Source organism: Propioniciclava soli, assembly GCF_014858005.1.
Classification (GTDB): Bacteria; Actinomycetota; Actinomycetes; order Propionibacteriales; family Propionibacteriaceae; genus Propioniciclava; species Propioniciclava soli.
This window is the reverse complement of sequence record NZ_JACYOT010000019.1, coordinates 56,630-99,521: the sequence shown is the minus strand read 5'-3', so window position 1 is coordinate 99,521 and position 42,892 is coordinate 56,630. Positions and strand designations below refer to the sequence as shown.

36 protein-coding genes and 1 riboswitch (1 of these 37 only partly in view) are annotated in these 42,892 nt (G+C 71.6%); of the genes, 19 read left to right on the top strand and 17 right to left on the bottom strand.

Translation table 11 applies throughout. The features are described from left to right. Positions 1-122 precede the first annotated feature (122 nt). The gene (locus tag IFY26_RS15795) at positions 123-1,139 is read right to left on the bottom strand and encodes a LacI family DNA-binding transcriptional regulator (protein ID WP_232549963.1); all 1,017 of its coding nucleotides are present in this window, start codon (positions 1,137-1,139) and stop codon (positions 123-125) included. Positions 1,140-1,508: 369 nt separating this feature from the next. Here IFY26_RS15795 and IFY26_RS15790 point away from each other — a divergent pair, with 369 nt between their 5' ends. From IFY26_RS15790 to IFY26_RS15780, 3 genes are all read left to right on the top strand, one after another. Continuing rightward, positions 1,509-3,836, top strand: a complete 2,328-nt coding sequence (locus tag IFY26_RS15790; RefSeq protein WP_232549962.1) for a beta-glucosidase family protein — start codon at positions 1,509-1,511, stop codon at positions 3,834-3,836. 116 nt (positions 3,837-3,952) lie between these two features. Then, complete coding sequence (locus IFY26_RS15785) at positions 3,953-5,164, top strand: discoidin domain-containing protein (protein WP_232549961.1); 1,212 nt, start codon at positions 3,953-3,955, stop codon at positions 5,162-5,164. A 28-nt stretch (positions 5,165-5,192) separates the two neighbouring features. Then, positions 5,193-6,860, top strand: a complete 1,668-nt coding sequence (locus IFY26_RS15780) for a cellulase family glycosylhydrolase (RefSeq protein WP_232549960.1) — start codon at positions 5,193-5,195, stop codon at positions 6,858-6,860. A 23-nt stretch (positions 6,861-6,883) separates the two neighbouring features. Here the strand turns inward: IFY26_RS15780 and IFY26_RS18295 are convergent, their stop codons facing one another. The 3 genes from IFY26_RS18295 to IFY26_RS18290 form a co-directional block, all read right to left on the bottom strand. After that, entirely contained in the window at positions 6,884-7,858 is a 975-nt protein-coding gene (locus IFY26_RS18295) for a LacI family DNA-binding transcriptional regulator (RefSeq protein WP_232549959.1), read from the bottom strand. A 9-nt stretch (positions 7,859-7,867) separates the two neighbouring features. After that, entirely contained in the window at positions 7,868-9,757 is a 1,890-nt protein-coding gene (locus tag IFY26_RS15770) for an MFS transporter (protein WP_232549958.1), read from the bottom strand. A gap of 149 nt (positions 9,758-9,906) precedes the next feature. Next, complete coding sequence (locus IFY26_RS18290; protein ID WP_232549957.1) at positions 9,907-11,097, bottom strand: MFS transporter; 1,191 nt, start codon at positions 11,095-11,097, stop codon at positions 9,907-9,909. Positions 11,098-11,203: 106 nt separating this feature from the next. Here IFY26_RS18290 and IFY26_RS15760 point away from each other — a divergent pair, with 106 nt between their 5' ends. Both IFY26_RS15760 and IFY26_RS15755 read left to right on the top strand, forming a co-directional pair. After that, entirely contained in the window at positions 11,204-11,629 is a 426-nt protein-coding gene (locus IFY26_RS15760) for a pyridoxamine 5'-phosphate oxidase family protein (protein ID WP_232549956.1), read from the top strand. Positions 11,630-11,689: 60 nt separating this feature from the next. Further along, complete coding sequence (locus IFY26_RS15755) at positions 11,690-12,466, top strand: VOC family protein (protein ID WP_232549955.1); 777 nt, start codon at positions 11,690-11,692, stop codon at positions 12,464-12,466. Here the strand turns inward: IFY26_RS15755 and IFY26_RS15750 are convergent. Further along, positions 12,463-13,269 (bottom strand): SRPBCC family protein, encoded by an 807-nt coding sequence (locus IFY26_RS15750; RefSeq protein WP_232549954.1) that lies wholly within the window; start codon positions 13,267-13,269, stop codon positions 12,463-12,465. The genes IFY26_RS15755 and IFY26_RS15750 overlap by 4 nt on opposite strands. Before the next feature lie 128 nt (positions 13,270-13,397). Between IFY26_RS15750 and IFY26_RS15745 the strand changes: the two genes are divergently transcribed. Beyond that, positions 13,398-14,666: a serine hydrolase domain-containing protein gene (locus IFY26_RS15745; RefSeq protein ID WP_232549953.1), complete on the top strand. Its 1,269-nt coding sequence runs from the start codon at positions 13,398-13,400 to the stop codon at positions 14,664-14,666. A gap of 34 nt (positions 14,667-14,700) precedes the next feature. Here the strand turns inward: IFY26_RS15745 and IFY26_RS15740 are convergent, their stop codons facing one another. The 4 genes from IFY26_RS15740 to IFY26_RS15725 all read right to left on the bottom strand — a co-directional run bounded on the left by IFY26_RS15740 (position 14,701) and on the right by IFY26_RS15725 (position 20,837). After that, the gene (locus IFY26_RS15740) at positions 14,701-17,253 is read right to left on the bottom strand and encodes a glycoside hydrolase family 2 protein (RefSeq protein ID WP_232549952.1); all 2,553 of its coding nucleotides are present in this window, start codon (positions 17,251-17,253) and stop codon (positions 14,701-14,703) included. 82 nt (positions 17,254-17,335) lie between these two features. Next, on the bottom strand, positions 17,336-18,964 hold the full coding sequence (locus tag IFY26_RS15735; protein WP_232549951.1) for an extracellular solute-binding protein: 1,629 nt from the start codon (positions 18,962-18,964) through the stop codon (positions 17,336-17,338). Positions 18,965-18,990: 26 nt separating this feature from the next. Further along, positions 18,991-19,893 carry a carbohydrate ABC transporter permease gene (locus IFY26_RS15730; protein WP_232549950.1) on the bottom strand — a complete coding sequence of 301 codons (903 nt, stop codon included), beginning with the start codon at positions 19,891-19,893 and terminating at the stop codon, positions 18,991-18,993. Next, on the bottom strand, positions 19,890-20,837 hold the full coding sequence (locus IFY26_RS15725; RefSeq protein WP_232549949.1) for an ABC transporter permease: 948 nt from the start codon (positions 20,835-20,837) through the stop codon (positions 19,890-19,892). Before IFY26_RS15725 ends, IFY26_RS15730 begins: the two co-directional genes overlap by 4 nt. A 208-nt stretch (positions 20,838-21,045) precedes the next feature. Between IFY26_RS15725 and IFY26_RS15720 the strand changes: the two genes are divergently transcribed. Then, entirely contained in the window at positions 21,046-22,281 is a 1,236-nt protein-coding gene (locus tag IFY26_RS15720; RefSeq protein ID WP_232549948.1) for a D-arabinono-1,4-lactone oxidase, read from the top strand. 1 nt (position 22,282) lies between these two features. On the opposite strand, the gene IFY26_RS15715 is transcribed toward IFY26_RS15720, so the two are convergent. From IFY26_RS15715 to IFY26_RS15695, 5 genes are all read right to left on the bottom strand, one after another. Further along, on the bottom strand, positions 22,283-22,933 hold the full coding sequence (locus tag IFY26_RS15715; RefSeq protein ID WP_232549947.1) for a LutC/YkgG family protein: 651 nt from the start codon (positions 22,931-22,933) through the stop codon (positions 22,283-22,285). Next, entirely contained in the window at positions 22,930-24,480 is a 1,551-nt protein-coding gene (locus tag IFY26_RS15710; protein WP_232549946.1) for a LutB/LldF family L-lactate oxidation iron-sulfur protein, read from the bottom strand. The genes IFY26_RS15715 and IFY26_RS15710 overlap by 4 nt, the downstream gene beginning before the upstream one ends. Further along, entirely contained in the window at positions 24,477-25,241 is a 765-nt protein-coding gene (locus IFY26_RS15705; RefSeq protein ID WP_232549945.1) for a (Fe-S)-binding protein, read from the bottom strand. Before IFY26_RS15705 ends, IFY26_RS15710 begins: the two co-directional genes overlap by 4 nt. A 115-nt stretch (positions 25,242-25,356) precedes the next feature. Further along, complete coding sequence (locus tag IFY26_RS15700) at positions 25,357-26,172, bottom strand: SDR family NAD(P)-dependent oxidoreductase (RefSeq protein ID WP_232549944.1); 816 nt, start codon at positions 26,170-26,172, stop codon at positions 25,357-25,359. Positions 26,173-26,175: 3 nt separating this feature from the next. Further along, complete coding sequence (locus tag IFY26_RS15695) at positions 26,176-27,858, bottom strand: FAD-binding protein (protein WP_232549943.1); 1,683 nt, start codon at positions 27,856-27,858, stop codon at positions 26,176-26,178. A gap of 52 nt (positions 27,859-27,910) precedes the next feature. Between IFY26_RS15695 and IFY26_RS15690 the strand changes: the two genes are divergently transcribed. From IFY26_RS15690 to IFY26_RS15670, 5 genes are all read left to right on the top strand, one after another. After that, the gene (locus IFY26_RS15690) at positions 27,911-28,525 is read left to right on the top strand and encodes a TetR/AcrR family transcriptional regulator (RefSeq protein ID WP_232549942.1); all 615 of its coding nucleotides are present in this window, start codon (positions 27,911-27,913) and stop codon (positions 28,523-28,525) included. A 69-nt stretch (positions 28,526-28,594) separates the two neighbouring features. After that, positions 28,595-28,731, top strand: a riboswitch (FMN riboswitch). Between the two features lie 97 nt (positions 28,732-28,828). Next, positions 28,829-29,611 carry an ABC transporter permease gene (locus IFY26_RS15685; RefSeq protein WP_232549941.1) on the top strand — a complete coding sequence of 261 codons (783 nt, stop codon included), beginning with the start codon at positions 28,829-28,831 and terminating at the stop codon, positions 29,609-29,611. 37 nt (positions 29,612-29,648) lie between these two features. Beyond that, positions 29,649-30,704 carry an ABC transporter substrate-binding protein gene (locus IFY26_RS15680; protein ID WP_232549940.1) on the top strand — a complete coding sequence of 352 codons (1,056 nt, stop codon included), beginning with the start codon at positions 29,649-29,651 and terminating at the stop codon, positions 30,702-30,704. Positions 30,705-30,735: 31 nt separating this feature from the next. After that, positions 30,736-33,006, top strand: coding sequence for a sensor histidine kinase (locus IFY26_RS15675; protein ID WP_232549939.1), 2,271 nt, complete (start codon positions 30,736-30,738; stop codon positions 33,004-33,006). Next, positions 33,003-33,761 carry a LuxR C-terminal-related transcriptional regulator gene (locus IFY26_RS15670; RefSeq protein ID WP_232549938.1) on the top strand — a complete coding sequence of 253 codons (759 nt, stop codon included), beginning with the start codon at positions 33,003-33,005 and terminating at the stop codon, positions 33,759-33,761. The genes IFY26_RS15675 and IFY26_RS15670 overlap by 4 nt, the downstream gene beginning before the upstream one ends. A 91-nt stretch (positions 33,762-33,852) precedes the next feature. On the opposite strand, the gene IFY26_RS15665 is transcribed toward IFY26_RS15670, so the two are convergent. Further along, on the bottom strand, positions 33,853-34,107 hold the full coding sequence (locus IFY26_RS15665; RefSeq protein ID WP_232549937.1) for a PLDc N-terminal domain-containing protein: 255 nt from the start codon (positions 34,105-34,107) through the stop codon (positions 33,853-33,855). A gap of 83 nt (positions 34,108-34,190) precedes the next feature. Between IFY26_RS15665 and IFY26_RS15660 the strand changes: the two genes are divergently transcribed. Further along, a complete protein-coding gene (locus tag IFY26_RS15660) occupies positions 34,191-35,072 on the top strand; it encodes a 1,4-dihydroxy-2-naphthoate polyprenyltransferase (RefSeq protein WP_232549936.1) in 882 nt (293 codons plus the stop codon). A gap of 13 nt (positions 35,073-35,085) precedes the next feature. On the opposite strand, the gene IFY26_RS18285 is transcribed toward IFY26_RS15660, so the two are convergent. Both IFY26_RS18285 and IFY26_RS15650 read right to left on the bottom strand, forming a co-directional pair. Beyond that, positions 35,086-36,789: a TM0106 family RecB-like putative nuclease gene (locus IFY26_RS18285; protein ID WP_232549935.1), complete on the bottom strand. Its 1,704-nt coding sequence runs from the start codon at positions 36,787-36,789 to the stop codon at positions 35,086-35,088. Between the two features lie 12 nt (positions 36,790-36,801). Further along, positions 36,802-37,503 (bottom strand): demethylmenaquinone methyltransferase, encoded by a 702-nt coding sequence (locus IFY26_RS15650; RefSeq protein ID WP_332836206.1) that lies wholly within the window; start codon positions 37,501-37,503, stop codon positions 36,802-36,804. Between the two features lie 60 nt (positions 37,504-37,563). Here IFY26_RS15650 and IFY26_RS15645 point away from each other — a divergent pair, with 60 nt between their 5' ends. From IFY26_RS15645 to IFY26_RS15620, 6 genes are all read left to right on the top strand, one after another. Further along, the gene (locus IFY26_RS15645; RefSeq protein ID WP_416046585.1) at positions 37,564-38,262 is read left to right on the top strand and encodes an ABC transporter ATP-binding protein; all 699 of its coding nucleotides are present in this window, start codon (positions 37,564-37,566) and stop codon (positions 38,260-38,262) included. Next, a complete protein-coding gene (locus tag IFY26_RS15640) occupies positions 38,259-40,061 on the top strand; it encodes a DUF6297 family protein (protein ID WP_232549933.1) in 1,803 nt (600 codons plus the stop codon). Before IFY26_RS15645 ends, IFY26_RS15640 begins: the two co-directional genes overlap by 4 nt. A 136-nt stretch (positions 40,062-40,197) precedes the next feature. After that, positions 40,198-41,493, top strand: coding sequence for a geranylgeranyl reductase family protein (locus IFY26_RS15635; RefSeq protein ID WP_232549932.1), 1,296 nt, complete (start codon positions 40,198-40,200; stop codon positions 41,491-41,493). Positions 41,494-41,521: 28 nt separating this feature from the next. Next, positions 41,522-41,881, top strand: a complete 360-nt coding sequence (locus tag IFY26_RS15630) for an NADH-quinone oxidoreductase subunit A (RefSeq protein ID WP_269779632.1) — start codon at positions 41,522-41,524, stop codon at positions 41,879-41,881. A gap of 26 nt (positions 41,882-41,907) precedes the next feature. Continuing rightward, the gene (locus IFY26_RS15625) at positions 41,908-42,465 is read left to right on the top strand and encodes an NADH-quinone oxidoreductase subunit B (RefSeq protein WP_232549931.1); all 558 of its coding nucleotides are present in this window, start codon (positions 41,908-41,910) and stop codon (positions 42,463-42,465) included. Next, positions 42,462-42,892, top strand: partial view of an NADH-quinone oxidoreductase subunit C gene (locus tag IFY26_RS15620; protein WP_269779631.1) — the 5' portion only. 337 nt of this gene lie beyond the right edge of the window; the window shows 431 of its 768 coding nt (coding positions 1-431); its start codon is at positions 42,462-42,464; its stop codon lies beyond the right edge, outside the window. Before IFY26_RS15625 ends, IFY26_RS15620 begins: the two co-directional genes overlap by 4 nt.

The following is a 42,892-nucleotide window of genomic DNA, read 5'->3' as shown; positions in this document are numbered from 1 at the left end:
CGCCGTCAGATAGACGCCTTGTTCAGCAGGCTCCTAGAGGGCTGGCTCCCTTTTCGTCAACCGATTCACGTAAATCGGTTGACGGAAATTTTGGAGAGGTGGGGCCGCGTTCGGGAGGGCGGTCAGCGAGGTGCAGCCGTGCTGCGTCGCACGCGCAGCGCGGGGCTGAAGCACTCGTGCCTGGCCTCGGTGCGGCCGTTGATCCGTTCCAGCAGCAGGGAGATGGCGACGCGTCCGACGTCCGTGCCCCGGTGGTCCACCGTGGTCAGGGAGACGAGCGGGTGGCCGGCAAGTTCGATGTTGTCGTAACCGACGACCGACAGGTCGGACGCCCCGAGGCCCAGGTCGGCTGCCGCGCGCAACACGTTGAGCGCCATGGCGTCATGGCCGGCGAAGATCGCGGTCGGCGGATCGTCGGAGCCCAGGAGGCGACTCGTCGCGGCAACGGCACCACGTTCGGTGCTGGGGGCGTACTCCACCACGGGTCGCAGCCCCGCGGCGCGCATGCGCTCCACGTACCGGTCCCGCCGAAACACGTGCGGCGCCTCCGCGGTGGGTGGGTCGATCGTGAGGTGCGTGATCCGGGTGTGACCCAGACCGAGGAGGTGGTCCATGACGAGATCGGCGCCCGCCGCGTCGTCACTGACCACGGTGTCGAAGGCCTGGGGGCGGCTGTGGCGTCCGAGCACCACCATCGGCGTGTGCTGGGCCAGCGTCTCGATCGCCTCGGTGGGCATGTCGGAGGCGATCGCGATGATGCCGTCCACCTGCCGGTCGACGAGTGATTCGAGGATCTCCGTGGCGCTGAGGCGGCCCAGGCCGGGGACGATCACCAGTTGGTAGGGCGAGCCGGCCAGCTGCTCGGCCGCCCCCTCGACGACGAGGGTCTGCAACTCCTGGCCCAGGTGCGGTGTCTCCAGCCCGATCGTGAAGCTCTGGCCCCGCATGACGCGCGCGGCGACCCGAGGGCGGTAGCCCAGCTGGGCGATGGCCTTCTCGACGCGGGCCCGCATGGCGGGGCTCACGCCGTAGGCATCGCGGATCACCTTGGACACCGCACCCTTCGACACGCCGGCGGCGTTGGCGACGTCCGTCATCGTCGGGCGTCGGGGCGGCAGGGCCGTCCTCTCCTGGGTCATGAGCTCCTTCACTGGTTGGTCGGCGCCGTCACCCCGGGTGGACGCTGCTTCGCGGCAACCCTAGTTCGGTGGCCATGTGTGTGCGGGAGGACACGCGTGTGGTGCCCCCGTGAGACGGCGCCGTCCGTGCGCCATGGCGTCAGCCGGTTGATCGCGTGCGGCAGCACGGTAGAACCAGGCTCGCTCCACGTCAACGACCCGCGGCATTTTCTGTGAACCGGTTGATGACGCGGGCCGGGCACGCTTACGCTGTGCTCGCGGTGACGTACCCCGGTTCACAGCACGAGCGGCTCGCCGACAGCGGCGACCGCGGAACACGGTGGGTACGGAAGGTCTCCGCCCATCCGGCACACGTTCAAGGAGGAACTGATGAGGACGGAAGAACACGCGGTGCATCGACATCGCACGCGCACCCGGGCAGTGGTGGGGGGCGGCCTCGCCGCATTGATGGCCGTCTCGGGGGCCGCGCTGGCGACGCCGCCGGCCCAGGCGGCGCCCGCGGTGGCCTGCCCGTGGGCGGACCCAACGAAGTCACCGGAGGAGCGGGCCAACCTGCTGCTCGACGCGTCCACGCTCGACCAACAGATGCGCTGGCTCAGCGAGGTGACCGCCAACGACCCCAGCATCACGGTGACCCCGACCGCCGGTGGGCTGGGGCAGCCCAACGGGCCCTCGGTGACGTATGCCCCGTCGGTCGCGTGCGTGAAGTTCAATGGCGACACCGACGGCCCCTGGGGCATCGCCTACGTCGGCGGTACCACGGCCTTCTCGGTGCCCGTCTCCCAGGCCGCGAGCTGGAGCCTGGACCTGACGGCACAGAAGGGCAAGGCCATGGCCGACGAGGCGTGGCGCAAGCAGTACGACGCCCTGTTCGCCCCCGGAATCGACATCGTGAGGCACCCGTGGAACGGCCGGAATGCCGAGTATCTGGGGGAGGATCCCTATCTCGCCGGCAAGATCTCGGCGGCGTGGGTCAACTCGCTGGACGACAACCCCGGTCAGCCGGTCGCCGCGGTGCTCAAGCACTTCCTCGGCAACACCCAGGAGCTCGACCGGGCGGCGAGCTCGTCCAACATCGATGACCGCACGCTGCGTCAGGTCTACGGCCTGCCCTACGAGATCACGATGAAGGAGAGCGACCCCGCGGGCGTGATGTGCGCCTTCAACCAGCTCAACGGCGTCTGGTCGTGTGAGAACCCCGAGCTGTTGACCCAGTACCTCCGCAACGAGCTGAACTTCGAGGGCTTCGTTCTCACCGACAATGGGGCACAGAAGTCCACCGCCGCGTCGCTCAACGCCGGGCTGTCCCAGGAACTGGGGCTGCCGTACTGGTTCACCCCGGACCGGCTGCACGCGGCGTTGGACGCGGACGAGATCACGGAGTCCCAGATCCGCGAGGCCGCCTTCCGGGTGCTGCGCGAGAAGTACGACAAGGGGCTCCAAGATCACGACCTCCCCACCTCCGGGCGCTGGGAGGACCAGCGGACGGAGGAAGCGAACGCGATCGCCCGCGAGATGGCCGACCAGGGTTCGGTGCTGCTCAAGAACGACAAGCAGACCCTGCCACTGAAGCTGCGCAACAAGACGATCGCCGTGATCGGCCCGACGGCGTCCAACACCCCGACCAACGGCATCAGCGCCAAGTCGGTGTGCTCGTCGCTCCTGTTCGGGGTGGCAGGGACCGGCCTGGCCGTGGACTGCGACCCCGTCGCACCTCTGGACTCGATCACCCAGCGGGCCGCTCAGGACGGGAACACGGTGACGTTCAACGACGGCAGCGATCTCGCTTCCGCCGCCGCGACCGCTGCGGCCGCTGACGTCGCGATCGTCTTCGGCCACAACCAGGCGGGGGAGTACTTCGACCTGGACAGCCTGAACCTACACAGCAACGGGGATGCCCTCATCGCTGCGGTGGCGAAGGCGAACCGCAAGACGGTCGTCATTCTCGAAACGTCGGGGGCCGTCCTGATGCCGTGGCTCGACCAGGTGCCGTCCGTCCTCGAGGTCTGGTGGCCCGGTCAGGCGGGTGGCGACAGCATCGCCGCCCTTCTCTTCGGCGACGTGAACCCGTCGGGCAAGCTCCCGGTGACGTTCCCCAGGCGCCTGGAAGATCTGCCCACGGGCGTTCCGGAGAACGACCAGTATCCCGGCGTGTTCGCCGACGGCTCGACGACGCGGCCGGCCGGCTCGGACGAGATCCGGCAGGTCAACTACTCCGAGGGTCTGCAGGTCGGCTACAAGTGGTACGACGAGCAGGGCATCGAGCCGATGTTCGAGTTCGGCCACGGCCTGTCCTACACCACCTTCGGCTACGACAAGCTGAAGCTCACGACGTCAACCAGCAAGGACGGCGTGGTGCGCACCAAGGTGCAGTTCACGGTGACGAACCGCGGCAAGGTCGCGGGCACCGAGATCCCGCAGGTCTACCTGACGTTGCCCAACGGAGCGCATGAACCCGGCAAGCGCCTGGTCGGCTTCGACCGCATCACGCTCGCTGCGGGGCAGAGCAAGCAGGTGGAGCTCATGATCGACTCCACCGATGCCAACCACCCGTTCTCGGTGTGGGAAACCAAGGGGCGCGTCGGCTGGCGCACCTACAACGGCAAGTACGGCGTGTCGGTTGGCTCGTCCTCGCGTGACCTGCCCCTCTCGGGCACCATCCACGTCACGGGCGTGTCCCGAGGCAAGAACAAGTAGGAAACCCGGGGGGCGGCGAGGATCAGCCTCCTCGCCGCCCTCCGGCGTCCTGTCACCAGGTCGCCACAGCCGTGAACGGTTGTCACCCCATCCCCCACCCGCAAGGAGAACGTGTCATGCTTCGCCGCACCCCCACCGGGCCCTCGACCACGACGGTGATGGTGGGCATGACAGCCCTGCTGGGGGTGACGGCGCTGTTGGGGGCGTCCGTCTTGTGGGGGGACCCCGGGCTCCGCGCGGCGCCGGCGACCACCGGCGCCCCGGCGCGTCACCCCCTCACGTCGACCGACTTCATCAAGGCGAACGGGACCGTCCTGCGGACGGATTCCGGGGCCGGAGCGGCCATCAACCTCCGCGGAACCAATCTCGGCGGCTGGCTCGTGCAGGAGGACTGGATGTCTCCGCTCGGCGAGTTCGCGCTCGATCGCGGCGGCTGGACGGTGACGGCGTCCACCGGCTCCCACGCCTCCGCCACCGTGGACGGGGAGCAGGCGACCCACTGGTCCACATCCGGCCCCCAGCGTGCCGGTGACCAGATCCGCGTCGACCTCCGTCAGCCGACCTGGGTCAACCGCGTCACCCTCGGCACCGACCGGGTGGGCGAGCACCCCCGCCGCCTCGCGGTGGAGACCTCCTCGGACGGTCAGACCTGGACCAATGTGGCGCAGCAGGGGGGCACGGATCAGGAGACGGTCGTGCGCTTCGGGCTGCAGAAGACCCGCTTCCTGAGGCTCGTCGCCGTGGACCTGGACGCGGCGCCCTGGTCGATCAGCGAGCTCAATCTCTTCAACGATCCCGTGGCGCACGACGCCGGCTGGACGGCGCAGGCGTCCGCGACCGCCACCGGGACGACGCCCGCCGCCGCTGTCGACGGCGACCCGACCACCGCCTGGCAGTCCGGTGTTCCGCAGGCGCCCGGCCAAGCCCTCACTATCGACATGCAGCGAGTCATCCAGATGGACCGGCTCCTCCTGGACGCCGGCAGCGCGGCCCCGGACGACTTCGCGCGCAGCTGGGAGATCCTCACCTCCACCGACAACGTGACCTTCGAACACGCCGCCAGCGGCTTCGGATCCGGGCGGACGACGCTCGTGGACTTCCAGGGGTGGAAGTGGGGCCGCTATCTCCGCATCGTCAACCACGCCACCGCGCCGCAGTGGTGGTCGGTCGCCGACGTCGCGGTCTACACCGGCAACCAGATGGACCGCGCCGGCTGGCAGATCTCGGCGTCCGAGGGGCAGGCCCCCGAACGCGTGATCGACGGCGACGTCGGCACTCGCTGGTCCACCGGCTCCCCCCCAGCGGGACGGCCAGCACATCACCGTTGACCTGGGTGCCCTGACGACGCTGAACAGCGTGGCCCTCGAAGCGGCCGAGAACATGCCGGACGAGGGCGACTGGCCCCGTGGGTACCGCGTCGAGACGTCTCGGGACGGTGCTACGTGGACCACTGCGGCGAGCGGGCAGGGCACGTTCCGGGCCACGTCCATCGCCTTTCCGGCCCGCGCGACGCGCTACCTGCGCGTGGTGCAGACCGGCACGGCGGCGCAGTGGTGGTCCATCGGCGAGCTGACGGCCGGCCTCTACAGCGACGACTACGCGCTCCACGACACGCTGACCCAACGGCTGGGGACGGACGCGGCGCAGCGCGTCCTCGACACCCATCAGGCGACCTGGATCACCGAGGCCGACCTCGACACCATCGCCGGGCTCAAGCTCACCTTCGTGCGCGTCCCGATGGGCTGGACCACCTTCGTGAACCCGGACGGCTCCTGGAAGGCCCAGCCGTTCGACCGGCTCGACTGGATCGTGAGGGAAGCCGGCGAGCGAGGGCTGTACGTGCTGCTGGACCTGCACACCGTGCCCGGGGGCGGGTGCCCGTGGGCGAGCTGCGGCAAGGTCGGGCCGAGCCCCAACGGCTTCTGGGGATCCTCCGACGCACAGCAACTGTCCGTCGACATCTGGACGGCCGTGGCAGCGCGCTACCGCGGCAACCCGGCGGTGGCTGGCTATGACCTGATCAACGAGCCCCTCATCGACATGAGTGAGGACGCCGACGACGTCCGGCAGAAGAACGACCTGTTCGACCGGCTCTACGACGCCGTCCGCGCCGTCGACCCAGACCACGTGGTGGTGCTGCCCGCCTTCTTCGACCTCAACGCCATCGCCCACCCGCGTGAGTACGGGTGGACCAACGTCATGTACCAGTTCCACCCCTACGACATGTCGGCCCCCAAGGACTGGGCGGCGCAGGAGCGTCCGGTCGCGAACGAACTGGACGCCATTCCCGACCGGCACGCCGCCGTCGGCGTCCCCCTGCTCAACGGCGAGTTCTCGCTGTACCACAACGACGACCTGTGGGCCCGCTTCCTGGCGGGCATGAACGCCCAGGGCGTCTCCTGGTCGAACTGGGCCTACAAGGTCAAGGGCTCGGCCGAGTCCGGCTTCGCCTACTGGGGCCTCCACCACGGCAACGCCCACCCCGTGCCAGTGCTCAACAGCGACAGCGAGGCCACCATGAAGGCCAAGCTGCGGGCGTTCGGGACGGAGAACTTCACGGCCAACGCTGCCTTCCACCGGACGGTCGCGCGGTACGCGACCGGGCGCGCCTCGTACACGCCGGTGGCGATCCCGCACTCCGGCTGGCGGGTGACCGCCTCGTCATCCCCCGCGGGTCTGGAACCGGAACGCGGCATCGACGGCCCCAACGACGAGGGGTGGTACACGGGGGCGGACATGGCGGGGGGTGAGTGGTTCCAGATCGACATGGGCACCGTGCACCCGGTCGCGATGGTGACGCTCCAGACGCCTCGGCGCTCGCCCCGCGACTACCCGCGCGGCTTCGACATCGAGGTGTCCACCGACGGCATCTCGTGGCAGCGCGTCGCGCGCAGCGTCGCCTTCGGATGGAAGCGTCCGATCGCCATCGAGCCCACCACCGCGCGGTACCTCCGGATCACGCAGACCGGTGCAGCGCCCCAGTGGTGGAGCATCGACGACGTCGCGGTCTACGCGTCGTACTGAAGGCTCGGGGGAGCGGCTCCGGCCTAGACGGAGGCCCCCTCGACGAGGCGCAGCGCCGACGCGGACGGCGTCGGCGCCTCACCCTCCAGGCCGAGCGCGCGCAGGACGCTCGCCGCACCCGTGGCCGCGGCATCGCTGAGGTCGTACTCGAGGGTGGTCAGTCGGGGCACGGTCACCTGCGACACGGGCGTGCGGTCCATTCCGATGACGGCGACGTCGCCCGGTACGTCCCAGCCCCGCAGCTGCGCGGCGTTCATGAGGCTGATCGCGACGTCGTCGTTGTAGCAGGCGATGGCGATGCCCGGCGGCCGGAGCCGGTCGAGAGCACCGAGGGCCTCGTCGATGTGGATGGCCAGGCCCACCACCTCGATGTCGGGCAGTCCTGCCTCCAGGGCGGCCTGGCGGACGCCGTCCTCGCGGGCCGCGCCGAACGGATCCTGGCGGGAGTCGGCGAGGTGGGCGAACGCGAGCCGTCGGTGGCCGCGGGAAATGAGGGTCTCGGCCTGGAGGCGTCCGATCAGCGCATCCTGACCCGCCCGTGCTGCACTGGGCGGATCCACCGCCACAACTCCGTTCCGGGCCAGCACAGCCCGTTCGGCCGCGCTGAAGGGAGTGAAGGCCAGCACCGCGGCGGGCTGCATCTGCGAGACGAGTCGGTCCAGGACGTCCACACTGGCTGTCGTCACACCCAGCACGAGGGTGAACCCCTGCGCGGCGAGGGTGGCCGTCAGGCGCTCGAACCAGTCTTGCAGGTTGCCGCCGAACGTCGTGTTCGGGATGAGGGCGAGCACGAAGTCGCTGGAGCCGCGCCGCAACGCACGGCCAGCGGCCGAGGGCTGGTAGCCCAGCTGGCGGGCGGCCCGGGTCACCTTCTGCGCGGTCTGCGGGGCGAAGCGGTCGGCGTGTCCGTTGAGAACCTGGCTCACGGTGGCGCGAGAGACGCCGGCCAGGACGGCGACGTCGTTGCTTGTCGCGCGAGCACGGTCAGCCTGCGTCACGGCGCCACCCTACCCCTGCCGATCGGGCGGCAGCGGGGTGATGATCAGCGGGCGGGGGCACCTTGGCCAGCCGTGAGCGAAACGGTGGCGGTGCCGAACGAAGCGCCCTGGGCGTGGCCGACTCCGCGATCTCGTTGCCGAGGGAGTCCTGGATGACCGAGGGCCGGCCCGGTCCTTGGCGATCATCGCGTCGGCGTCGCGACGCCACTCGTCGCGGAATCGGTCCGATCCGTCGCCGGCGGTCACCTCACGGCCGTCCACGAGCACACGGGTGTCGCCCTGGAGGCCCTGGAAGAGGCTGCGCCCGACGGCGCCGGCGTGCGCGGATCGTTGCTCGCCGATCATGGCGTCGTGAGGGACGACGACGGGCGTGTCCATCGACTCCGGAGTGCGTCGGAAGGTCCATCCGGTGTGGAACATGGTGCTGGTCATGGCAGGCGATGTCCTCGAAGAGGGGTGGGGGAAGGGGCAGGGGGCTCCGACCGTGAGGGTGCTGCTGCTGGCGTGGACGCCGGCGGCGAGGTCCCGCTGGATGGCCGGGATGTGCTTCTCGAGCGTGTAGAAGAAGCTCAACCCGAGCATGGCCACGCTGACCAGCAACGGCATCAGGGAGTAGAGCTGGATGATGGCGGATTCAGCCGCCGCCGATTGCTGGCCCAGCGTGCCGTCGTAGCCCACAGCGGCCATGGCGAAGCCGACGAGGGCGGACGCGAGCCCGGAGCCCACCTTCGAGGCGAAGCTGGACAGGGAGTTGGTGACCGCGTCGATCCGCTTCCCGGTCTTCCACTCGCCGTACGTCATGGCCTGGATCATGAAAAATGCGACCAGCATCGTGATCACCGTCGTGAACGAGCCGAGCACCTGGCCGATGACGACCATGGGCAACGAGCGCGGGGCGAGGAAGACCATGAGGTACCCGACGATGGCGAGCACCAGGCCGATGCGCGCGAAGTTCATCGCCCCGATCGTGCGGACGGCGAGGGGGAACAGCAGGTAGACCACGAGCACGAGGATGCCCGCGGCGGACACCAGCGACATGAGGCCGACGTTGCCGAGGATGTAGGTGAAGTAGTAGGTGCCGACGATCGCGCTGGCGGCGATCACGATGTTGGCCAGCAGCACCATGGCCGTGAAGACGAAGACAAACTTGTTCTGGAACAGGGCCCGGACCGTGGCGCCCAGGCCAAGGCGCTCCTCGGTGACGCGATCGGTGTCATCCTCGGGCAACTCCTTCACGGTGAAGAAGCGGATGAGCCCGATGATCATGAACGGAATGCCGTAGACCAGTGCGATCATCGTCCAGCCGCCGGGCTGGGTGCCCCAGGATGCCATCAGCTGGGGCAGCATGATGCTGCCGATCGCGGCCATGAAGATGATCAGGACGCCCTGCCGCGACAGGACCTTCGCGTGCTGCACCTCGCCGCGCACCGAGCGCTTGAGGTACACCGCTTCGGAGGCGTTCAGGAAGGTTGCGCACACGGAGTTGATCAGCGCGTACAGGACGAAGATGTACGTGGCCTGCCAGAACGTGCTCATCGCGGGCGTCGAGAAGATCGCCACGGTGAGCAGCCACAGCGGAATGATGAACAGCTCGTAGGGCAGCGCCTTTCCCCAGCGGGTGTTCGTCCGGTCGATGATGACGCCCGCGACGAGGTCGGTGAAGCCGTCGAAGAGCTTTGCGGCGAGGAACAGGACGCCGACGAGGCCCGGGGCGAGCCCGACCACGTCCGTGGAGTAGAACGTCAGCTGGAGCAGGACGATGACGTTGAGGGCGAGCGCGATGCCGCGGGTGGAGAATCGCAGCGAGAACGCCTTCGGCAGCGTGGTGTCCGTGGGGATCGCCGTCTGCAGGTCTTCGCCCACCAGCGTCTGCGCTGAGGCGGTGTGTCGTTCGGTCATGTTCTTCCATCTCTTCATCGAGCAAGCAGAGCCGCGTTATCACGTGGTAACGCCACTGCACGCGCATTACCACGTGTCAACCGTCGCCACCCAGCCCGAATGGGGGTGACGAGCGCGTTCGACGTCGACTGGCTGGCCCGCCGATGAACTCACTGGGGGGCAGGCGACTTCTCGTGCTCGGGCAGGGTCAGGGCTGGGGTGAGCAAAAGGCCCAGCAACGCGGCCGCTGGGATGACGATCAAGGCCCAGCGCAGGTCGACCGCTTGCGCCACCAGCCCGATCAGCGGCGGGCCGACGAAGAAGCCGAGACGCATGAGCCACGTCACGAAGGTCAGGCCGTTGCCCTGCAACATTCCGGGGAGTTCGTCGGCGGCGTGCATGGTGCCCGGGATCGCCGTGGCGATGCCCCAGCCCGCGCACGCGAACCCGAGGATCGTCGTCGCTGGGGTGGGTAAGACCACCGCGACAGCCATGCCCAGCGCGGCGATGATGAATCCCTGGGTGACGGCCCCGCGCGCACCGATGCGGTTGGTCAGCGCGTCGCCGGTGAAGCGGCCGATCATCTGGGCCACCTGCAGCGCCACGAAGGCCATCCCCACCCAGAACGGTTCGACGGTGAACTGGCTGTCCATGTACACCGCTCCCCACGAGGCGCCGGAGTCCTCGATGAGGCCGGCCGACGCGCCCAGTAGGCCCAGGGCGATCAGGCGGGGCAGCCATCGACGCGGGATGCCCTTCGTCGGGGTGGCCGCGCCTTCCTCGACGGGGGAGGCGTCCGGTCCACGCAGCGCCAATGATCGCGCGACGAGCGCCAAGGCGCCGAAGAGCACCGAGGCGACCAACGTCTGCACCCAGATCGGCACCCCACCCTGCAGGGCGATCGACCCCAGGAAGCCACCCACGACGGCGCCCACCGACCACCACCCGTGCAGGCCGTTGAGGATCGAGCGCCCGTAACCCTTCTGGACGCGCAGCCCGTGGGCGTTCATCGCAATGTCGGCGATGGAGTCCATGGCTGCCATGCCGCCGATGCCCGCGGCGAGCATCACCCAGTGTGAGGCGTTGCCGGAGAGGTTGAGGCATGCCAGGCCGATCAACGTGGCGGCGAGCCATACCCAAGGCGAGTGGAAGCGACGCATGAGGCGGGCGGTGAACAGGCCGGTGATGAGGCCGCCCAGCGGTCCGAGCGCAATGACCGCGCCCCACCCGAAGTCGCCGAGCCCGGTGATCTGCTTGAGCTCTGGGTAGCGAGGGAGCAGAGACGCCCAGCCGACGCCGTTGAGGATGAACATCAGCGTCACGGCCCAGCGGGCGCGCGTGAACTCGGCAGAAGGGTGCACCAGAAGGACGTTACCGATCTTCGCGGTGCTGTTCCCGGTGGTCACCCGCCGAGTTGGCCCCGGCGCGGCCATTGCCGTGCCGACGAGGGGCTGGTTAGGGTGCAGCATGGCTACCTGGACGATGAAGCAGCTCGCGGCGAAGATGCGTGGGCTCGACATGGCGATGCTCTCCACCCACACCTCGCGCGGGCACATCGCCAGCCGCCCGATGAGCAACAACGGCGAGGTCGACTATGACGGCTCGTCCCACTACTTCACGTGGGCGGAGTCGCGCATGGCGAAGGACATCGAGCGGGACGCGAAGGTCTCCATCGAGTTCCAACACGGCACGGGTGGGGACTTCCTCTTCGTCCAGGTACAGGGCACAGCTCAGCTGCTCACCTCCAAGAATGCGATGAAGGACCACTGGCACGCCGAACTCGACCGGTGGTTCACCGACGGGCTGGACACCGAGGGCCTGGTGATGATCCGGGTCGACGCCTCCCGCATCAGCTACTGGTCCGCCGACGGCGACGGCCAGATCACTCCCTGACCACGGCGCCGCCGGCGTGGCCGTTCGATCCACATCACGTCGCCCACCAGGAGAACAACCATGACCAGTTCGCCCGGAAAACCCATCTGGATCGATCTCGGGGTGCCCGACATCGAGGCCGCGAAGCGCTTCTACTCGGCCGTGTTCGGCTGGACCTACAGCGACGGCGGGGAGGAGTTCGGGCACTATCACCAGGTGTTCGTCGGCGGGGCGCTGGTCGGTGGCATGATGCAGCACCCGGACGCCACCCAGAACCAGCCGGTGTTCTGGAACGTGTACTTCGAGACCTCCGACACCCAGGCCACCCTGGCGCAGGTGACCCAGCACGGCGGGCAGGTGCTGGTGCCCGCCATGGGAGTGGGTGACCAGGGGACGATGGCGATTGCCGGTGCACCGTCCGGCGCCCAGTTCGGCCTGTGGCAACCCGGCACCCTGGCGGGCTTCGAGCCGGGCACCCACGGCACAGCCGTCTGGTTCGACACGCCGTCGCTGAACTTCGCTGCTGATGTCGCGTTCTACCAGTCGGTGTTGGGGTGGGACATCCGCTGCGCCGACGACGACCCGTCCTCCGGCTTCGCCACCGTCGGGCCCTACGAGTCGGCCACCATCGGGCTGTTCCACGGCACCGACATGGTGGGCCCGGACGGGCGGTCGACGTGGCGCGTGTTCTTCGCCGTGGACGACATGGACGCCGCCGTGGCGGCGATCGAGGCCGGTGGCGGTCAGGTGACCGACGGACCCGAGGACGTGTCCGAGGGCACGCAGCGCCAGCTCTGCGCGACCGCCGTGGACCCTGACGGAGCCGTCTTCCTGCTGCTGCAGACGGTCACGCGCTAACCCCCGGCCCCCCGTTTTTCGTCCACCAGCGTTCGCGCAAACGCATCGGGGTCGCGGACGCCCAGGGTGGCGGCCGGGTGCACCAGGACGCCGGTCGGGTCGAGGACCGCCACGGGTTCGTGGAAGCGCACGCACACCCCCGCGTCCGCGTTGGGGGTGAACGACACTCCGTGGTCGGCGAACGACAGGTGCGCCGGCCCTGCCGTCTTGAGCCAGCTGTAGTCACCGGTCAGGTGGGTGGAGGCGACGTTGGTGCGCGGGGTGACCAGCCGCCAGGGCCCGTAGGCCACGTACAGCCAGGACGGCCCCAGCTCGATCGTGCTGGTACGAGGGGTGACCCCGACCAGGCGTCCCGGCACCACGTGGGACGGGGCGAACACAAACGGGTGGGTCTGGACGTGCTCGGCAGCGGTCGCGACGGCGCCGGTCACCAGCCCGCGCAGCGCGGCCAGCGCGAACGGGCGATAGGGCTGGAGGGCCAGGCCAGGGACGCCCTCGGCGCGCATCGTCGCCCGGCTGCCCCCGCCCGGCGCGGGGAGGACGTCGTGGCTCAGCCGCACTGACACGGGGCCGACCTGCACCGTCCACGCCCAGGACCGCAGTCGTGGGTCCACCCGGTCGACCCGGAAGCGGACGCTCACCCCACCCGGCCCGTACACCCGCCCCGTGCCACCGACGCCCAGCACGTCCGTGTCGGACGCCGTGGCCGCGATGTGGGGAGCCCAGTGGGGCCATGTCGCCGGTGTCAGGTAGCGCCGCCACACCTCGTCGGGTGACGCCGGCCCGCGGGCGTCGAGGATCACCCGGTCAGCGTAGCCGTCGTCGGCGCCGTCTCGACCAGGCTGGCGTCCCAGGTCGGGGCGCACCACTGGCGCGGCGCACGCTTGCCTTGGCAGGCTGGAGAACAGACCCCAACCCCGAGAGGTTCCCCATGCACCGTCGCATCCCCACCGTCGACCGTCTCGTCACCGTGTCGGTGGCGCTCGCCGCGTCCGTCGCGCTCGCCGCGCCGGCGTCCGCCGCACCCGTCGCGGCGCCTGCCGCGCTCAACCCGAACACCGTGGAGGTTCACCTCCAGCAGCAGATCAGAGAGGCCGCGCGCGAGGCGGGCATTCGTACGCGGCTCACCCCGCCCGGGCGGGCCACTCCTGGCACGCGTGCCATCGACGCCGGGCTGGCCAGCATGGTCTCCGACGGGGCCATTGGCGTGACAGGTCGCCTGGAGACCCCGACGCTGTCGTGGCGCGGCGCCGCGGGGCAACGCGACCTGGACCGGGGCGCGCCGGCGGGGGTCCAGGCTCGCTTCCGGGCCGCCAGCATCACCAAGCCCATGATCGCCACCCTGGTGTTGCAAGAGGTGGAGAAGGGGGTCTGGTCCCTCGACACCACCGCCAACGCCATCATCCCCGGCCTGTTCCCCGACCATCCCGATGTCACGCTGCGTCAGCTGCTCAGCCACACCGGTGGGGTGCCCAACGGCACGTCCGAGCTGCTCGCCAGCCAGGTCACGGACTGGGACTCGTGGGACCAGTTCATGGCCGCTATCAGCCGCGACTACACCGGGCAGGAGCACATCGACGCGGTGAACGCCGTGCCGTGGACGCCGGCCGGAGAGTTCCTCTACTCCAACGCCGGTTACGTCGCGCTCGGCATGCTGCTGGAGGCGCAGAACGGACGTCCGGTCGCCGAGCTGCTTCGCGACCGGGTGTGGCGCCCCGCCCGCATGCTGCACACCTCCTACCCGAGCGACTCCACCCTGCGCGGCCCCGTGCTGGCCGAGGACGCCTGGATCGGGACCGGCTGGCTGGAGCTTGAGGACTTCGACCCCGACTTCTTCCTCTCCGCCGGCGCCGTTGTCAGCACGACCGAGGACCTCAATCGTTTCACCCGCGCCCTGGTGCAGGGCCGGCTCGTCGACCGGTCGTTGGTCGACGTGATGGTCACCCCGGTCACCGAAGAATCCATCGAGTACGGCCTGGGCGTCTACCGCTTGCCCGACCCCTGCGCGCTGCCGGGGGAGGCCTTCCTCTACGGCCACGACGGCGCCAGCTTCGGCACGCTCAGCATGACGCTGACCTCCGAGGACGGCACCCGGCAGCTCAGCCTGGCCGCCACGGGGCGTGACCTCACCGACGTGGCGGGCCGTTGGGCCATGGGGGACGCCCTCGTGCCCATGCTGCGTGCGTCCTGCCCCAGCTGAGGCAGCGAGCGCGTTCTGCGCAGTCGTGCCGCCGTCACTGGTGGCGCTGGCCCTCGTCGCGCCCGGCGGGGCTCACCAGCTCGTTGACGCTGCGCAGGACGCCGCCGGGCAGGACGCCGTTCGGCAGCGCGAGGTCGTCGCTGCCGACGATGCGGAACGTGTGGACCTCGCCGGGCAGGAGCGTCACCAGGCCGGTGTCGGTGTGCGCGTCCGGCGCCAGCTTGTCCGGAAGGAGGCAAACGTCGCGCACCACGACGTCGGCGCTGGCGTCCAGCAGCCAGTCGTCGCCGTCGCGGCGCAGCGACGTCGTCCAGGTGGGCGGGGTGAGGGCGCTGTCCCGCGGCTCTGCGAAGAACCAGGCATCGCGGACGCCGCCGGCATCGGCCACCAGCACCTCGCCCGCCGGGTCTGCCGACGTGACGAGCTCGCCCGGCACCGCCTGGCGGGACGCCGAACGGGGCCTGACCGTCGCCTCCAGCTCGCGCTCGGCCACCGTCTGGCCCCGGAAGGTGATGCGGCGCAGCCGCACGATGGCCCGCCACGGGTCGGCGGTGTCGTTGACCAGGCACACCTCCAGCCCGGCGTCGACGGGCTGCATCGTCACCAGACGGGGTGCGAAGGCGTTCCGCATCGCGTGGAGGAGAGGCTTGGGCCGGCCGTCGCCGTCCACCGCAGCCCACGACGTCACCGGCCAACAGTCGTTCAGCTGCCACACCACGGCTCCGGTGTTGAGGGGGTGAAGCGACCGGAAGTGGGTGAGGGCGGCGCGCACGGCGGCGGCCTGGTTGTGCTGCATGGCCCAGTGCCAGTCCTCCATGGCGACCGGGACGCGAACATGGGGCACCAAGCCCTTCGTCAACTTCACCGCGCCCTCGAACGCCTTCTGGTGGGCCAGCATCCCCGGCGACTCGGGGGTGAGCGGGTCGTCGTGCACGGCCCGCGTCAGCGTCGTCCAGGCCGGCGGGCCCTGCCAGCCGAACTCGGCCACGAAGCGGGGCCGGACGGCGCGGTACCCCGTCCAGTCGCGGACGTTCCACATCTCCCACAGGTGGGTCGAGCCGTGTGCAGGGTCGTTCGGCGGCGCGTCCGCACCGTCCGGGCTGAACGGGCTGCCCGGCGTGTAGGGCAGGTGGGGCGCGTACTGCGCGACGAGGGCGGGCAGCAGGGTCCGGTAGTACCCCTCCCCCCACGTCTGGCCGTCGAGCACGCCCTGCCACCCCCAGGCTTCGTGGCCCATCAGGCACTCGTTGTTGCCGTTCAGAGCCACCAGCGACGCGTGGTGGGCGATGCGGAGCAGGTTGTCGCGCACCTCGGCTACCACGTTGGAGCGCAGCGGCTCCTCCTCCGCGTACGCCGCGCAGGCGAACAGGAAGTCCTGCCACGTCAGCACTCCGCGCTCGTCGCACAGGTCGTAGAAGTCATCGCTCTCGTAAAGGCCGCCACCCCAGACCCGGATGAGGTTGACGTGCGCGGACACGGCTTGGTCGATACGTGCGGCGTACCGCTCGCGGGTGACGCGGTGGGGGAAGGCGTCGTCGGTGATCCAGTTGACCCCCTTGACGTATACGGGTTGTTCGTTGACGACCAGCGCGAAGGGGGCTCCGTCGGCGTCCGGGGTCGTGTCCCACCGCACGCTGCGGAACCCGACCCGGCGGGTGACGGCGTCCACCACCTGCAGGCCGTGGCGCAGCTCGACCGACACCGGGTACAGCCGCGGTTCCCCGTAGCCCACGGGCCACCAGCGTTCGACGTCCGGCAGGCGCAGCGACGCCTCGACGGCGGCACCCGTGACCGGGACGGCCAGCTCCTCGTCGGCGAGCCGGACCACCAGCTCCAGGCCGGCGGCCGCCAACTCCTCGCCGGTGCTCTCGACGCCCACGCGGACGGTCAGCACACCGTCGTCGCCCTCGAGCGTGGCGGTCGTGCGGGCATCGGTCAGCCGCGCCGTCCAGCTCTCCAGGCGCACCGGTCGCCACAACCCCGACGTCGCGGTCACCGGGCCCCAGTCCCAGCCGAAGCTCGACGCCATCGTGCGCACGGCGTTGTAGGGGAGGTCGTTCGCATGGGGGCGCGGCCCAAGGGCCATGGCCTGGGCGTTGGCGTGCCGCACGGGGCTCGCGAAGGTCACGACCAGGGTATTGGTGCCCTCGCGCAGCAGACCCGTCACGTCGTGGCACCACGTGCGGTGCATGTTGTCCGCGCTGAAAAGGTGCTCGCCGTTCAGGGCGACCCGGGCCACTGTGTCCAGCCCCTCGAAGACGAGTTCGTGACGCTGATCGTCACCCGGAGGGGCCCAGAACTCGGTGGTGTACTCCCAGTCGCTCAGGCCGATCCAGGCCGTCCCCGCCTCATGGTCGTCGAGGTACGGATCCGGAATCAGCCCCCCGGCGAGCAGGTCGGTGTGGACGCAGCCCGGCACGCGGGCCGGAACAGCGACGCCAGCGATTCCCGCCGGAACGGGGCCGCGCAGAGCCCGGACGCTCCAGCCGTCGTGCAGGTCGAGCCGCGCGACGGCGGTGGGCACTGACCTGCCCGGGGGCGGGGAGACCGGTGCCGGCTCGGGGGGCGTGGGCGGAGGCGGTGTCACGGCGAAGCCCTTCTGAGCCTGGATGGTCGGATCTTGCCACGGAGATCAGGGCGGAGGTGCTCCTGCCGGCTCGACCCCGGGCTCAGCCGCGCCCGGCCGCGTGGTAGGCCTCGGTCAGCTCTTCGGCCATCTGCTGCCCGCTGTCGGCCCACCACTGGTCGGCGGCGGGGCGCCACTCGGAGACCTGCTTGCGGCCCTGCACGATGTCGGCCTCCAGGGCGTTGAACATCTGGGCGGACGACGCGAAGTCGCTCTCGACCGTCTCGGAGTAGAGGTAGACGGCGTCGTTGCGGAAGGCGTCCGGCACCAGCTCGCGGATGCTGGCGTCCAGCTTGCGCGCCGAGTCCTCGTGCCCGGGCAGGTAGTTCGCGATGCGGCAGTCCGCGATGTAGCGGACGCCCAACGCGCTGTTGGCCGCTCCGGTGGAGGTGGCGATCGGGTCGGTGCCCTCGAAGGTGTAGTCCGCGCCCTCCTGGCCCATCTTGACGTCCAGGTACTCCTGCGTCCCGAAGGGGGCGGCGAAGTAGTTGGCCACCTTGAGCAGGGTCTCCACCCGGTCGGCGGCGTTGCGGTTGATGCCCGCGCGGCCGTAGGAGGGGAAGCTCATCCACAGGTGTCCGGTGCCGTCGCCGTCGAAGGCGGGGATCTGGCAGACGTCGATGTCGAAGCCCTCGGGCGGGTCGGCGAAGTACTGCGACCAGGCGGAGAACGAGTCGGGGTTGAAGTAGGCCGCCCCGGTGGAGAACCAGACCTTGGTGTTGGGGCTGGCGAAGGCGTCCGGGTTCATCAGGCCGGCCTCGGCCCAGCGTCGTTGCGCCTCAAGCGCCTCCTCCATCTGCGGTGCGGTCCACCAGCTCTGCATGGTGGTGCCGTCGTACTGCCAGAAGTTCGGGATGCCCAGCATGTTCTTGATGTACTGGCCGGGGACGATCGTGGTCGCCCAGCGTCCGCCGCGCGGGTCGTTGAGCTGCTGGGCCAAGGAGAAGAACCCCTCGAAGTCGTCCCACTCGGGCGCCACGCCCTGGGCCGCCAGCAGGTCGTCGCGCCGGTAGAGCACGCCGGACGACATGGCGCCGCGCGGGCTGGGCAGACCGTAGAGCCGGCCGTTGTACCGGCCCGCCTCCCAGCAGTCGGACGGGATCGCGGCGAGGTTCGGGTAGGCCAAGATGGCGTCTCCGGCCAGGTGGTCGGACAGATCGAGGCACGTCGCCTCCACCATGTCCGGCATGTCGGGCTGCTCGGCGAGGAAGAACATGTCGGGCAGCTGCCCGCCGGCCAGCGAGGTGGCGAAGACCGTCGCGTACTCCCCGGAGGGCACCTGCTGGATCTCCAGGGCCGAGCCCAGCTTGTCGTTGAGGTTCGCCCACGCCGTGTTCTGCGGCGGCTGGGCCGTGACGGGGGAGAAGGTCTGGGTGAGGATGCGCAACGGCTGGCCGTCCCCGGGGGCTTCGGGCACCGACACGGTCGGCTCGGCCGGGTAGGAGAAGAAGGTGTCGGGGATGTCGGCATCGCCGGCGATGTCGGGCTCCGGGCCCTCGGGGGCGCGGAAGGTGGGGGCCGCCACGGGGGCGTCCGAACCGGCCGCCCCGCCACTGCTGGTGCCGCCCGGAGCGGAGTTGCCGCCGCAGGACGCGAGCAGCGGGCCGCCGGCGGCGAGCGCGGCGAGCGTGCCGCCGGTGGACAGGACGGTGCGTCGGCTGACGGGGGACATGGTGACTCCTTGTCGGACGGGGCGCGTCAACCCTTGACGGCGCCGGTGAGCATGCCTGAGGTGAAGTGCTTCTGGAGGAACGGGTAGACGAAGAGGATCGGTGCGATGGCGATCAGGAGCATCGCCATCTGCAGGGCCGGCTGCGGGGGCAGCGCATCGCCCGCCACCCCGACGTCACCGGCGGAGAGCTGGGCGTTGTCGAGCACATAGGTGCGCATCACGAGAGTGAGCGGCCACATGCTCTGGTCGGAGAGGTAGATGAGGGCGCCGAAGAAGGCGTTCCAGTAGCCGACCGCGTAGAACAGCCCGATCACCGCGAGCACCGGCCGCGACAGAGGCACCACGATGCGAGCGAAGATCGACCAGTCGGAGGCCCCGTCGATGCGGGCCGACTCGTACAGCTCGGTCGGGATGTTCATGAAGAAGGCGCGGAGCACGATGATGTTGAAGGCGCTCACCATGCCGGGAAGGATCAACGCCCAGTAGGTGTTCAGCAGGCCCAACGTCCGCACCGTGAGGTAGCTCGGGATCATGCCCGGCGTGAACAGCAGGCTGAACAGCACCAGCAGCAGGACGGGCCGGTGCGCGAAACTGCCCGGGCGGCTGAGGCCGTAGGCCATCATCGCGCTCGCGGTCAGCGACAGCAGCGTCCCCACCGTCGTCACGCCGATGCTCACCATGAGCGCGCGCGTGACGACGCCCCCGGCGAGGACCGAACGGTAGGCGTCCAGGTTCAGCCCGCCGGGCCACAACACGAACCCGCCGGCCTGGTTGATGTGTTCGGAACTCGACACCGAGGTCGACACGATGCCGAGGAACGGGATCAGCACGCTGAGCACACAGGCCAGCAGGACGATCCCGGTGATGACCCGCTCGCCGGGCCCGGGGGCGATCTGACCGTTCTCGAGGCGACGGTGATGGCGGCTCATGACTTGTACACTCCCGCCTCGCCGAACAGGTGGGCGACCTTGTTCGCCCCCACCACCAGCAGCGTCCCGATGACGCCCTTGACCAGGCCGACCGCGGTGGCCTCGCCCCACGCATTGCCGGCGATGCCGTGGTTGAAGACGTAGGTGTCGAGCACCTCGCTCGCATCGAGCCCGACGGCGCGCTGCTGCAGGATGATCTGCTCGAACCCGACACTGAGGGAGTCACCCAGGCGCAGGATCAGCAGCAGGATGATGATGCCGCGCAGCCCGGGGAGGGTGACGTGCCAGAGCTGGCGCAGGCGCCCCGCGCCGTCCACCTGGCTGGCCTCGTAGAGCGACGGGTCGATCGAGGTCAGCGCGGCCAGGAACAAGATGGTGGCCCACCCCGTGTCCTTCCACATCACCTGGCTGGTGAGGAGGCCGATGAACAGATCGGGGTTGCCGATGATGTCGAACGTCTCCATGCCCTGCTGGCGCAGCCACGTGTTGATGAGTCCGCCGCCGCCGAGCACCTGCTGGAAGATCGCGACCACCACGACCCAGCTCAGGAAGTGGGGGAGGTAGAGCACGCTCTGCACGACCCGCTTGATGCGCTGGCTCAACATGCTGTTGAGCAGCAGGGCGAGCAGGATCGGGGCGGGGAAGACGAGGACGGTCTGGACGAGCGTCAGCACCAGGGTGTTGCGGACGGCGTTCCAGAACGCCGGATCCCCGGTGACCATGAGCTCGAAGTTCTCCCAGCCCACCCAGTCCGACCCGGCGATGCCGAGGTAGGGACGGTAGTCCTTCCAGGCGATCACGTTGCCCGCGAGCGCGGCGTAGTGGAAGACGACGAACACCAGCAGCGCCGGCAGCATCATCCAGACGAGCGTCCTGTCCCGCGCGAGCCGACGCCACCAGGGCAGGCGGGGCCTGGCGTTGGTCGTGCTCGGTGTGGCTGCCAACCTCCACCCCCTCGTGTCGGGCGCGCGTGGCCCATCTGGCCACGGGGCCAAATGTTAGGGGTCGCTGCCGCCACCCCGGCACACCCCTAGGGGGGTGGCATCACGGCTTGTCGCGGGCGTAAGACGCCCGGCGAGGCGGCACGCGCCCGTCGATGGGGGGCAGCGCCGGGGGCTTGGCGTCCGGCCGGGCGTGCTCCAGACTGGGACGGTGACCGAACGCAACTGGGCCGGCACCGTGACGTACCGCGCCCGCGCCCTGCGGGAACCCACCTCCTGGGACGAACTCGCCGACCTCGTGGCCACCGAGCCGCGGCTGCGCGTCCTCGGCAGCCGGCACTCGTTCAACGAGTTGGCCGACACCGAGGGCGTCCTGGTGTCGCTCGCGAAGCTGGCCGACGAGCCGGCCACGGTCGCCGGCTCGACCGTGCGCGTTCCGGCCGGGATCCGCTACGGCGACCTGGTGCCGGCCCTGACCGAGGCCGGGGTGGCGTTGGCGAACCTCGCGTCCCTGCCGCACATCGCGGTGGCCGGTGCGGTCGCGACCGGCACCCATGGCTCGGGGGACGCGATCGGCTCGCTGGCCACGCAGGTCAGCGCGCTCGACCTGCTGACGCCGAGAGGCCCCGTGCGGCTGACCCGCGGCGACGCCGACTTCGCCGGCGCGGTGGTGGCGCTCGGCGCGCTCGGCGTGGTCACCCACGTCGAGCTCGACGTCGAACCCCACTACGAGGTGAGCCAGACCGTCTTCGAGGGCGTCACGTGGGACGCGGCGCTGGCCGACCTCGACGCGCTGACCGGCGCGGGCGACAGCGTCAGCCTGTTCTGCTCCTGGGACGACCCGGCGCGCGTCGACCAGGTGTGGGTGAAGTCCCGCGCCGGACGCCCGGCGCCCGATCTCGCGTCCTTCGGCGGCCAGCCCGCCGACGGGCCGCGCCACCCCGTCACCGGCATGGATCCCGCCCCCTGCACCCCCCAGGGTGGCGTCCCCGGCCCGTGGTACGACCGCTGGCCGCACTTCTCGCTCGACCACACGCCCTCGGTGGGGGAGGAGATCCAGAGCGAGTACCTCCTGCCCCGCGCGGACGCCCCCGCCGCGCTGGAGGCGCTGCAGGGTCTCGCAGAGCGGTTCTCCCCGCTGTTGCACGTCGGCGAGAGGCGCACGGTCGCGCCCGACGATCTGTGGCTCTCCCCGGCGTACGGAACGCCCACGATCGGCCTGCACTTCACCTGGCGGGCCGTCCCGGACTCGGTGGGCGCCGTCCTGCCCGCGATCGAGGCGGCGCTGCCGGACACGGCCCGCCCCCACTGGGGCAAGGTGTCGACGCTGGCACCGGACGCCGTCCGCGCCCGCTTCCCGCGCTGGCACGACTTCGCCGCGCTGCGGGCCCGGCTCGACCCGGAGCGCCGGTTCGTCAACCCCCACCTGGCCCGGCTGGGGCTGTAGGTCAGTCGGCCAGCACGACGTAGAGCTGCCGGGGGCCGTGGACGCCCTCCACGCGGGCCAGCTCGATGTCCGAGGTCGCCGAGCCGCCGCTGATCCACGTGACCGGCCGCCCGGCGCGGATCGCCGGCGCCAGCCGCGCCACCCCCTCGGGCACGGCGCTGACCACCTGATCGACGCGCACCACGCACACGTGCCGGTCGGGCACCAGGCTGAGCGCGCGTCGCCCCTGGTCGGGGCCGTGGTCGAGCGCGATGGTGCCCGAATCGGCCATCGCCACCGCGGCGGCGGTCACCACGGCGTCCACCGCGTTGAGTTCGGACGCCGTGAGCGGCGGCTCGTCGGCGGTGACGGCGGCGACGGCCTCGATCGCGGCGCGCCACGCGCCGTCCAGCCCCGGGGGCAGCACGACGCTGCTCGCCTCCATCTCGGTGAGGGCGGCGACGATGGCGTCCGGCACGGCCGCGGCCGGGACGCGGACGATGCGCGCGCCGTAGTCCTCGATCTTCTCCACCAGATCGGCCACCACGTCGGCGGTGCTCAGCGGCCGGCCGTACTCCCAGTCGACCGGCACGTCGCGCACCGGGTCGGGCTCGTCGACGTCGGCGAGGGCCCGGCGGACGCGGGCCAGGATCTCCGCGCGCGCGGTGGTCATGCCCGATCCTCCGTGGCGGCGTCCGCGCTCCCATCGACGGGCGGAGCGGCGGGCGTCCTCGCGGCCCACCAGGCCCGGAACGTCTGCGCGGGCGGCGCGTCGACGTCGCGGGCGCGCAGCCAGCGCCCGGCGATCGGCAGCGGGAGGCGTCCGATGACGCGGTTGCCGAGCCATCGGTCGCCGAGCACGGCACCGCCGGCGCGGCTGGCGAGCTGGGCCTTGGCGAGGTTCCGGCCGTCGGCCATCACCCAGCCGATCGCCGAGAAGGCCGCCTGCTCGGCGGTGGGGTGGTGCTCGGTCTTGTGCTCGACGACCTTGTGGCGCAGGTGGACGAGGATGTCGGTGAACGGGATGCGCACGGGGCACACGTCGTTGCAGGCGCCGCACAGGCTGGACGCGTAGGGCAGGGCCTGGTCGACCTCGGACGCGACACCGCGCAGCTGGGGGTTGAGGATCGCCCCGATGGGGCCGGGGTAGGGCGAGCCGTACGCGTGCCCGCCGACCCGCTCGTACACGGGGCAGATGTTGAGGCACGCCGAGCAGCGGATGCACCGCAGCGCGGCGCGGCCCTCCGGGTCGGCCAGCACGTCGGTGCGGCCGTTGTCGAGGAGGACGACGTGCAGGTCCTGCGGCCCGTCGCCCGGCGTGACGCCCGTCCACAGCGAGGTGTACGGGTTCATCCGCTCGCCGGTGGACGAACGCGGCAACAGCGTCAAGAACACCTCGAGATCGGCCACCGTGGGCAGGATCTTCTCGATGCCGATCACGCTCACCAGCGTCTCGGGCAGGGTGAGGCACATCCGGCCGTTGCCCTCGGACTCGACGATGACCACGGTTCCCGTCTCGGCGATGAGGAAATTGGCCCCCGAGACGGCCATCTCGGCCCGCAGGAACTTCGCGCGCAGGTGGGCCCGGGCGGCCTCGGCGAGCTCCTCGGGATCGTCGGTCATCGTGGGCGGTGCCGGGGTGCCGTAGCGGCCCATCTCCTCGGCGAAGATCTCCCGCACCTCCCGCCGGTTGCGGTGGATCGCGGGCACCAGGATGTGGCTCGGCCGGTCGTGGCCCAACTGGACGATGAGCTCGGCCAGGTCGGTTTCCCACGCGGCCACGCCGATGGACTCGAGGTGCTCGTTGAGATCGATCTCCTGCGTGACCATCGACTTGATCTTGACCACCTCGTCGACGCCCTTGGCGAGGGCGATCTCACCGACGATCCGATTGGCCTCCGCGGCGTCCCGGGCCCAGTGCACGGTGATGCCCGCCGCTGTCATCGCCTCCTCGGCCTGTACCAGGTAGGTGTCGAGGTGCCGAGCGACGCGGGTCTTGATCTGGGCCGCCGCGGTGCGGAGCTCCTCCCAGTCGGCCACCTCGGCGGCGCGTTCGGCCCGCTTGCCGCGGATGTGCGTGGTGGCCCGGGCGAGGTTCTGGCGCTGCTCGGCGCGCTGCAGCTGCTCCCGGGCGGCCTTCGGGAACGCCGGCATGCCGAGCCACGTGCCGGGCGGGGGCGCCGGCGTCCGCCGTTGCGCCGGGGCGCTGTTCGGGCTCATGCCGCGTCCGCCCGGGTGTGGGCCAGCACCTCGGCGAGGTGAACCGTCCGGACGGCCGCGCCGTCGCGGTGCAGCACCCCGCCGATGTTCATGAGGCAGGAGTTCTCGCCGGCCACCACGAAGTCCGCGCCCGTCTCGACGACGTGGCGGGCCTTGTCGGTCGCCATCGCGATGCTGACGTCGGGGATCTTGATGCTGAACGTGCCGCCGAAGCCGCAGCACTGGTCCGCGGCCGGCAGCGGCACCAGCTCGAGACCTTCCACGGCCTGGAGCAGGCGCGTCGGCCGGTCGCCCAACCGGAGGAACCGGGCGCCGTGGCAGCTCGGGTGGTACGTCACCCGGTGCGGAAAGTAGGCCCCCACGTCGGTCACCCCCAGCACGTCGACGAGGAACTCGGTGAAATCGAGGGTGCGGGCGGCGGTCTGCGAGGCCTGCTCGACGAGGCGGGCATCGCCGGTGCGGCGGGCCAGCATCACGTGTTGGTCCCGCACCGACGCCACGCACGACCCCGACGGCGCGACGATGTGGTCGTACCCGGCGAACGAGCGGACGTGGTTGCGGACGGAGGCGACGGCGGCGTCGAAGTACCCCGTGTTCGTCATGATCTGCCCGCAGCACGTCTGGCCGGGTGGGAACTCCACGACGCAGCCCAGCCGCTCCAGCACCGTCACGACGGCCTTCGGTGTGTCCGGCGTCAGGGTGTCGGCGATGCACGTGGCGAACAGGGCCACGCGCAGCCCCGCACCGGGGAGTCCGAGCATGGTGAGCCTTTCGTCGGGGACGACTGTGCCACCACCGTAGGACGTCCGGACGCGGCGCGGGCGCGGCAGGCCGAAACGTCGACCTGCCGCCGCCGCGCTGGGCTGGGTGCCGGCGTCAGCGGTCCTTGAGCAGGTGCGCCATCTGCTGCGCGAGCAGGTCGACCGCACGCTCGGGCGCGATGCGGGTGAGCAGGTCGAGCCCGCGCGCATCGTTGCCGATGAACACCCGGTAGCTGCCGCGCTCGATGCCGCGCAGGATCGTGGCCGCGGCGTCCGCCGGCGACGTCGTCTTCGCGGCCGTCGCCTCGCCCTCCGGTGAGGGTTCCTGCCCCGGGATGGACACCCCGCTGTTCGCCGTGATGTTGGTGCCCACCGCGCCGGGGAACACCACGGTGACCTTCACCCGGCTGCCGTGCAGCTCGGCGCGCAGCCCCTCGGTGAGGAGCTTCACCGCCGCCTTGGACGCACCATAGATGGTCTGGCCGGGCACCGGGACGAAGCCGCCCATGCTCGACACGTTGACCAGGGACGCCGCCGGCCGCTCGACCAGCAGCGGCAGGAACGCTTGCACCATGTGCACGACACCGTAGAAGTTGACGTTCATCACCTTCGCGATGTCGGCGTTGGTGAGGTCGCCGAACCGGACGAAACGCTGGATGATGCCGGCCACGTTCACCAGACCGTCCACCTGGCCGTGCGCGGCGAGCACCGCCTCGGGCAGCGCGGCGACCGCGTCGGCGTCCGTCACGTTGACCTCGTGGGTGCTGAGCCGGTCGACGCTCAACGCGCGGCTGGCCGTCTGGGCGAGGCCCTCGGCGTTGAGGTCGACGGCGGCGACGCGGGCGCCCTTGGCGAGCAGCGCCCAGACGAGCTCACGGCCGATGCCGTTGCCGCCGCCGGTGACGACGAAGACCTTGTCGCGGACGTCCATGACTCACTCCTTGGTGCCGTCGGCGAGGTGCCGCGCGGCGATGTGGCCGAACACACACGCCGGGCCGAGCGTGGAGCCCGGGCCGGGGTAGGTGTGCCCCATGACGGACGCCGAGCAGTTGCCCGACGCGTAGAGCCCCTCAATGACGGAGCCGTCCTCCCGCAGCACGCGGGCGTGCTCGTCGGTCAGGACGCCACCCTTGGTGCCGAGGTCGCCCGCGACGATCTCGACGGCCGTGAACGGGCCGCGCTCGATCGTGCCGAGGTTGTTGTTGGGCCGCACCAACGGGTCGCCGTAGTAGCGGTCGTACACCGAGTTGCCGCGGCCGAAGTCCTGGTCGATGCCGGTGCGGGCGAATCCGTTGAACCGCTCGACGGTCGCCTCGAGCCGCGCTGCGTCGATGCCCAGCTTGCCGGCCAGCTCGCCCAGGGTCGGCGCGATGTGCCGGATGCCGGCCTTCGTCCGCGCCGTGGTGACCCGGGGGTCGAGGGCGTAGCTGCGCATGTACTTCACGGCGTGTCGGACGTCGGTGACCATCCAGTAGCGGCCCGGCACCTCCTCGGCATGGTCGCGCATGTGGTGGCCGAGGTCGACGTAGCTCTCCGACTCGTTGGCGAACCGGTCGCCCGCGGCGTCCACGATGATGCTGTGGGGCACGGAGCGCTCGCTGACGAGGAACGCCGGGCCGTGGTCGCCGACCGGTGGGATGGAGCCGCCCCACCAGGCGTCCTCCATCAGGTCCACCGCAGCGCCGATCTGCTGCGCGGCCTCGATGGCGGTGCCCAGGTTGCCCTTCGACCCCGAGGACGCCGACCCGTCGATGCCCTGGTGCTCCTCGCGCCAAGCCTCGTTGTGGTCGAAGCCACCGCCGCCCAGCACGACGCCCTTCGTGGCGCGGACCGTGACCTCGCGCCCCTCGTGGCGCGTGCGGACGCCGACGACGCGGTCGTCCTCGACGAGGAGCACCTCGACGGGCGCCGACAGCCACAGCTCGACGCCGAGGCGCTGCGCGACGTGCAGGAACGAGCTCATCAGCGCCGCGCCCATGCCCACCTGGTGCTGGCGGCGTGCGAGCATCGCGACGAGGCGTCCCACCACCTGGGCGCCGCGGATCATGCCGCCCGGGGTGGACCACGCGCGCTGCAGCAGCCAGAAGTCGTCGGTCTTCACCGGGGCCGGGACGCCGTCCTGGCCGCGCGAGGACTTCCACCACGCGCCGATCTGGCCGATGTCGAACGGCTCCACCTCGATGGCGCGCCCCACCTTGCCGCCGGGGAGCTCGGGGTAGTAGTCGGGGTAGTCGGCGCCGCGGGCGTAGCGCATGCTGAGGCGCTCGGTGAGGTCCACGAAGCTGCCGATGTTGTCGACGAACGCCTCCTTGCGGGCGCGGGAGGTCGCCGGCCCGGCGTCCCCGATGGTCTCCTCGAGGTAGGCGAGGGCCTCCTCGCGGCTGTCGCCCGCGCCGTCGCGCTGCATCAGCGGGTTGTTGGGCAGCCACAGGCCGCCGCCCGACATCGCGGAGCTGCCGCCCCACCGGTCGGTGGACTCGCACATCAGCACCGACAGGCCGGCGTCGGCCGCGGTGACGGCCGCGGCGAACGCTGCGGCGCCCGATCCGACGACGACCACGTCGTAGCTGTGCTCGGTCGCGTCCTGACCGGTGGTGCGGGACTTCTCGGTCTGCATCGCCCTCTCCTCCCATCCGGACAGCGGTGTCCGGTTGCGTTAGGCTCCCAGCATGCCCCAGCCCGATCCGCCCCGCAACCGCGGGCCCGCGGCCGCCGGGGCGAACCGCGCCGCGCTGGTCGAGGCCGCCCGGTCGCTGTTCGCCCGGGAGGGCTACGCCGTGCCGCTGAGCGCCATCGCGCGCGCGGCCGGGGTGGGCCAGGGCGTCCTCTACCGGCACTTCGGCAGCCGGGTTTCCCTGGCGCTGGCGGTGTTCGGGGAGAACATCGACGAGCTCGAGGCCCTGGCCGGGCGCCACACCGACCCCGACGGCCTCGGCGTCCTGGTGGCACGCATGCTCGAGCAGACGTTGGCGAACGCCGCGCTCGTGGACGCCGTGGTGCACGGCCGCGTGGAGCAGGACTGGGACGGCGACGAGCGCGTGGGCGCCGTGCTCGTCCGGCCGCTCGCCCGGGCGCGCTCGGCAGGCCTGGTGCGGCCCGACCTCACCGTCGCGGATCTGTTGCTGTTGGTCCGGTGCGCGCACGGCCTCATCGGCACCCAGCAGCGCCCCGGTGCCGCGCGGGCCGGCGTGCTGCGGTTGGCGCGCCTCGTGGACGCCCCCCTCGGCGACGCCGTGGCCGCGCAGTGGGGCTGCGGGGACGGCCCGGACCGGAGCGATTCCTGACCTCAGCCCCCACCCGGGACGCGGCGGAGGGACTTCGGCCAAGAGCGCTACGCTGGAGGGCAGAACACACACGTGCTCCGGGGTCGGTGCAAGTCCGAACCGGCGGTGACAGTCCGCGACCCTCGTGCGGCGCCCAGGCGGCGGCGAGGTTGAACCGGTGGAATTCCGGTACCGACGGTGAAAGTCCGGATGGGAGGCAGCACGAGCGGCGTCCGTCGCGTGCGCGCACTGAGTGCGCGGCTGCGGTGGCGTCCCGTCCTCCCGTCTGCGTCCCCGTGGCCGACGAGGAGAAGGTGCGGGCAGGTGCGACGACGGCAGGTGAGCCCGGGGGTGCTCGGGGCGTCCCCGTGGCTGTTCGGCGCCATGCTGCTGGCCGGATGGTTCGCCGTCGCCCGGTGGGGCGGGTTGCCCGCCTACGTGCTGCCGAGTCCGGACGCCGTCCTGGCCCGCCTGGTGGCCGACCTCATCAACCCGACCCTGTGGCCCTACGTCGCGGCGACCGTCGCGGAGGCGGTGGGCGGCTGCGTCATCGGTGCGGCGGTGGCGCTGCCGCTCGGCATCGCCATCCACCGCTCGCGTCTGTTGGATGCCGCCGTCTCGCCGTTCCTGGGGGCCACCCAGGCCATCCCCGCCATCGCCCTCGCACCCCTGCTGGTGCTCTGGGTCGGCTACGGGCTCGGCCCGGTCATGTGGCTGTGTTCGTTGCTGGTGTTCTTCCCGATCCTCGTCTCGACGGTCACGGGGCTCAAGCTCGTGCCCGCGTCGGTGGTGGACGCCGCCCGCCTGGACGGCGCCGGCAGCTTCGCCCTGCTCGCCTCCATCGAGCTGCCCATGGCGCTGCCCAACCTGCTGGCCGGCCTGCGCAACGGGTTCACCCTGTCGGTGACCGGCGCGGTCATGGGGGAGATGATCATGGGCGGGCGCGGGCTGGGGCAGCTGCTCACGGCCCAGCGCGACGCCCTCGACACCACCGGCATGTTCGCCACCATCGCCCTCCTCGTCGCCCTCGCCATGGGCCTCTACGGCCTCATCCGCGCCATCGAGCTCCGCTCCGCCGTCATGGCGGACCTCACCACCCCCCGCTGACAGCCCACCTTTCACAGCCCACCGAAGGAAGCCGCCCGTGCACACTCCCCGTCACCCCGCCCCCGCCCCCGCCCGGATGCTCTCCCGCCGCACGGCGCTGGGCGCGGGCCTCGCCGGTGCCGCCGGGCTCGCGGCCCTCGCGTCCGGCTGTGCCCGGACGCCGGCGCCGACGTCGGGGCCCCCCGCGGCGACGATCGGGCTCACCTACATCCCCGACATCCAGTTCGCGCCCTTCTACGTCGCCGAGGCCGAGGGCCTCTTCGCGGACGCCGGCGTCGCGGCCAAGCTGCGTCACCACGGCGCCCAGGAGGGCCTGTTCACCGCGCTCGCCGCCGGCCAGGAGCAGTACGTCATCGCCGGGGGCGACGAGCTCGTCCAGGCGCGTGCGCAGGGGGTGGACGCCGTCGCCATCGCCCAGTACTACCGCCGCTACCCGGTCGGGGTCATCGTGCCCGACGCGTCCCCAGTGGTCGCGCCCGGCGACCTGCGCGGCCGCAGCGTCGGCGTCCCGGCGCGGTCGGGGGAGACGTGGTTCGGGCTGCAGGCGTTGCTCGCCGAGTCGGGTCTCACCGAGGCGGACGTCAGCGTCGTCGAGATCGGCTACACCCAGCAGGCGGCGCTGGCCACGGGGCAGGTCGAGGCAGTGGTCGGCTTTGTGAACAACGACCAAGTACAATTCATCAATGCGGGCATTCCCACCCGAGTGGTTCCCCTCACGGCCAGCGGGGAGGTGCCCCTCGTGAGCATTGTCCTGGCCACCACCCGGGCCGAGCTGGAGGCCCGCGGGCCGGTCGCCACGGCCGTCGCGACGGGGATGGTGGCAGGCGTGGCACAAGCGGTGTCGGCCCCCGCGTCCGCCATCGAGGCGGCGCGCGCGCACATGCCCACCCTCGGCGAACCGGGGGCCGAGGCGGCCGCCCGTGCCACCCTGGAGGCAACTATTCCCCTGTGGACCGATGACGCTGGGCTCGTCGAGGGGGCGCTGGACCCGCAGGCATGGGATGCTATGACCACCTTCATGTGGGAGCGCGGCCTCATCGCGGCGCCGGTCGACCCGGCCCTGGCCATGACGAACGACCACGTGAGCAGCTGATCGCCGAGCGCGAGGGGAGGGGCATGACCCGATGAGCATGCTCGCGACCCCGGAGGCACCGTCGTCGCCCCCCGTTCCCACCACGTCGCGGGTGGTCATGACCGGGTATCGCGCGTGGATCGACCGGGCCGTGGCGCTGTGCGCCCTGGGCACCGGGCTCGCCGCCCTCGTGCTCGCGACGACGACGCAGCTGGCCTACATCAACACCGTGTGGCTCGTCGTGATCGGTGGCGGCATCTTCGCCTCCAGCATCCTGTTGCCGATCTACGCCTGGTCGAGCCGCGGCGTCCGCGTGCCTGCCACCGTGTTCGCCCTGTCGGTCATGGTGGGGCTGTGGACGTGGACGTCGTCGTGGCGCGACCCCTCCGTGACCGCGCTGGACGCCCCGTTCCTGTGGATGGTGATCGGTGTCTCCACCGTGGTCATCTCGATCGCGTGGGGTGACACCGTGGCGGTGGTCCACAACCTCTTCTGCTCGGCGGCCTACCTGATCGCGCGCGTCAGCAACAGCGGCGGCGCGGTCTCGGCCCTGGTCGCGCTCCAGGACACGCTGATCGTCGCGCTGCAGCCCCTGGGCCTGCTCCTGCTGTTCTCGTTCGCGCGCAAGCAGGCGGCCGACCTGGACGCCTGGGTCGCGGCGTCCAACCGGCTGGTGGCGGACGCCGCGCTGCGCACCGCCCTCGTGGGGGAGCGGGCCCGCCTGGACGGGGTGATCCACGACGAGGTGATGACGACGCTGGTCTCCGCCGGCCGGGGCGACGGCACCCATGACGCGTCGCTGGCGGCCCAGGCCCGCCACGCGCTCGCGAGCCTGGACGCGGAGGGGAGCGAGGACATCGGGGCCGACGCCTTCCCCCCGGCCAACGTGGGGCGTCTGCTGGAGGACGTGGTCGGCAGTGCCTGCCCGACGGCGACCCTCGGCCTCGACATCGACCCGATGGCCCCACTGGTGCCCCACAAGGTGGTGCGCACGCTGGCGCGCGCCGTCCGGGAGGCGACCATCAATGCCGAGAAGCACGCCCAGGCCGCCCGCGTCCGCGTCGACGTGCGCATCTCGGCCGGCCGGCAGGGACGCGTCGACGTGGCGGTGCTGATCGCCGACGACGGCCGCGGCTTCGACCCGGCCCTCGTGAGCAGCCGCCGCCTCGGCATCCGGGTCTCGCTGGTCTCGCGCATGGAGTCGGTGGGCGGGACGGCCCGGGTCGAGTCGGTGCCCGGGGACGGGACGCGCGTCGCCCTCGAGTGGTCGGGTCACCCGGACGAGCGACGGCGCACGAGCCGGGCCGTCGCGGGCCGCGACCACCCGATGTTCGAGCGCATCGACGTGCGCCCCATCGGACGCCTCACCGTCGGCTTCATCGTGCTGTTCGTCTCCGTCGGCGTCCTGGAGATCTTCGCGAGCGCCGTGCCCGTCGCCACGGCCCTGACCGTCGGGCTCGTCGCCCTCTCCACCCTGCTCGTCATCTCGGGTTTCGGGCGGCGCCAGCCCGCCTGGCGGGCCTGGGGGGCGACCGGCGTCGGCATCGCGATCGGCCTGCTCGGCGCCCAGGCGATGGTGGGCGTGGACCGCGGTCACGCCGACTGGTGGGTGGCCTCCCTGTGCATTCTCACCGTGCTCGTGCGTGCGGGCGGGCACCGACTGGCGGCGTGGTTGCTGGCGCTGGCGACGGCAGCGATCGTGATGGTCGCCGCGATGCCGGGCGGCAACCCGCTCAACGAGGTCGCCCTCGCGCTCAACCCCGCCGGTTGGCTCGCCATTGTTGAAATGTTGGCGCTGTGGATCGTGAAGGTGCAGCGCGACATGGACGTCGCCCAGCGTGCCGTCGACGAGTCGTCGGCGCACAGCGCCGCGTCGTTCGGCAAGCTCGTGCTCCGTGAGGTCTGGTTGACCGACTTGCGGGATCAAGTGGACCCCATGCTGAGCAAGATCGCGGACCCGGCCGGGGTGCTGGGCCCCGACGACCGCGAGGCGTGCCTCGCCCTGGAGGGCACGCTGCGCGACAACATCAAGGCCGCCAACCTCACCGGCCCGGCCCTCAGCGCCGCCATCATGGAGGCCCGCCTGCGCGGCGTGCAGGTGACGCTGGTCGACAACCGCGGCTCCCGGCTCCCCGACGCGGCCCGGCGGGCGGTGCTCCGCCACCTCGAGGGGGTGGTGCGCGACGCGCGTTCGGGCAAGATCGTGGCGCGTACGGCGCCGGAGGGATACGAGGAAGCCGTTACCATCGTTGAAATCAACGACCACGGGTCACGCATGACCCGCATCGACAACGAAGGAATGATTGCGGTGAGCCAGGCATGACGCCCCCAGCCCCCACGCCCCCCGTGCGCCCCACGCGCCCCACATCCCCCCTGCGCCCCACGCCCTCGACCCCGGCCACACCCCCGGCGGATCCCGCCGCCGCGAGCCAGCCCATCAAGACGGCCATCATCGACGACCACGAGGCCATCCGCGTCGGCATGGGCCACGCGCTGGCCGGCGCCCGGGGCGTCCAGTTCGTCGGCGGCACCGAGACCGTCGAGGGGTTTCTCGACGGCGACTACGCCGATGTCGACGTCGTGCTGCTCGACCTGCAGCTGGGCGACGGGTCCGATCCGAAGGACAACGCCGAGACGCTGCGCGCGGAGGGCTTCCGCGTGCTGGTGTACTCGATCGCCGACAACGTTCGGTTGTTGCGCCGGGCGCTGGCCGGCGGTGCGGACGGCGTGTGCCGCAAGGCCGACCCGATCAGCGAGACGGTCGACGCCATCGTCGCCGTCCACTCCGGGCAGCAGGTGATCAGCCAGGAGATCCTGTCGGCCATCGAGGGCGACGCCACCTACGTCGCGGCCGCGCTCGGCCCCCGCGAGCGCGAGGTGCTGAGCCTGTACGCGGCCGGCCTGGAGATCCCCGAGATCGGCCGGACGCTCTACATCACCGAGAACTCGGTGAAGGAGTACCTCAAGCGCATCCGTGCCAAGTACACCCAGGTCGACCGGCCCGCGGCGTCCAAGCTGGAGCTGTTCCGCCGCGCCGTCGAGGACGGCATCGTGCCCCCGGTGGAACCCCAGGTCTGAGCGTTTGGACCCGGGGAAATGGCGCCATGGCGCCATTTCCTCGGGTCCAAACGCCAGCTGGGGGGCAGGTGACGCGCGCCGGCCCGAGGCGTCAGAGGCGGCGCAGGAAGTCGGGGTCGTCGTCGGGCGCGATCGGCGGACGGCCCGGGGCGCCGCCCGGCAGCGCCGGGCCGGGGCGTCCGAGCAGGAACCAGCAGACCGCACCGACACCCGGGAGGCAGATGATGGCGGCCACCCACAGCCAGCGCGGCATCCGGCGGATGGCCCGTGCGTCGGACTGGAAGGCCTCCACCAACGCGTAGACCGTCACGGTCACGACGAGGAGAACCAACAGGACGCGCGGCACGCACCCACTCTAGGCCTGCCCCCAAGGCGCGGCGTGGGACACTGGGCGGCGGACAAGCGACGCAGGATGCGGGAGGTCGGTGCATGGCGACGGCAGGACAGTGGCTGGAGGGAGCCCGGCTGCGCACCTTGCCGGCGGCGGTCGCCCCCGTGGTGGTGGGATCGGCGGTCGCGTTGTGGGCCGGGGGTTGGCGTCCGGGGCACGCGGTGCTGGCCCTCGTCGTGGCCCTCGCGCTGCAGGTGGGGGTGAACTTCGCCAACGACTACTCCGACGGCATGCGCGGCACCGACGACGCCCGCGTCGGCCCGCAGCGTCTCGTCGGCTCCGGCGCGGCCCCGGCGGCCGTGGTGAAGGCCGCGGCGTTCGGCTGCTTCGGCGTCGCCGCCCTCGCCGGGCTGGCCCTCGTCGTCCTCACCAGCGCTTGGTGGCTGCTGGCCGTGGGTGCGGTGTGCATCCTCGCCGCCTGGTTCTACACCGGCGGACGCCGCCCCTACGGCTACGCCGGGCTGGGCGAGTTGTTCGTCTTCGTCTTCTTCGGGTTGGTGGCCACGTGCGGCACCACCTACGTCCAGCTCGGCGAGGTGCCCGCCGCCTCGGTGTGGGGCGGTGTGGCCTGCGGGGCGCTGGCGTCGGCCATCCTGGTGGCCAACAACCTGCGCGACCGCGCCGGGGACGCCGTGGCCGGCAAGCGGACCCTGGCCGTCCGGCTCGGCGAGCGGTGGACGCGCTGGCTGTACGTCGCCCTCGTGGGCGTCGGGGTGTTCGCGGTCGTCCAGGTGGCGGCGACGAGCACCTGGTGGGCGTTGCTCGGGCTGGTCATGGTCGTGCTGCTCGCCGGCCCGGTGCGGTTGGTGCTCCTCGGAGCGGTGGGGCCGGAGTTGGTCCGCGTGCTCAAGCTCACCGGGCTGGGCGAGCTGGCCGGCGCCCTCGGCGTCCTGCTGGGCTGCCTGGTCGGCGCCCTCTGAGGGCCGGACGCCCTCAGGCCCCGTCCTGCGCGCGCAGCCAGCGGCGCAGGTGCCAGGTGGCGCGCACGTCGTCCTCGTTGTACTCCAACACGCGGACGCGCGCCAGGGCACGGACGTCGGCGTCCTCGTGGCCGACCGCGTCGGCGTGCCAGCTCTGGCTGTTGAGGCCGCCCGGGTCCTCGTCACGCCAGGCGAACCCGGTCACCGCGGACGCCACCACCTTGAGCCCCAGGCCGTTCGCCCCGAGGTAGTGCTCGCGGACGACGGCGAACAGGTCCACGAAGCGCTGCGCCGTCAGCTCCCGCACCCAGGCGCCCAACGCCGCGTCGGGGGCCCGGCCGGCGAGCCGCGCGATGCGCAACACCTCGTAGTCGGAGTAGTGGTACACGGCCGCGTCCCGACCCTGGGTCAGCTCCTGCAGCCACCGCCAGGCGGACGCCGCGAGGGCCGCCTCCCCGGTGTCGTCGAGCGGCTCGAAGGTGCTGAAGTGCACGTACCGCGGGCCGGCGCCGGCCGCGGTGTCGTCCACCCAGAACCCCCACAGGTACACGCGGTCGTCGGCGGAGGTCTCGATGTCGATGTCGATCTCGAGGTCGTGGCGCGGCAGGTCGAGCGGCTCGTCGTTCGTGCGCTCCAGCTCGACGCCGGCGTCCATCATCTGGGCCCGGCGGTGCGCGCGGCGCAGGCGCTCCTCGCCCCCGGTGCGGTGGCTGACGCGGGGCAGGTACGCCTCGAGCAGCGTCGGCAGGTCGGCGGTGGCCAGTTCGCCCACGGTGGTGATGCCGAGGCGGCGCAGCGTCCGCACCTCGTGCACGTCCAGCGGGGCCTTGTTGATCCGCAGCGACACGTCGTCGGCGTCCAACTGGGCCTGGCAGTGGGGCTGCCACACGCAACCGCGGCACTCCGGGGAGACGATCGGCGTGAGCAGGGTGGTCTGCCCCGAGGACGCCAGCGCCGCCTCGGCGAGCCGGACGCGGTAGGCGTGCTCGTCGTCGTAGCGGGCCAGGGTGGAGATCAACGGTTCCTCGGCGGGCACCTCCACGTTGCGGGTGCTGGGCGGCACGCACCGCGCCGCGAGATCGAGCCACGTGATGACGGGCGCCACGTCGGCCCGCATCCCCTCGGGCTCGGTGTTCACCTGGTCGATGCCGATGACACCCGCCCACGGCTCGTCCGCGGCGAGGCCGGCCGCCTCCAGCAGGCGCCAGTGGTGCGCGACCTGCAGGGCCGCCTTGAGCCGCGTCCCCCATCGGAACCGCCGCCCCGGCAGCTCGAGCGGTGTGCCGGGCGCGGCCAGCCGCGAGACCACCAGCGGCGGTGCGTCGGCGTCCGCCCGCTCGAGCACGCGGTGGAACTTGATCTGCACCGGGTGGTACCCGCCCTCGCCCCGCACGAGCAGCGACGGGCGCCCGGTGCGGTGCGCGGCCTCGTCGGCGGGCAGCAGCCCGCCGATCACCACGTCCGCCCCCGACTCGAGTGCGGCGAGGCATGAGCGGGTCGCCTCCTCGCGCGAGGCGGTGCGGGTGGCGCGCAGGTCGAGGACGCGCACGTCCGCCGCTCGGAGCCGGGCCACGACGTCGGCCTCGATCGCGTCCGCGTCGCGGAAGAACGGCGGGTCGGGCCGGGCGATGCTGGGCGCCACGAGCGACGGCGTGAACGCGTTGACGGTCTTGAGCGGGCAGCTGCGCGCCGCGTAGGCGTCGAGGACGAAGGACACGGCCGGTGTTCCCTACGCCACCGCCCGGTGGAGGGCGACGATGCCGCCCGAGAGGTTTTTCCACTCCACGTCACGCCAGCCGGCCTCGGCCATGAGCGCGGCCAACGCCGGCTGGTCCGGCCAGCCGAGGATCGACTCGGCGAGGTAGTCGTAGGCGCGCGGGTTGGACGAGAACACCCCCGAGAGCGCGGGCAGGGCCCGGACGATCCACTCCCGGTAGACCGTGCGGAACGCCGGGTGGGTGGGTGAGGAGAACTCGTTGATCACGACGACGCCGCCGGGGGCGGTGACCCGCCGCATCTCGGCGAGGGCGGCGCGGGTGTCCTCCACGTTCCGCAGCCCGTAGCTGATGGTGACGGCGTCGAACGTGGCGTCGGCGAAGGGCAGCTGCAGCGCGTCGGCGTTGACGAAGCCGAGGTCGGGCTGGCGCCGGCGGCCCTCGGCGAGCATGCGGTAGGACAGGTCGGCGGGCACGACCAGGGCGCCGGCGTCGGCGAGCGGACGCGACGAGGTGCCGGTGCCCGCCGCCAGGTCGAGGATCACCTGGCCGGGCCGGGGATCCAGCGCGCGCACCGTCGCGGTGCGCCAGAGGCGCTGCAACCCCCCGGTCATCAGGTCGTTCATCAGGTCGTAGCGGCCCGCGACCCCGTCGAACATGGCGGCCACGTCGGCGCGCCGCTTGGCCAGGGTCGCCCGGGCATCGAACTTCTCCACGCCGTCGATCTTCTCACGTCCGCCCCGCCGGGTCGGACCGGGGTTGGGCGGTGGGGGAGAATCGGCGCCATGGCGTCCCGTTCTGTCGTCCTCACCGCGTCCGGCATCAGCAAGACCTTCGGTGAGGTCCCCATCGTGTCCGACTTCTCCCTCACCGTGCACGCGGGCGACGCGGTCGCGTTGACCGGCCGCAACGGAGCGGGCAAGTCTACCATCCTGCGCATGCTGATCGGCGCCCAGAAGCCCGACACGGGGCGCGTCGAGTTCGAGGGCATCCGGATGAGCGAGACGAACCCGGAGATCCGCCGGGGCATGGCATCCGTGATCGACGACCTCGACTTCTTCCCCGACCTCTCGGTCGTCGAACACCTCGACCTCATGGCCCGCGCCCATGGCGTCCCGGAGCCGGACGCCCACGTGGACGCCGTGCTCGCCGAGGTGCAGCTCGTGCCCCAGTCCGGCCAGCTGCCCGGCACGCTGAGCTCCGGCCAGCGCCGACGCCTCGCCCTCGCGACCGCGTTCGTGCGGCCACGCCGACTGCTGGTGCTGGACGAGCCCGAGCAGCGCCTCGACGTCGAGGGCGTCGCCTGGCTGGCGGACCGCCTCGTCGAGGAGCGCAAGCGCGGCCTGGCGATCATCATGGCCTCCCACGAGCCGCACCTGGTGGACGCCGTCGCCACCCGCCGGATCCACGTCGTCGGCCCCGAGCCGGCCGGGGTGGCCGCGGAGGCGCCGGGCGCGGGGGAGGCCGACGCGTGAGCAAGAAGCAGCGCAAGCGCTCGGCGTCCACCGTCGCCGAGGCAGCGCCGGTGGCGACCGAACCGGAGGAGACCGTCGCCGACCACGCGGGCCGGGACTGGAACTTTGCCTTTCTGCCCGACGCCGAGCCCGAGTGGGTCGACGAGGCCGCCCTGCACGGCCTGATGAAGGACTGGCGCCACGGCAGGGCCACGCGGACGATCGGCCAGGTCCTCTCCGATGCCTACTTCGCCGTCTTCACCATCGTGCTGCTGGGCGCCATGATCGTGAACGCGATCATCGGCAGCCAGCACGCGGCGGCGTCCTGCACCACGGCCGACTGCGCGGTCGGCCGCACGCTGATCCCGTGGGGGGTGTACTTCGCGCTGTGCGCCCTCACCCTGGGCGTCGCCCGCCTGTTCGGCCCCGTGCTCGCCTCGGCGGCCGAGGGGTTCTGGCTCATGGAGGCCCCCATCGGACGCGCCCGCCTGCTGCGGCCCCGGTTGTGGGGCGTGATCGTGCTGGCGGGGCTCCTCACCGCCGCCCTGCAGGCCGTCGTGGCGGCGCTCGCCGGGGAGCCCGGCCACCTCGTCGCGGCCTTCGCCGCCGCGACCGGGTTGTCCTGCGCCGGGCTCATGGCGTGGGCCGCCGCCGCGCAGTCGGGGGACCGGCGGCGCCCGCTGGCCCTGGTCCGGGCCGTCGCGGCGCTCGGCGCCGTGGTCGCCCTCACGGCGATGGTGGCGGTGTCGGCGGGCTGGGTGGCCGCCGGCCGGTTCGCGGTGCCGGACGCGGCGGTCTGGGTGCTGGCCGGTGCCGGTGCGCTGTTGGCGCTGGGGTGCGGAACGCTGGCCCACCGCCGGCTGGACGTCATTCCCCGGGCGCGGCTCACCAGCGGCGGGTCGCTGGTGAGCAGCATGCAGGGCGCGATGTTCGCCCTCGACTTCGGCCTGGCCCGCGACATCTTGGTCGAGCGCGAGGCGGCCGCCCGCGGGCACGTCCGCCCCACCCGGGGCCGGGGCACCGAGGTCTTCGCCCTGGTGTGGCGCGACGTGCAGCGCCTCGCGCGCTTCCCCCGCCCGCTGTTCGGCGTGCTGGGAGCGGCCCTGGTGCCGTACGCCCTGGACGCCATCGGCCTCGGCCTGGCTTCCCCCCTGCTGGGCGCCATCGCGCTGATGGTGGCGCTGATCCCGCTGTTCGGCGCCCTGCGCGTGCTGTCGCGGACCAGCGGGCTCGCCCGGACGCTGCCGTTCTCCACCCGCCAGATCCGCCTCGCGACCTCGGTGGTGCCTGCCCTGCTCGCGGCCGTGTGGTGCGCGCTGGTGACGCCTTCGATGGCCGGCATCCTCGGCGGGGTGGCCCGGGCACCGCTGGAGGCGTCCCTCGCGGCGCTCGCGACGGCGGCGGCCGGGTTGCTGGGGGCCATGCGGTGGCAGACGGCCCGCCCCGTCGACTTCCAGGTGCCCATGCTGGCCACCAGCTCGGGCGCCGTGCCGCCCACCTTGATCTTCAACCTGCTGCGTGGCTTCGACATGGTGGCGCTCGTGACCGCCCCGCTCCTGCTCGGCGTGGCGCCCGTGTGGGCGGTGGCGCTGGCGGCCGTGGTGGCGGGCTTCCTCACCGCCGGGATCAACACCGCGGAGATGACCGAGGAGGCCGCCGAGCAGCGCGCCGCCCTCGAGGAGGAGCGCAACCGGGCGAAGGGCAAGGCGTCCCGGCCCGCGGCACGCCCCGGCGGAGGGCCGGCCGGGAGCACGCCCCGACCCCGGCCCACCGGGGCCACGGCGGCGGGGCAGCGCCGGGCCACGGCGCGTCGGAAATAGCCAACGCGCAGGTGATCAAAAAGGCCGCGTGACAGGCCGCGATGCCGCCCGGAGGGGCAAATGGCGATTGTCGGACCAACTGCCTAGACTGACCCCCGGACCGATGGCAGGGCGAGCGTGGGAGGGTGACGGATCGATGACGCAGGAGGACTCCGCCGCACCGGTTCGCTCCGGGGATGCGGTCGAGGCCGATGTGATCGTCGTCGGTGCCGGCCCCGCCGGCTCGACCGCGGCCACGTGGCTGGCCCGCCGGGGTCTCGACGTGGCCCTGCTCGAGAAGGCACGCTTCCCCCGCGACAAGGTGTGCGGGGACGGGCTGACGCCGCGGGCCACCAAGCAACTCGTCCGCCTCGGCGTCGACGTGAGCGAGGCCGCGGGCTGGAAGCACAACGTCGGCCTGCGCACCTACGGCGCGCGGCGTGAGCCCTTCCACTTCCCGTGGCCCGAGCTGGAGTCGTTCCCGAACTACGGGCTGACCCGTCCGCGCGCGGACTTCGACCACCTGCTCGCCCGGCTCGCCACCGACGCCGGCGCCCACCTGTACGAGGACACGACGGTGAGCGAGCCGATCCTGGCGGGGGAGCGCATCGTCGGCGTCCGGGCCAAGGACGGCCGCACGTTCCGCGCGCCGGTCACGCTGGCCTGCGACGGCAACTCCTCCCGCCTGGCCCTCGGGATGGGGCTGGAAAAGAACCGCAAGCGCCCGATGGGCGTCGCGGTGCGCACCTACTACCGCAGCGAGGCCCGCACGCACGACGCGTGGATGGAGAGCCACCTGCAGTTGTGGGACGGCGAGCCCGGCCGCTCCCACCTGTTGCCCGGTTACGGCTGGGTGTTCGCCCTGGGCGACGGCACGGTGAACGTGGGCATGGGCACCGTGAGCAGCACGGCGTCCAGCCAGAAGGTCAACTTCCGCGACCTGCTGAACACGTGGGTCCGCAACACCCCGCCGGAGTGGGGCTTCACGCCCGAGAACCAGATCGGCGGCGTGGGCTCCGCGGCGCTACCCATGAGCTTCAACCGCAAGCCGGCCTACGGGCGCGGCCTCCTGCTCGTCGGGGATTCCGGCGGCATGGTGAGCCCGTTCAACGGCGAGGGGATCCCCTACGCGATGGAGGCCGCCGAGATGGCGGCCGACGCCGTGGCGGACGCCCGCAGCCGCGGCTTCGGCACGCCTGCGGCCGAGCGCGCGCTGGAGGGCTACGCGTCGCGCCTGTCGGCCGAGTGGGGCGGCTACTACCGCCTCGGGCAGGTGTTTGTTTCCCTCATCGAGCGTCCCGAGGTGATGGCCCTGTGCACGCGATACGGTTTGCCCAGACCCACGTTGATGAAGTTCACGATGAAGATGCTGGCCCACCTGTACGACACCGACGACGGGGACTGGATGGACAAGATGCTCACGTCACTGTCGAGAATGGCGCCGTCCGCATGAACGTCGACCGGAAGGGACACCCGCTGTCATGAGCCCCTACATTCCGATTCTCGGGGTGCTGTTCTTCTCGGCAGCCCTGCTCGGCGTGATGATCCTGCTCTCCCTCGTGGTGGGCCCCAAGCGCTACAACAAGAGCAAGTACATGCCGTACGAGTGCGGCATCGACCCGACGCCCAAGGCGGCCGGCGGTGGCCGCTTCCCGGTCAAGTACTACATCACCGCGATGATGTTCCTGGTGTTCGACATCGAGATCGCCTTCCTCTACCCATGGGCGGTCGCGTTCGATCAACTGAGCATGTTCACGATCCTGACCATGATCGTCTTCCTCCTCCTGCTCTGCATCGCGTACTACTACGAGTACCGGCGCGGCGGCATGGAGTGGGACTGAAGGCGCCTGAGAGGAAACGGACAACTATGGGTATCGAGGACGCGCTTCCCGAAGAGGGCGTGCTGACCACCACGGTCGAGGCCGTCGCGGGCTGGATGCGCCGCACGTCGTTCTGGCCGGCCACGTTCGGCCTGGCCTGCTGCGCCATCGAGATGATGACCTACGGCGCGCCGCGCTTCGACGCCGGGCGCTGGGGCCAGGAGGTGTTCCGCGCGTCGCCGCGCCAGGCCGACCTGATGATCATCTCGGGCCGGGTGAGCCAGAAGATGGCGCCCGTCCTGCGGCAGGTGTACGACCAGATGCCCAACCCCAAGTGGGTCATGGCCATGGGGGTCTGCGCCAGCTCGGGTGGCATGTTCAACAACTACGCCGTGGTGCAGGGCGGCGACCACATCGTGCCGGTGGACATCTACGTGCCCGGCTGCCCGCCGCGGCCCGACATGCTGATCGACGGCATGTTCAAGTTGCGCCAGATCGTGCTCAACGACCCGATGGGCAAGCACCGGGCCAAGGTGTTGGAGGATCTCGAGGAGCTCGCGCTCGTCGCGCCGGCCACCATCGAGCAGAAGGGTCTCCTGCGATGAGCGGTCAGCCCACCCCCGGCGCCAACCTGCCGGGCGAGGAGAAGACGGTCGACGAGCCCGTTGCCGACAACGGCTCGGCGCCCGGTGCGGGCCTGGAGCGTGAGGACGCCCAGCCCAGCGAGCAGCCGGTCGTCGCCCCGGCGACGCGCCGCGGCATGTGGAGCGACGGCTCGCCCGACACCTCCGGCTACGGCGAGATCGTCCGCGAGGTGTGGCGGCCCACGGCCTCGCCGCGCCCCCTGCCGGGCGACCACGAGCGCGTCGTCGCGCGCCTGGAGGAGCTGGAGGGTGATCCGTTCACCCTCGTCGTGTTCGACCGCGGCGAGTTGACCGTGCACGTGCGCCGCGAGCGGCTCCTGGCGGTGCTGGAGCACCTGCGCAACGACGCGGCGCTGCGCTACGAGCTCTGCGCCAGCGTGTCGGGCGT

Bases quoted from the DNA above. Each gene is read 5' to 3' on its own strand.
- IFY26_RS15795 (WP_232549963.1), bottom strand. From the start codon at position 1,139: ATGACCCAGGAGAGGACGGCCCTGCCGCCCCGACGCCCGACGATGACG.
- IFY26_RS15790 (WP_232549962.1), top strand. From the start codon at position 1,509: ATGAGGACGGAAGAACACGCGGTGCATCGACATCGCACGCGCACCCGG.
- IFY26_RS15785 (WP_232549961.1), top strand. From the start codon at position 3,953: ATGCTTCGCCGCACCCCCACCGGGCCCTCGACCACGACGGTGATGGTG.
- IFY26_RS15770 (WP_232549958.1), bottom strand. From the start codon at position 9,757: ATGACCGAACGACACACCGCCTCAGCGCAGACGCTGGTGGGCGAAGAC.
- IFY26_RS15760 (WP_232549956.1), top strand. From the start codon at position 11,204: ATGGCTACCTGGACGATGAAGCAGCTCGCGGCGAAGATGCGTGGGCTC.
- IFY26_RS15755 (WP_232549955.1), top strand. From the start codon at position 11,690: ATGACCAGTTCGCCCGGAAAACCCATCTGGATCGATCTCGGGGTGCCC.
- IFY26_RS15745 (WP_232549953.1), top strand. From the start codon at position 13,398: ATGCACCGTCGCATCCCCACCGTCGACCGTCTCGTCACCGTGTCGGTG.
- IFY26_RS15735 (WP_232549951.1), bottom strand. From the start codon at position 18,964: ATGTCCCCCGTCAGCCGACGCACCGTCCTGTCCACCGGCGGCACGCTC.
- IFY26_RS15730 (WP_232549950.1), bottom strand. From the start codon at position 19,893: ATGAGCCGCCATCACCGTCGCCTCGAGAACGGTCAGATCGCCCCCGGG.
- IFY26_RS15715 (WP_232549947.1), bottom strand. From the start codon at position 22,933: ATGACCACCGCGCGCGCGGAGATCCTGGCCCGCGTCCGCCGGGCCCTC.
- IFY26_RS15710 (WP_232549946.1), bottom strand. From the start codon at position 24,480: ATGAGCCCGAACAGCGCCCCGGCGCAACGGCGGACGCCGGCGCCCCCG.
- IFY26_RS15705 (WP_232549945.1), bottom strand. From the start codon at position 25,241: ATGCTCGGACTCCCCGGTGCGGGGCTGCGCGTGGCCCTGTTCGCCACG.
- IFY26_RS15700 (WP_232549944.1), bottom strand. From the start codon at position 26,172: ATGGACGTCCGCGACAAGGTCTTCGTCGTCACCGGCGGCGGCAACGGC.
- IFY26_RS15695 (WP_232549943.1), bottom strand. From the start codon at position 27,858: ATGCAGACCGAGAAGTCCCGCACCACCGGTCAGGACGCGACCGAGCAC.
- IFY26_RS15690 (WP_232549942.1), top strand. From the start codon at position 27,911: ATGCCCCAGCCCGATCCGCCCCGCAACCGCGGGCCCGCGGCCGCCGGG.
- IFY26_RS15675 (WP_232549939.1), top strand. From the start codon at position 30,736: ATGAGCATGCTCGCGACCCCGGAGGCACCGTCGTCGCCCCCCGTTCCC.
- IFY26_RS15670 (WP_232549938.1), top strand. From the start codon at position 33,003: ATGACGCCCCCAGCCCCCACGCCCCCCGTGCGCCCCACGCGCCCCACA.
- IFY26_RS15660 (WP_232549936.1), top strand. From the start codon at position 34,191: ATGGCGACGGCAGGACAGTGGCTGGAGGGAGCCCGGCTGCGCACCTTG.
- IFY26_RS15635 (WP_232549932.1), top strand. From the start codon at position 40,198: ATGACGCAGGAGGACTCCGCCGCACCGGTTCGCTCCGGGGATGCGGTC.
- IFY26_RS15630 (WP_269779632.1), top strand. From the start codon at position 41,522: ATGAGCCCCTACATTCCGATTCTCGGGGTGCTGTTCTTCTCGGCAGCC.
- IFY26_RS15625 (WP_232549931.1), top strand. From the start codon at position 41,908: ATGGGTATCGAGGACGCGCTTCCCGAAGAGGGCGTGCTGACCACCACG.